Raw genomic sequence first — 55,081 nt, 5'->3', positions numbered from 1 at the left:
GGTGGCCAATGGCAAATTCTTCGGCGGCGGCATGATGATCGCGCCCGATGCCGAACTGACCGATGGACGGTTCGACATCGTCATCCTGCGCGCGGCGGGCAAGCTGAAGCTGATCTGGGACATCCGCCTGCTCTATGGTGGGCGGCACCGCAACCATCCAGCGATCACCATCCTGCGCGGCAGGAAAGTGGTTGTCGAACCGCTCGGCGACGTCGAGAAGAATGGCGCGCTGGTCGACATAGACGGCGAGTCACCGGGGCGCATACCCGCCACCTTCGAGATCCTGCCTGGTGCGTTGCTGGTGAGATATTGAATCAAGGCACAGCCCGGCGGTGGAGCGTCTCAACGTCGTCATCCCAGGGCGAAGCAGGAGCGAAGCTCCGTCGCGGAGACACTGGGATCCATGCCGTGATATTGGCCGAAGAGTGCGGCGGAGCCGAAATCAGCACCGTTGCAGCGCCTTGATGTTACGGGATGGATCCTCGGGTTAAGCCCGAGGATGACGAAAGGAAGGGGTGTCTCCCGCCAATCGCCGAGCCATGCAGTCCGATCGAAACTCTCGCCCGAGAAACCGGTCGAGATGTTGCAGCTCTGATTCAAATTGTTGCCGCTATGATTCTAGATGCTCGCCCAACATCTTGATTTTATTTGCTAGTTCATATTTCCAGCTTGGCCGGAAAGCCCGGCGCGCGCAGGTCGGTGCCGACGGTATCTTCAAGCAATTTGACGATCTGGGTCGACCAGGCATCGCCGCCATAAGCCGCCTTGCCTTGCTCCAAGATCGCGTTGACGCGCAACGCCAGATCGAGCGGCACGCCGGATTGTTCGGCCATGGTCAGCGCAAAGCCAAGGTCCTTCAGCGCAAGGTCCATGGTGAAGCCGATATCGTAGGAGCCGTTCAGCACCAACTGGCTTTCGGTCTCGTGGACGAAGCTGTTGCCTGAAGACGCGACGATGGCGTGGTAGGATTGCGCGAGGTCGAGCCCGCCTTGCTTGGCCAGCATCAGCGCCTCGCCGGCGGCGACCAGATGGATGAAGGCCAGCATGTTGGTGATAACCTTGATCACCGCCGCCGAGCCGATCGGGCCCATCAGGAACGACTTGGCGCACATCGCTTCGATGGCCGGGCGGTGACGCTCGTAGAGGGGGGCGTCGCCGCCGACCAGCGCGGTGATCTTGCCGGCCGCCGCCAGATGCACACCGCCGGTGACCGGGCATTCCAGCGTCTCGATCCCCTTGGCCGAGGCGAGGGCGGCCAGCCGCAAAATCTCGTCGCGGCCGTTGGTCGACATCTCGATCCAGGTGCCGCCCCTGGGCAGCCCTTCCAGCAATCCGCCCGGGCCGCCCAGCACCGCCTCGCTGACTTTTGGCGAAGGCAGGCACGTGATGGCATTGCCGGCCCGCGCCGCGGCTTCGGCCGGGCTATTGGCGGCCGTCGCGCCGAGCGCGACAAGGCGCTCGACGGCGGCGGGGTCGCGGTCGACGACGGTGACGTCAAAGCCGTTGCGGATCAGGCTGGCGGCAAGATTGCCGCCGAGATGGCCAAGGCCGATGAAGGCGTAGCTTTCGCTCACGGCATCAGCGGCGTCTGCATCATCTGCAGATGCAGGTCCTTGCCGGTGTAGGGATGGGCGTCGCAGACCGCCTCGTTCAGCTCGACGCCGAGGCCCGGCTCCTTCGACGGGATGACATTGCCGTCCTGCCATTCGATCTTCTTCTTCAACAGCGTGGCGTGGAAACCGTCCCACTGCTTCAGCGATTCCAGGATCAGGAAGTTGGGCAGCGTCACCGCGAGCTGGATGTTGGCGGCACCGACGATCGGCCCGCAATAGCAGTGCGGCGCGACCTGGATGTGATAGGCCTCGGCCATGGCCGCGATCTTCTTGGTTTCCAGAATGCCGCCGGAGCGGCCGAGGTCCGGCTGCAGGATGGTGGCGGCGCGGTTCTCGATGACACGGGCGAATTCGGATTTGGTCGTCAGCCGCTCGCCGGTGGCGATCGGGATCGAAGTCGCGCGGGCGACCTGCGCCATCACTTCGGGCATGTCGGGCGGCACCGGCTCCTCGAACCACAGCGGATCATAAGGCTCGATGGCGCGCGCCATGCGCAGCGCGCCCGATGCCGTGAACTGGCCGTGCGTGCCGAACAGGATATCGGCGCGGGTGCCGACCGCCTCGCGGATCGCCTTGATCATGCGGGTCGAGACATCGATGTCGACGAGGCGCGGCTGATGGCCGTCGAAGGCGGTGTAGGGGCCGGCCGGGTCGAGCTTGACGGCATTGAACCCCTGCTCGACATATTCGAGCGCGCAGGCCGCCGCCATCTCCGGGTCGTTATAGACATTCCTGCCATCCGGCGCGTCCTCGGAATGGACGCTGCCGGTGTGCGGATAGAGATAGGTGTAGGAGCGCAGCGTCTCGTGCACCTGGCCGCCAAGGAGCTTGTAGACCGGCTTGTTGGCTTCCTTGCCGACGATGTCCCAACAAGCCATTTCGAGTGCGGAAAAACAGCCCATGCCGGTCACGTCGGGGCGCTGGGTGAAGCCGGAGGAATAGGCGCGGCGGAAGAAGTTCTCGATGTCGTGCGGATCGTGGCCGATCAGATAGCGCTCGGCCATGTCCTCGACGAGCTTGGCCGTGACATGGGCGGAGAAGGTGGCGTTGTAGGCCTCGCCATAGCCGACCACGCCGCCATCGGTGGTGAGCTTGACGAAGATGAAATACTTGCCGCCGATGCCGGGTGGCGGGTTGCCGACAACCCAGGTCTTGACGTCGGTGATCTTCATGTGTGGTCCTCCAGAACCAGTTCGGCGCCCTTCCACCCGGTCATGACAGAGGCGGCGTTGGTGTTGCCGGTGATGTTGTCGGGAAAGATCGAGGCGTCGATGATGCGCAAGCTTTCGAGCCCGTGCACCTTGAGGCGCGGATCGACGACGGAGCGCGAGGGATCGGGTCCCATGCGGCAGGTCGAGACCGGGTGATAGACGGTGCCGGAGCGTTTCCTGAAATCGGTGATCAGGTCGGCGTCGGACCGGATCGACGGACCGGGCAGCACCTCTTCGGCGATGATCTCGGCCATGGCGGGCATCGAGGCGATCTTGCGCACGAATTTCACCGCCGACAGCATTTCGTCGACATCGGCATTGGTGGAATAGGCGTTGGCGACGATCTTGGGATAATCGAGCGGATTGCTGGAGCGGATCATGATCTCGCCGCGGCTCGATGGCCGGCAGTTGGACAGGCCGATGGAGAAGCCCGGCCACGGATCCGGCGTCAGGATCGGCCGCTCGCCGTTCTTCGGGATGAGGGTCGAGAAGGCCTGGAAATAGAGCTGCATGTTGGGGCGCGAGAAGGCCGGATCGGTGCGGAAGAAGCCGCCGCCATGGTTCATCGACAGCGACAGCGGCCCGGAGCGGGTCAGGATGTACTGCATGCCGACCAAAAGCTTGCCCCACCAGGGACGCAGGATCTGGTTCAGCGTCGGCAGCTTGCCCTTGAAGGTGTAGTTGATGCCGACATGGTCCTGCAGATTGGCGCCGACATTCTCGTTGGCATGCACGACCGGGATGCCCAAGCCTTCAAGCAGCGCCGCCGGACCCACCCCGGAGAGCTGCATGAGCTGCGGCGAGTTGATCGAACCCGCGGACAGGATGATTTCGCGGCCGGCGCGGGCCGTCCTGGTCTGACCGTTCTGCAAATACTCGACGCCGACGGCGCGCTTGCCTTCGAACAAGACGCGGCTTGCCAGCGCGTTGGTCTCCACGCGCACATTGGCGCGCTTCATCGCCGGGCGCAGGAAGGCACGGGCGGCCGACATGCGCCGGCCGTTCTTGGTCGAGATCTGGTAGATGCCGACGCCTTCCTGGGCAGCACCATTGAAATCGGGGTTGAGCGGCAGACCGGCCTGCTGGCCTGCGGTGAGATAGCGCTTCGTCAGCGGGTGGACGGCATCGGTGGTGTCGCTGATGTGCAGGGGACCGCCGCTGCCGCGCCATGCGTCGGCGCCGGCTTCATTGTCCTCGAGCGCCTTGAAGGCCGGCAACAGATCGTCATAGCCCCAGCCGGGATTGCCGGCGGCGCGCCAGTCATCGAAGTCTTCGCGGGCGCCTCTGATCCAGACCATGGCGTTGATCGAGCTCGACCCGCCAAGCAGCTTGCCGCGCGGCCAGTGGTCGACATTGCCGCCGAGGCCGGGATCCGGCTCGGTCTTGTAGTTCCAGTTCACCGTGGGATCGAAGAAGGTCTTGCCGTAGCCGAGCGGCATCTGCACGTAGAAGCGCCGGTCGCTGCCGCCGGCTTCCAGCACCAGCACCGAGAAGCGGCCCGAAGCCGACAGTTTGTCGGCCAGAACCGAGCCGGCCGAGCCGGAGCCGACGATGATGAAGTCATAGGTCTGCATGATGAAAATGGCGGCTCCGGAAATCTGGCGCAGCCTAGACGCCATGGGTTCGCCGCGTCGCCGCGCCTTCCGGCATCGGTTGTGAAAAAAGCGACTGGTATACCGGCCGGCTTTCGGGGAATGCCGACAATCGCGCTTGATATGCATGGGGTCGACGGACTATGCGGATAGCATCATTTCGGCATGATTTTTTCCGATAAGTCTGCAACTTTTCGGAATCATGCCCCTGGCCACTCCGCGCAAAGGCAGGAGAACCCATGCGTGTCCTGTCGGATGCTTTCATTCCCGAACTGCCGGGCTATTACAAAGGCAAGGTCCGCGAGAATTACGACCTGGCCGACGGCAGGCGTATCATCATCGCCACCGACCGTCTCAGCGCCTTCGACATCATTCTGACCTCGATCCCGTTCAAGGGAGAGATCCTCACCCGGACGGCGCGGTACTGGTTCGAGGAAACCGCCGACATCTGCCCGAACCATGTGCTGGAATATCCCGACCCCAACGTCGTCGTCGGCACAAGGCTCGACATACTGCCGGTCGAGATCGTCGTGCGCGGCTATCTGGCGGGGACCACCAGCACCTCGATCCTGACCCGCTACCGACGCGGCGAACGGGACATGTATGGAATGCGCCTGCCAGACGGCCTGCGCGACAATGAGAGGCTGGCCGAACCGGTCATCACGCCGACCAGCAAGGCGGCCGACGGCGGCCATGACGAGCCGCTGTCCAGGGCCGAGATCCTGGAGCAGGGCCTGCTCACGCAGGAGCAGTGGGACACGGTTTCGGATTATGCCTTGAAGCTGTTCGCCCGCGGCCAGGCGCGCGCAGCCGAACGCGGCCTGATCCTGGCCGACACGAAATACGAATTCGGGACAGACAAGGACGGGACGATCATTCTCGCCGACGAAATCCACACGCCCGACAGCAGCCGGTACTGGATCGCGGCGAGCTACCAACAGGCGCTGGCTGATGGCACGCGGCCGGAGAGCTTCGACAAGGATTTCATCCGCTCATGGGTGACGGCGCGCTGCGATCCCTACAAGGACCCGATCCCGAGGATTCCGGACGAGATCGTCGAACAGGCCTCTGGGGTGTATGCCCAGGCTTACGAGGCGATCACCGGCAAGGCATTCGTTCCCGACATTTCCGGGGATACGGTTCTCGACCGCATCCGCGCTAACCTTGCACGTTATTTCTGAGAGGTGCGATCTCCAGGAACCGCGTTCCTCGGCGATTGGAGGAAACCCTCCCTGACACCCGAAGCCGCTGAAAATCAGGCACAACCGGGCGAATGCCAGGCTAGCCTATGGCCTTGGGGCGAGGAAACAGCAGCCGCCGCGCGTTGACCTATTCCCGTAGCGGCGATACGGGATCGATGACCATCACTGCTTGAGGATTCTGCCCATGGTGCAGTACGCGGACGGACGGCCGATCGGAGACCTGACGCTGCGCACCCTGGCCATGCCTTCGGACGCCAATGCCGCAGGCGACATTTTCGGCGGCTGGGTGATGGCGCAGATGGATCTTGCCTGCGGCATCCGCGCCGCCGAGCGCGCCAGGGGCCGCGTGGTGACGGCGGCGGTCAAGGAAATGTCCTTCGCCAAGCCGATGAAGATCGGCGACACGCTGTGCATCTACACCCATGTCGAACGCGTCGGCCGCACCTCGATGACGCTCAAGGTCGAGGCCTGGGCGCAGCGCTACCTTTCCGACCTGATGGAAAAGGTGACGCACGCCGATTTCGTCATGGTGGCGCTCGACGGCGAGGGCAAGCCGAAGGTGGTTCCCGCCGAGAGCTGATTCGCGCCAAGCCCGGGCATTTGTAACATCGCCCGAGCGAAGCGATGCGTTCAGCGACATGCTGCCGTTGCCTTCCAAGCGCAATGCTGCGGGGCACCGGAGGAAGACAATGCGTCAACACCTGTTGAACGGCTGGCTTGCGGCGGCTCTCGTGGCCTTGGTCTGCCTGCTCGGCATAACCGCTTACGCCGAAGTCAAACAGGACCTTGGGCGCACTGCCTGCCTGCATGACAGCACGGATGCGAAGCAGCGAACAGCGACGTGCACACTCTGCAGCCAGACGCCTTGCTTGGCGCGAAGAGCCTGACTGGCTGCCGTTGGAATGCGGTTATCGTCGAGAGGGAGGCCGGGCGCGTCGGGCCGGCATCGAGCGCCATGGACTATTTCCAAGTCGCTTTCAGGGAACCGTGACTTCGCCTGCAGCAGCTAGAGCCGCTCAGTGCAGGTTCCGAATCCCTTGCCGCGCATGGGCTTCAGGCATGCATGTCGTCGAATCTGGCGCGTGCCGACTGGACACGCTGGGTGTTCTTGCGGGCCCATTCGCCGAGCGCGCCGACCGGCACCAGCAACTCGTGACCGAGCTCCGTCAGCTCGTAATCGACGCGCGGCGGAATGGTCGGAAATACCTTGCGCGTGACGAAGCCGTCGCGCTCCAGGCCGCGCAAGGTGGTGGTCAGCATCTTCTGGGAGATGCCGCCGACGGCGGCGCGCAATTCGTTGAAACGCAGCGGTCCGCCGCCCAGCTTGCCGACCACGAGCACGGTCCATTTGTCGCCGACGCGCTGCAGGATTTCCGACACGGCGCGGCAGTCCTCGGTGCTATGCGGGTGCCTCAGTAACAAAAACGTGCCTCCTTGCGCATCAAATTGTCAGTATCACATATAGCGCCGGTATCCAAACGATACCAAAAATTCCCGCAAGGAGAGCCCCTTATGTCCAAGCCCAAAATCGCCATTGTCATCGGTTCGACGCGCGCCGCCCGCTTCGCCGACGTGCCGACGCAGTGGATCGCCAAGATCGCCAAGGCACATGCCGACATCGATGTCGAAATTGTCGATCTGCGCGACTTTCCGCTGCCCTTCTTCGATGAGGTCGCGTCCTCCGCCTGGGCGCCGTCGCAGAACGAAGTCGCACAGCGCTGGCAGAAGAAGGTCGCCGGATTCGACGGCTTTATCTTCACCGCCGCCGAATACAATCACGGCCCGACGGCCGTGCTGAAGAATGCGATCGACTACGCCGCCAACGAGTGGAACAAGAAGCCGGCCGGCTTTGTCGGCTATGGCAGCGTCGGTGGCGCCCGCGCCGTCGAACAGCTTCGTCTCCACGCCGTCGAATTGCAGATGGCGCCGGTCAAGTCCGCGGTCCATATCGCCTGGGGCGATTTCCTGGCCGTGCGCCAGGGCGAGAAGAAGCTCGAAGATCTCGAGCACCTGAACCAGGCCGCCACCGCGCTGGTCAACGACGTCGCCTGGTGGGCCAAGGTGCTGAAGGCCGCCCGCGCCGCCGATGCCGTCGCCGGAGAAGCCCAGGCGGCCTGATCCGCCGGATCGGATTGTCCTCCCAAGGGATATGGGGCGGCGCTTGCGTCGCCCTTTTTTCGCGTTCCTGCAAGGAGTTGCGGCTGCGCGAAAGATCTGCATGCAACGCCGCGCCGCCCCTCAGCGCCTCGCAAGCAGGTGAGGGTGCCGCAGACACTGCGCTCTTGCGAAGGCGCCCGTCCCGGGAGCCACGTGCTCGTCCTTTGCCCGAAGAGGGCGGCTCGACCGGCAAGGTCGTGCTGATGCCTCAGTTCCCGAAGGTGCTCGTCGGCAGACTGCCACCTCAAAGGGCGGTCGTCGGTCCAGGTCGGGTCGGCTCCGAATATCGAACGGCTCAAATACCCGCGATCGCGAAAAGCCAGGCCAGGATGTCGAACAACAGAAGGACCAGCGCAATCTGCAATGCCACCCGAAGCCGCTGGATAATGCGCCAGTTGCTGACCATGTCCGCCTTGATGCGAAGGGCGAGCGCGCGCTGCATGGCCGACATGTTTGCCGGCCTGTCGCCGTCGACATATTGATGGAGCAGCTCTTCTGGGTCGAAGCGGAACGTGTATTTGTGGTAGGGCCAAAGCAAGAAGACGATCAGCCCGCCGATGGCGAACAGCAGAACCACCGCGATCCAGTCCCAAAGCCCAAGCCCGTCGGAAAGCGCCCTTCCGCCAAGCAGCGAGTTGGCGAACGCAGTGGCGAAGATGAGGCTGCCGGCGCGGGCGTTCATGTTCTCGACGAGGTTCTGCTGGTGATTGAGGCCTCTCACCGCCTCCTGATAAATGAAGGCAAGGCGGGGATCGCCGTCGGCAAGGTCGCTCGCGACTGCTGTGTTGTTGTCTGCTCTACTGGCAGATTCGTTCATAAGGGTGCTCTATAGCGCGCCAGTGCTGCGTCATCCTAACTCAAATCTCTTGCCGCCAAAACGTTGGCCGTACAGGACAGCTCCTCGACTCTTCCACCGGCCTCCATTTATGGGCCGACTGTTTTTGACGGCACTCTGGCGGAGATCTTTGATCTCGAGGATCAGATCGCCTCAAACATAGTCGGCGCAATCACGCCGAAGGTCGAGGAGGCTGAAATCGAAGGTGCCAAGCGCAAACCGAGATCTTTGCGCTCGCAGCCGAACTACGCGAGCGCGATGCGTGTCGCGATGGCAAGTCATGCCTTGGCGGGACAGCTTTCTGAAGCGGAGAAGATGCGCGCCTGCGCGAACTCGATCCCACATTGCGGCTTTCGGACCTCGCGGAGGTGCTGCCCCGTTTCAACGGGTGGAAGACCGCGAGAACTATATCGAGGGCCTTCGGAAGGCGGACTTGCCAGAATAGCGCAAAAGCCGGTCCGTCATGCCATGGCCGAAACTCGATGCTCAGATATCCGCTTTCGCGGTCACGCGCCGCTAGACAAGCCGGCAATGGTTGGCGGGCTCGCTGCGAGCTTTCCCAGCCATTCCACAAGTCGCCATGGTTGGACCGCCATATCGGCGGGGCTGCCATCTGGCCCCGCCGGTCCGCCCTGATATATCCGACTGCGATCCACCACATGAGGGCCTCGTGAAGTCGTCCAGCCTGGCAGGCGCCGTTTCTCCCATGATCCCGGTGCTTGTCTGCGCGCTTGGCATCTTCCTGCTGTCGGGGATGGACGCGGCGATGAAGGTCCTGGTCCTTGCCGTCGGCGTCTACAACACGGTGCTGTGGCGCAGCATGCTCGCGACCGTGGTTGCCGGCGCCGGCTGGTCGGCGGGACCGCGCACGCTGCCCAAGCCTTCCGTGCTCAGGCTGCATGCGCTGCGTGCCGCGGTCGTCGGCTTTGTCCTGCTGTCCTTCTTCTGGGGGCTTGCGAGGCTGCCGCTGGCGGAGGCGATCGGGCTCAGTTTCGTGGCGCCGCTGTTCGCCCTGCTGCTGGCGGCGTTGCTGCTCGGCGAACGCATACAGCGTCAGGCGATCTGGGCTTCGCTGGCCGGCATTGCGGGCGTCGCAATCATCGTCGGCGGACAGTTCGGGCAGACAAGCCATGCCAGGGATGCCTTGCTCGGCACGGCGGCGGTGCTGGTGTCGACGGTGTTCTATGCCTACAATCTGATCCTTGCGCGGCAGCAGGCGCTGGTGGCCAAGCCGATCGAGATCATGCTGTTCCAGAACCTTTGCGTGGCGGTCTTCCTTGGTCTCGCGTCACCCTGGCTGGCCATTGCCCTGCCGCGCGAGCTCTGGCTTCCGCTCGCCGGCGTGACGGCGCTGTCGCTCGCCGGCCAATTCCTGATGAGCTGGGCCTATGCGCGGGCGGAAGCGCAGTATCTGATCCCGACGGAATACTCCGCCTTCATCTGGGCGATCGCACTTGGCTTCCTTTTCTTCGACGAGGCGGTGACCTGGACCACGCTGGCGGGAGCGGGTCTCATCGTCACCAGTTGCCTGATCGCGGCACGCTCAAATCCCAGGCTTGCCGAGCCGATCGAAGCCGCTCTCTGATGGCCTAAGCTTCCCGCCCACCATGCGCCGAGGAGGGAGGCTGATGGGCTCGGAGGGGTAGCCGTCATCTAAGTAGATCATTCATCTAAGTAGATCCTTTGCAATTTCTAGTTTATACACCATTTTACTAAATATCTTTGCTTAAGCGCCGCTCTTTTCCCGGACAATAAGTATATGTCTTCCGAAAGATCGATGTTATGGTGGATTGTGTAATGATTCCCCGGAACGAAATCGTTCCTTTCAGCATTGATCCGACGTGGCCATCCGGAAGTCCGTAAGCGAACGGTTCGAGGCGGCCATGCCTCACGAGGAGGATGTATCCGATGAGCTTCTTCGTCAACGCCGTGGGTGTTCCTCTTCCCTATAGCGGTACGTCCAACCACTGGTTCTCGGCGCCTGGGGCCGGGCCCGACTTGTATGGCAGCGCGGGAAATGACTCGTTTTACGGAGCGGGCAATCTCAACGTCACCATGCATGGCGGCACGGGCGATGACATCTATTACCTCTATGGGGCGGGCAACAAGGTGGCCGAGGGCGCCGGGGCAGGCATCGACACGATCAGCACGTGGATGAGCTACAAGCTCCCCGCCAATGTCGAGAACCTCATCGTCACAAACCCCAACAACTACGCTTTCGGAAACGGCTTGGACAACATCATCACCGCCAAGGCTGGGCACCAGACGCTGGACGGCGGCGCGGGAAACGATGTTCTGATCGATGGCGGCGGTGGCTACGACACGTTCGTCATCTCGAAAGGCAACGGCAGCGACCTGATCGCGAATTTTGCCGCCACTGACACGGTTCGCCTCAACGGCTATGGTTTCACGTCGTTCGATGCCGTTCACTCGAACCTGATCCAGGCGGGATCGAACGTGCTGCTGAACCTCGGATCCGGCGAGATCCTCGAGTTCAAGGACACGACCATCGACAAGCTGCAGCCCAACCAGTTCGAATTGCCGATCGACATGTCCGGCATGAAGCTGTCCTTCAGCGACGATTTCAACGCGCTCAATCTTCACAACGCTCAGGGCGGCACGTGGGATACCAACTTCTCATGGGGAGCGCCGAACGGCAGCACATTGACCAGCAATGGCGAGCTGCAATGGTACATCGACGCCAATTACGGGCCGACGAGTTCCGTCCACCCGTTCAGCGTGAATAACGGCGTGCTCACCATCACCGCCGCGCAGGCGCCGGCCGACATCAAGCCGCTGATCAACAACTACGAATACACGTCAGGTATCCTCAATACGCACAGCACCTTCTCACAAACCTACGGCTATTTCGAAATGCGCGCCGACCTGCCCGAGAACGCCGGCGCCTGGCCCGCCTTCTGGCTGCTGCCGGCAGACGGCTCGTGGCCGCCGGAACTGGATGTGGTCGAGACGCGCGGGCAGGACCCGAACTCGTTGATCATGACGGCGCATTCGAATGAAACGGGAACCCACACCAAGGTGACGTCGACGGTAAACACCATGGATACCGCCGGCTTCCACACCTATGGGCTGCTGTGGACGCCGGACAAGCTCGTCTGGACTTATGACGGTGTCCAGGTCGCGGAAGCGGCGACGCCATCCGATATGCACAAGCCCATGTACATGCTGGCCGATCTCGCGGTCGGCGGTCTTGCCGGCGCGCCTCCCGATCATCTGGCGACGCCTGCCGAGATGAAGATCGACTATATCCGCGCCTATACGCTGGACAACGCGCCGGCGAGCGCTTTGCACACCACCACCAGCACCGCCACGCATAGCATCGCCAGCAGCACGCTGCACGGCGGTTCCGAATTCGGGGGCCACGCGTAAGGGCCGGGATCATGCAGCGGCGGGAAATGCGGAAATGACTGGACCGTCCGGCCTACGTCCGGTCTTCCTGCGCGCTATCGCCGATGTCGGCGTCTTCTCGCTGCTGATCAACATCCTGCTGTTGGTGATTCCGCTCTACCTGCTGCAGGTGTATGACCGCGTGCTGCCGTCCTCCAGCGTCGAGACGCTTGTCTATCTGTCAGCTATCGCGGTGCTCGCGCTCGCCTTCCTCGGGCTGCTGGACGCGATCCGCGCCGTCTACACGCAGCGCGTCGCGGCGACCGTCGACCGCAAGCTGGGTGCCAGCACCTTCGCCGTTTCGCTCGGCGCGAGATATGCCGGCGGCCTGTCGCCGCTGCGCGATCTCGCTTCGGTCTGCGCCTTCATCAGGTCACGCGGCGTGGCGGTGCTGTTCGACCTGCCTTTCGCCCCTGTCTTCCTCGCCTTGCTCTATCTCATCCATCCGGTGCTGTTCTGGGTAACGGTCGCCGGCGCGGTGCTTCTGCTATTCCTCGTCGTGGCCAACCAGCTTGCGATCGGCAGGAACGATGCCTTGTCCGCGGAGCGTTCGGCGTTGGCCAGCCAGGCGGAACAGGCCTTTGCCCGCAATGCCGAGACGCTGCGCGCCATGGGCATGGTGCGGAATGCCTCGCTGGTCTGGGGACGGCACGTGGCGGCGGCGCTCACTTTCCATGACCGTTCCTCGAGCGCCAACGCCATCTTCAGCGGCGCCTCGCGGGCGCTGCGCATGATGCTGCAACTGGCGATCCTCGGCGCCGGCGCATGGCTGGTGCTGCAGGGGCAGATGACGGCTGGCATGATCTTCGCCTCCTCGCTGGTGTCGTCGCGCGCGCTGCAGCCGCTCGACCAGCTGATCGGCGCCTGGCGGCAGATCGCCGACGCGCGGCGGGCGTGGACGCGGCTGGAAAAAGCGCTCGCAATGCGTCCGACGGAGCCGCGAAAACTGATCCTGCCCGATCCGGCCGGCGCGATTTCCGTGCAGGACGTCTTCTTCATGGCGCCGAACGCCCAACCCGGCACGGAACCCATCCTCAAGCGGCTCAACTTTGCGATCGGCGCGGGCGAAGCGCTGGCCATCGTCGGCCCGAGCGGGGCTGGCAAATCGACACTGGCGCGGTTGCTCGTGGGGGCCGCCCAACCGACCGGCGGCTCAATCAGGATCGACGGCGCCGACCTCAGGACCTGGGACGAGAGCCAGCTTGGAAAGCATGTCGGCTACCTTGCGCAGGAGGTTGAGCTCTTTCCTGGATCGATCGCGCAAAACGTCGCCCGCTTCGACCCGCAAGCGGACGACGCCGCAATCGTCGAGGCGGCAAGGCGCGCCCAGGTGCACGAGCTGATCCTGGCGCAGCGCGACGGCTACCAGACCATGATCGGCCCGTCGGACAGGGCGCTGTCGGGGGGCGAGCGCCAGCGAATCGGCCTGGCGCGCGCCTTCTACGGCAATCCGCGGCTCCTGGTACTCGACGAGCCCAGCTCCCATCTCGACGGCAGCGGCGAGGCCGCGCTCGAGGCGGTGCTTTCGGCCGCGCGAGCGGCGGGCGTCACGGTCATCGTGGTCACCCATCGCCCTTCGATCGCCGCCGCTTGCGCCCGCGTGATGCTTTTGCGCGGCGGCATGGTCGAAGCCTTCGGCCCTGGCGACGAGGTGCTGCGGCGTTCGGTCATCGGCAAGGCCCCCCAGCAGAGCACGGTGGTGACCGGGTCATTCGTCCCGACAATCCGCGCGGGTGGCAGTTTCGGATCGTGAGATGACGACACAGAGCCTCGCCTGGGACAGCCAGCCGCGCACCGACATAAGACGCGTGGCCCTGACCGGCTACGTCGCCATAGCGGTGCTGGCGGGCGGCTTCGGCTATTGGGCCGTCAGCGCTCCCTTGTCGGGAGCGGTGATCACGCAAGGCACGATCTCGGCGACCGGCGGAAACATCCGCATCCAGCATCGCGAGGGCGGGATCATCAGGGAATTACCGGTCCATGAAGGCGATCGCGTGCAACAGGGCCAGAACCTGGTCGTGCTGGACCCAACGGCCGCGCAGGCCGAGCTCAACCGACTGGTGAGGCAGTCGATCGCGCTCAGGGCAAGTGCGGCGCGGCTGGAGGCGGAACGCGACGGGTTGGACAGGATGGCGCCCATCACCGAAGCGGCGCCGGCACCTTTCCAGCACGATTTCGAGATCCTGGTTCGCGAACAGCAAAAGGAATTCGACGCCAGGCTGGCCCGGTTCCGGTCGGAAAAATCGATCCTGGCACAACGCGTCGCCATGCATCGGCAGTCGGTGGTGGGGTTGCAGGCCCAGCAACAGGCCATTCAGCAGCAAGCCGACGTCGTGAAGAACGAACTCGGCATCAAGACCGGCCTGCTGGACAAGGGCCTCACCAACCGCACCGAGTACTCCCAGCTATTGCGCAGCGAGGCCGATCTCGTCGGGCAGGCCGGGGCGCTGGAGGCCAATCTGGCGACGGCCAACACCCAGATCGTCGAGGCCCAGGAGCAGATCGAGCGCCAGACCACGCAACGCGTCGAGGAGGCGCTGACGAAGCTGGACGACGTTCGCTCCAATCTGGCCGATGTCGAGGAGCAGACCAGGGCGGCGGAGGCGGTGCTGCGGCGCACGACGATCAAGGCGCCGGCGGCAGGCATCGTGGTGTCGTCGGCCTATAATTCCAAGGGAAGCGTGATCGCCCCCGGCGAAAAGATCATGGAGATCCTGCCCACGGCATCGGGCCTCGTCGTCGATGCAAGGCTGCGGCCGAAAGACCTCGATCAGGTCCGTGTCGGCCAGCCGGCGAAGCTGCGGCTGTCGGCCTTGAATGCACGGCTCACTCCCGAGGTCTCAGCCACGGTGGCGCAAATCTCAGCGGACCGGCTCGTCGACGAGGCAACGCATGAGCCCTATTTCCGAGCCAAGCTGAGGATCGCGGCCGACCTGCCGCCCGGCGTAAAGCCCGAGCAGCTTTATCCCGGAACGCCAGTCGAGGCGTTCATCAACACCGGTGACCGGACTTTCCTGGAGTATCTGGCACGGCCGATGCTCGATTCCTTCGCCCGCGCCTTCACCGAGCGGTAGAGCTCGCGGTCCGCGCAGTATATTGGCCGCCGTCGAGGGCCGCCGGACCGAAACCAGGCATATGCCGTCAGCGCACCATCTCGCGGTGACCGCTGGGCAGGCGGGTGGCGATCAGCTTGTCGATGCGGCGGCCGTCGAGGTCGACGACCTCAAAACGCCAGCCCTGCGCGTCGACACATTCGCCAGTCGCCGGCAGATGGTGCATGTGCGACAGCACATAGCCGGCGACGGTCTCGTAGTCGCGGTTCTCCGGCAGGTCGATGCCGAGCACCTCGGCCATCTCGTCGGCCTGCATGTAGCCGGCGAGAAGCCATGAGCCGTCGTCGCGCTGGACGGCGTTTTCTTCCTCGCCGGCCTCGAGATCCGAGCGGAAGACGCCGGTGATGGCTTCTAGGATGTCGGCGGGGGTGACGATGCCTTCGAAGTGGCCGTATTCGTCATGCACCAGCGCCATCGGCACGTCGCTCTCCTTCAGCTTCTGCAACACATCAAGCGCATCGGCCTGATCGTGCACGATCGGTGCCGCGCGCACATATTTGCGCGGGTCGAGCGCGCGGCCGCCGAGCAGTGCGGCCAGCACGTCGCGCGTCTGGATGACGCCGATCATGGCGTCCACCCCGCCGTCGCCGGCGGGCAGGCGCGAATGCTGGGTGTCCATCAGAAGCTTGCGGATCGTGGCATCGTCGGACTGCAGGTTGATCCAGTCGACATCGGTGCGCGGTGACATGACGGCGCGCACGGCGCGGTCGCCAAGCCGCATGACGCCGGCGATCATGCGCCGCTCGTCGGATTCGATAGTGCCGTGATGCTCGGCCTCGGCGACCAGCATCTTGATCTCCTCGTCGGTGACCTTTTCCTCGCTTTCGCCGCGCTGGCCGAGCAGCCAGAGCACGGCACGGCCCGAAATATCGAGCAGGAAGACCAGAGGGGCCGAGATGGTGGCCAGGATGGTCATTGCCGGCGCCGCCCGTGCCGCGACCCGCTCGGGATCGCGCAACGCGATCTGCTTGGGCACGAGTTCGCCGATAATCAGCGAGGCATAGGTGATGATGGCCACGACGATGCCGACGCCGAGCGGATCGGCTATGTTCTCGCGGATGCCTGCCGTAGCCAGATATTGCGCCAGCCTCTGGCCGAGCGTGGCGCCGGAAAAGGCACCCGAGAGCACGCCGACCAGCGTGATGCCGATCTGCACGGAGGACAGGAATTTGCCGGGATTGGAGCCAAGCGCCAAAGCGCGGCCGGCACCCTTGACGTTGCGGTCGATCATCGCCTTCAGGCGAGCCGGCCGCGATGAGACGATGGCGAGTTCGGACATCGACAGAAGGCCGTTCACGCAGATGAGGACGACCACGGTGGCGATTTCAACGTATAGCATGAGGGCTCAATAGCATTGCCGCACGGCTTTCGAAAATAGTCGGCGGCCATTTTAGAAAGATGACAGCGGATGCGGGTGGATCAGACAGCATCCCAGGGCGGCGCGCCTTCGAGAAGGGGCCGTTCGGCAAGATCGTCATCGCGACGACCTGACCTGCCGTCACGGCAACTGCTTCAGCACGCCGACGACCGCCTTGCCGTCGGTGAAATAAGGGTCGCCGCCGCCATTGCGGCCGCTCCGGGTGGGGCCGATGCCCGCCAGGCCGCTGGTCGAGGCCAACAGGCCGGCGGCATTGAGATCGCCGACCATAAAGTCGCGCTCGGCATCGAGGTCGGGACCGATGTGATGGGTGATGGCGCCCGTGTCATGGCTCAGACCGACGCCGCGATCGAAGCTGGCGGCACCCAGCCAGAGCGGCCTGCCATCGTCGCCAACCGTATCCGTTCGCCAAAAACGGACGTGATGGCGCCGGTCGGCACTGTCGCCGACCGGCTTTTCGAAAGCGAGTTCCTGGGCGCGGCCTTCGAACAGCAGACGGCTTATCGGTGCGTCGGGATAGGGGCGGGAAAACAGTACACTTTCGCCGATGTCGATGGCGGTTCTCAAGGTGACGGCGTCGGCGGTGTCCCAGCCGGCGACGGCGAAAGCGTGCACCAGCTCCTTCTCCGTGCCGATCAGGCCGACATTGATGGGGTCGCCGGGAATGCCTTGCGGCGTGTGGGTGACCATCTCGAAATGCCGATCGCGAAAGCCGCGATCACGGAATGTCCAGAATTCCGGCGCCGCGACATAGGCGAGCGCCAGATAGCCGCCCAGCACGGCCACTACCCAGATCGCAATGCGTCGCTGGAGGCTTCGTTGGCTCATAAAGGCAGCTCGATCCGAGCGGTATGTGTTGCCTGACGGTTCCCTGGAAATCAATGGCCAGAGATGAGCGGACGGTTTATCGTCAGCCATCATTTTTTCGTGGGGGCGGGAATGAAGCGGAAGCCGACGGGCCCGAGAACGATGGCGTTGACCGCGGATCTTGTCGCCCGGGTCGAGCGCGTCGAACTGGATCCCGGGCCTGAGCCTGGAACGGCCGAGCACACCAACGCGGAGTTCGATGAGTTGGTCGCTCGACTGCTTGCGGAATATCGGCCCGAAATGCTGTGGGTCTTCGCCTATGGTTCGTTGATCTGGAATCCCGAATTCGTTCCTGTCGAGCAGCGCCCGGCGACGGCGCCTGGATGGCACCGTTCGTTCTGCCTGAAGCTTACGCGTTGGCGGGGCACGCGCGAATTGCCTGCCCTGATGCTGGCGCTGGACCGCGGCGGCAGCTGCAACGGGATCGTCTACCGGCTTCCCGATGAAGATCATTTCGGGCAGCTCGGCCAGCTGATGCGCCGGGAAATCGATGCCAACCCACCAACCAACGTGCCCTGCTGGATCAAGGTCAAGACCAAGCAGGGTCCGCTGCGCGCTCTGGCTTTCGTCGCCACGCCGGGTGGCAAGGCCTATGCCGGAGGGTTGCCGTTGGAGCAGGTTGCGGACACGCTGGCGCGAGCCGCCGGACACTGGGGGTCGTCGGCGCAGTATCTGTTCCGGACCGTCAGCAAGCTGGAAGAAAGCGGTATTCGGGACAAGAATCTCTGGCGCATCCAGGATCTCGTGGCTCGGCAAATTATCGCGTCCACCGGTGACGCATGATCTTTTCCTACCGGCAGGCGCGGTAACCGTTCCTGCGGTTCTTGATGTCGAAATGGAAATGGTTGCGGTGGTCGTAATTGTAGCCGGGGCCGAGCACGGTGGTGAAATACTGGCAACCGTCGGCGCGCACATTGTTGAGGAAGCCGCGGGTGCGGAAGGCGAACAGGCCGGGTTTGCGCACGTCGATGTCGTCGCCATTGTTGAGTTCGATGCTCATGACATCGAGCGCGTTGCCCTTGCCGTGCTCCGACAGCACGCCTTCGCCGGCAATGTTGCGGCAGGAGTAGCTTGAGCCCTGGTGGATGGTCCTGACGCCGGAGAAATAGCGCCAGCGGGCGGAGGGAACGAGTTCGTTCTTGGTCCAGGCGGCGAAGGTGGCGGCCATGTCGCAGGTCAGGGTCGCGGCGGGTTTCATCTCGATGCTGCCGATAGCCGTGACCTTGACCGGATAGTCGATGCCGCACTGGCCCTCATGGATCGGTGCCAGATCGGTGTAGGCGACATCGAGGCGCTTCAGCTGCTGGCGGCAATCGGTTTCGCTGGCTGGAATCTGCTCCACCGGCGACATCGGCTCGTCCATGCGCGGATAGGCGGCGGTCAGATAGGGATTTGAGGGTACGAGCTTCTGCATGCCAGCATATTGCGGCACGGCTGCAGTCTGGGAGCCGACGTCGACAGCCGGCTGCAGTGACAGCACGCTGCCAGTGTTGCAGGCGGAAACGGCGACGAGGGCAAGGCCAGCGGCCACCATCGCTGTACATTTTGCCATCACTGCGCATTTTGATTGGCGCGCGACCGTCTCGGCGGCGCGAAATAGCTCGGCCATGGGCGGAATTCCTATCCCTGATCGGTGGGATTTTAACGATCAAGGGTAAAGGAAAGCTCAGCGTCGGCGCTCACGCCTGCGGCCGAATTGCGGCTAACTCTGTGTAGCACAACGCAAGCGCCGAGTTGCTGAGGTTTGACCCAAGATTATCCGACGCAGATGTCTATCAGGTTGCCATTGTACATGCGCCAGCACAAATCCTTTCCCTTGAAGTGGCGATGCTGGATCTGCTGGTACAGGGGCATGGGCTTCGCCGGCTTTGCAGATTTCTCATGCCTGGGTTGAATTTTCTCATGCCTGTGCTGATCTACGCGTTTTTTGAAATGCGCCGAGGCTGAAGTTATGCCTGGTGCAAATAGCACAGCCATAGACAGGAAAATGAACGCCGCATATTTCATGCTATTTCCCTTCGAGGCCTGTTCACGTGGCAAATGGAATGACCGGCTCCGAGGAGCCTGCATAGCGAATATAGTTAGATCAACTTGCAGCTCTTGAACAGGCATGGAACGGCCAAGAGTTCGATAATTCAAGGCATCGAACTCGAGCCACATTGCGGCTAGCGATCGGCGATTTTATTGGCAGAACGTTCCGCCATGCCGGCGCGGCTCGAGATCGAGATGGAAATGCAAGGAATGGTCCGGGTCGGCGCCTGGGCCGAGCACGGTCTTGAAAGGTCCGCAGGCGGCCTTGCGTACGGCGTCGAGGAATTTGCCGTCTTTTTCCGGCGGCGCCGGCCCGACCTCGATCGTCCTGCCATCGGACAGCGTAAAGCTGGCAATGTCGAGCGCGTTGCCGAAAGCATGTTCCGACAGTTTGCGCGTGCCATTGCGCGGCCGGCAGACGAAGGCCGACGCCTGGCCGATCGATTTCAGGTCAGCGCCGAATTCGGCTTTAGCCGCCGGCTGGATGACGTCGGCGGCAAAACGCGCCGCCGCCTCGGCCATCGGGCAGTTGAGCTCGGTGCCCGGAGCAATCGCGACCGATTTGCCAAGCGACTTCAGCACGATGGGGTAGGGGATCGAGCAGCCGATTTCGGGGTTGCTTTCGGCCTTGTGCTCCTCGAATTCGACCCCGAGTGTCTTCAGGCGCTCGCGGCAGGCGACTTCCTCAGCCGGCATCTTGTCGGCGGGAAGATCGGCCGAGCGTGGATCGGGCAGCATCTTCTCCTCGTCACCTGCTTCCGCCGGCTTTGGCGTTGGCTGCGGGGCGACGGCCGGCGCTTGAGGTTCGGGCGTCGTGGTGGCGGGCTTTGGCGTCGGCGTCGGCGCCACGGCAGGCGGCTCCGGCTCGCTTTCGGTTTCGGCTGGTGGTTCCGGTGGTTTCGGGCTTTTCTGATGGGACTCTTCGTCGCTGGGTAGATCGGGGTCCTTGGGCGGGTTGGGCGCCGCGCCGCTCTTTGGATTTTCAGCGTTCTGATCTTGCGACTTTGGGGTGTCCACTTTCTGAGTGTCCACCGGGCGTGGCTCGGGCACCGGAACATCGGCGGACGGCCGAGCATCCTGCGTTGCCGGCGGTGCCGGATTGGGCGCGAGATGCTGCCTGGCTCGCGCTCTCGACTGCCGCTTGCCGCGCGGTTTCAGCGGCTGATCGGCCCGCTGTGTCAGCGGCTGCTCCACGCGCGGGCTCAGCGGCCTATGGTGTTTGTGACGATGTCTGGCGTCGGCCGGCATGACCAGCAGAGCCGTGACGGCCAAGGCCAATGCAATCCTGTACCCTCGAGAAAAGCTCAGCTTTGCCATCATCCACAAAACGGCGCCGGTCGGCTGAAGTTGCCTGGACAGGCGCTTAGACCCGATCACAATCGGTTACCTCCGCGTTACGCGCCGATCGCTTCCAGCCCCTCTTCCAGCCAGTCGGCGAGCAACGGCATGCCGAGCAGGTATTTTGCCGTGCGCTTGTTGGCGCGCTCGCGTGCCGCGGTTACGGCGTCGGCCCATTCCGAGGCGTCGTAGTCGCCGCGGCCGACCCAGGCCAGCGCGATCAGCTCGGCGGCCTCATCGATATTGAGGTCGTTGATCAGCTCGCGCAGCTCTTCCTCGGTGAGGTTTTCCGAGCTTTCCTCGGCAAGGCCGTCATGGTGGTGGTTGTCATGCGTGTCGCCGTCGAACTCGACCTCGTGTTCGGCGCCGTCGGCATAGTCCTCGTTAACGCCCGCGCTCAGCGCCTTGGCCTTGAGAATGAACAGCCGTACGGTATCGGGGCCGATCGTGAGATCCCAGTCCTTTTCGAGCCGTCGCTGCACGGGCCCTCTCCGTCAGTCGTTTGCCGGATGATACCGGATTTGCGGCATCCGTCACCTCATGTTCTCCAGGCGATCTTTTCCGGGATGAAACGCGGACCGCTCGGCGTTAATGTTGCATTGTCACACCCTCAGGAGGTTTCCATGCATAAAAGAGTGCTGATCCAGGCGGCGAGCGCGCTTATCGCTCTGCAGTTCCTTGCCGTTCCGGCGTTTGCCGCCGGCAGCAGTGGTGGTGGTAGCGACCAGACTGTCACCCAGTGCAAGAAAGGTGAGGTCTGGGACAAGAAGAAGCAGAAATGCGTACCGCCGAAGGAAGGCATGCTGGACGACGACAGCATCTACGATGCGGGCCATGCGCTGGCGATGGCCGGCCGCTATGACGAGGCGATCTCGGTTCTCGTTCTTGCCGCCAACAAGCAGGATCCGCGCATCCTCAACTATCTCGGCTATTCGCACCGCCATTCCGGCCGCGTCACCGTCGGCCTTGGCTATTACGAGGAAGCGCTGCGCATCGATCCCGATTACACGCTGGTGCGCGAATATCTCGGCGAGGCGCATCTGCAGATCGGCGATCTGGCCGGCGCCCAGCAGCAGCTGATGGAAATCGAAAAGCGCACCGGCAAGGGTTCGCGCGAATACGGCATGCTGTCCGAGCAGATCGAGCATTTCATGAGGAGCTGATCGGGCCCTCCTGATGTCTCAAAGCGGCTGCGAGCGATCGCGGCCGTTTTTGTTCGGCTCCGTCCCACGGCCGCCCCTGCTACAAAAGAAGGGATGATTTTTACAAAACCGATTTTTGGGCGTGAAAAGCCCGCAAAGATTGCTATATTCAAGGAAATTGCGGTGAAACGGTTCCGTTAGCCCGAGGCTGCCGGACCGTTTTCTTTTTGTACCCCAACGACAAGGCTTCCCCCGAAATGCGGGGGCGGCAGCAGGAAAGGTCAGGCACTATGAACAAGGTCCCGATGACAGGCGAGGGGTTCGCGTCATTGAAGGAAGAACTGCGTTGGCGCCAGCAGGAAGAGCGGCCTCGCATTATCGAGGCGATCTCCGAGGCGCGCTCGCATGGCGACCTGTCCGAAAATGCCGAATACCATGCCGCCAAAGAGGCGCAGAGCCTCAATGAAGGCCGCGTCAACGAGCTCGAGGATTATATCGCGCGCGCCGAGGTGATCGACGTGACCAAGCTTAGCGGCGAAAAGGTCAAGTTCGGCGCCACCGTGGTGCTGGTCGACGAGGACACCGAGGAGAAGAAGACCTACCAGATCGTCGGCGACCAGGAAGCCGACGTGAAATCCGGCCGCATCTCGATCTCCTCGCCCATCGCGCGCGCGCTCATCGGCAAGGAAGTCGGCGACGCCATCGAGGTGAATGCGCCGGGCGGCGCCAGGGGTTACGAGATCGTCCAGGTGCAGTTCATCTGAGGGCGTCGGCTGGGCGCAGCTCCGCGCTGACAGGTGCTATTCGCGCGAGGTTGGCGCCGCCCCTGCCGGCAGGCAGATGAGGGGCAGCGCCAACCCTGCCAATCGTTCGATCGAAAATTCAGTCTTTCCCAGTAGTTGTCCGCCTAAGCTCTAAAAGTCGTTCAGCCTCCGCCATCACGTCCGAGGGCGTCACGCGTCTGCCACCAGGCGCCAGCAACGTCGACGCATACGGCCCGCGCGGTCCGGTCAAACCCGGCTCCGTCGCCAGGAACACGGCGACCGTCGGCAGGCCGACGGCGCTGGCGAGATGGGTCAGCCCGGTATCGGCGCCGATGACCAGGGTCGAGCGGCCGAGGATGGCGGCGATGGCGTCCAGCGGCGACTTTGGCATCACGACCGTGGCTGGCACGGCCTTGGCGATCGCTTCGGCCACCGCCTTCTCCCGTTCGTTCGACCAGGTTGTGACCGGAATCATGCCGCGCTCGACCAGCAGGCGGGCGGTTCCGATCCAGTCCTCGACCGGCCATTTCTTGTCCTCGCGGCTGGTGCCGTGCAGCAGGAACGCGGTCCTGCCGTCGACGCCGGCGATCATGCCCGCTGGCGCCACGATGCCGGAGTCGAGCGTCAAAAGGTCCGGCCGATAGCCGAGCGCCAGCCCGAACAGCCGCCGTGTCCGCTCGATGGCGTGCAGGTCGCGCGGCACCGCATAGGTGATATCATAGAACAGCGTCGCCGAGGGCTCGCGCACGCTCGACCGGTCGAAGCCGGCGATCGGCGCGCGCGCCTGGCGTGCCACCAGGGCCGACTTCAGCAGGCCTTGCGCATCGATGACGAGGTCGTAGCGGCATTTGCGCAAGGTTCGGCGCAAGGCCGCCGCCTCGCGCCAGGTGTTCGTGTCGAAGAGGTTCTTTCGCCAGCGCCTTATCGCCACAGTGTGGATGGTGCCGATAGCCGGATGCAGCGCGAGGATGCCGGCAAACGCCTCCTCCACGCACCAGTCGAAAGCGATATCGGGCCGTGCGCGGCAGGCATCCTGAAGTGCCGGAAAAGTGTGGATGACATCGCCCATCGACGAAGTCTTGACGATCAGTACCTTCATGCCGCGGCCGGTATTTCCAGCAGGCGGTCCGCTGCCGCGGCGACCTGCGCGATCTCCAATGTCTTCAGGCAGTTGAGATGACCGAGCGGACAGATTTTCCGGTGGCAGGGCGAGCAGGACAGGCCGAGCCAGACCAGTTCGCGACGCTCCGCCAGCGGCGGCGTGTTTTCAGGCGAGGTCGAGCCATAGACGGCAACGATGGATGTACCGACGGCGGCCGCGACATGCATCAGCCCGCTGTCGTTGGAGACCGCGAGCCTTGCCGCCGCGATCAGGTCGATGGCGTCCTCCAGCCGCGTCTGGCCGGCGAGGTCGACGACGCCGGGGGCAAGGGCTGCGATCTCCGCCGTCACGTCGCGGTCGTTCTTCGAACCAAACAGCGCGACCTCCAGGCCCTTGGCCAAGAATTCGCGGGCAAGGCCGGCATAGCTCTCGCTTGGCCAGCGCTTGGCCGGGCCGAACTCGGCCCCGGGCATGAGGGCCACGAATTTCCGCGGCGCCAGGCCGAAACGATCGAGCAGGGCGGCCTGGTTTTTCGCGTCCACGGTCAGCCGGGGCGCGCGGAAGTTGCCGCCCTGGGCGAGGCCGAAATAGGCCTGTGCGGTGCGTCGTTTCACGGCATCGGGCAACGGCACGATGTCGGTCAAGAGGCCGTAGCGCATTTCACGCAGATGGCCGAAACGGCGCGGAATGCGGGCAAAGAACGGGATCAGCGCCGACTTCCAGCTGCCCGGCAGGACATAGGCCATGTCGTAGCGGCCGCGCAGCAGACGGCCGAAACGGCGGCGATGGCTGAATTCGAGTGCGCCAGGCTTCAGCGGAAAGTCGATCTGCTGTCGGATTTCGGGCATGCGCTTGACCAGAGGTGCCGCCCAGGCGGGCGCCAGCACATCGATCGCGGCATCGGGATGGAGTTCCTTCAGCGCCGAGAACAGGCACTGCGCCATCACCATATCGCCCACCCAGCGTGGGCCGATCACGAGGATCGTTGGGCTTTCAGCCATTCGACATAGTCTCTGACGCCGGTTTCTACAGTGCGGAATTGCCCGTTATAGCCGGCCGCGCGCAAGCGGGACATATCAGCCTGGGTAAAACTCTGATAGCTGCCCTTGAGGTGGTCGGGGAAGGGGATGAACTCAATCTCGCCCTTGCCCAGCGTGTCGATGACCGTTTCGGCGATTGCACGGAACGGCTGCGCGCGGCCGGTGCCGCAGTTGAAGATGCCGCTGGCGCCGCGCTTCCACAGCCATAAATTGACGTCGGCGACATCGCCGACATGGATGAAGTCGCGGCTCTGTTCGCCCGGCCCGAAGCCATCGTAAGCGCCGAACAGCTTTGGATTCTCGCCGCGCTCGACCTGGTTGAACAGATGGAAGGCGACCGAGGCCATAGCCCCCTTATGCGCCTCGCGCGGGCCATAGACATTGAAGTAGCGCAAGCCGGCGACCTGGGAATGATCGCTGTCGAAGACCGTGCGCCTGACATAATCGTCGAAGAGTTTCTTGGAATAGGCATAGACGTTGAGCGGCCGCTCCAGCGCCGGCTCCTCGCGAAATTCGGCGCCACCGCCATAGACCGAAGCGGAGGAGGCGTAGAGGAAGGGCACGCGCAGCGCCTGGCAGGCATGCAGCAGCCGTTTCGAATAAGCGTAATTCACCTCCATCATGAACTTGCCGTTCCACTCGGTGGTGGTCGAGCAGGCCCCCTGATGGAAGACGACCTCGACGCGGCCAAGCGAGCCGGCCTCCATGCCGGCCAGGAAATCGTCCTTGTCGAGATAGTCGGCTATCGTCAAATCGGCCAGGTTGGCGATCTTGTGGCCGTCGGTGAGGTCGTCGACGACCAGGATGTCGTCATGGCCTTCCGCATTGAGCGCGGCGACGATGTTGGAGCCGATCATGCCGGCGCCGCCCGTGACGATGATCATGAAGGCCTCTGGTTGCGTGCGATTCCGGTCCTTATAAGGGAGGCTGGCCGGGCTGTCGACAAAGCAGGCGGTCGCTCGGGGCTCGCCCGCTCAGGCTTGTCTGTTTTGTCCATCTTGTCTATTATGGGCAACGGAGGTTCCAATGAAACACTATCCATCCACTGATCTGAAACAGAATCTCGGCGATGTGCTCGCGGCTGCCAGCCAGCAGCCGGTCTCCATCACTCGGCACAACAAACCGAGATACGTCCTGATGAGCATCGAGGCCTACGAAGCGCGCTTCGGCAACGATAGCCGCCGCGTCTACGCGGCCGAGGATGCACCGCTGCAACATGTCGAGATGCTGGAGGAGTACGCCGCAGAATTGGACCGTGATTAAACCCGTGGCCGCGGACGTCTGGCGATATCCATATCTGTGGCATCGCCACATGCAGACGGCGAGACCGAAGGCCGCAAGGCGAGGCCTGTCGCCTTCGTCGCCGTTCTTCCCGGAAAAGCCGGAGGCACGAACCTTTTTCATCCTTGCAATCACTTCCACCCAGCCGGGCCGTGATCGCGTCGCGGTTGGCGTTCCGGAAATTGAACGCGCCGCGCCGGCCTTGACCCTATCCCGCTTTGGGTCATAGTCGACGAGTACAAGCACGATATTCTGGAATCGTCGGCTTATTTCGAACCGGGTGCGCGTATCGGCGCATTCAGTCCGTCATTCCACAAAAAAGTCATGTCGGCTTTCATGGCAACTGTTCGCGCAGGCCAATCCAAAGCCATCCCACGGGCTGACTGAAAGGCCTGCAATCGGACAGGGCAGGATCATGAGGGACAAGAAATGCCGCCGACCGAACTGCTGATCGCGTTTTTCGCCACCACGGCGATCTTCGCCTACATTCCGGGTCCCGCCATGCTTTATGCCGCCGCGCAGACGATGGCCCGGGGGCGCTGGTCGGGGCTGACGGCGGCACTCGGCATTCATCTCGGCGGCTATGTCCATGTCTTTGCCGCCGCGGCCGGCCTGTCGGTGCTGTTCCACGCCGTGCCGCCGCTCTACATGGCCGTTAAGCTGGTCGGCGCGTTGTACCTGATCTGGTTGGGTATCTCGCTGTTTCGTAAGCGCGTGGAGGGCGACGTGGCGCTGCCGGCAATCACCCGCAAATCGGCCCGCCGGGCGTTTTTCGAGAGCATCACGGTCGAGGTGCTCAATCCCAAGACCGCGATCTTCTTCATGGCGTTCCTGCCGCAGTTCATCGATGCCTCGGCGGGGTTGCCGGTCTGGGTACAATTCGTGGTGCTGGGCACCATCGTCAACCTGATGTTCTCGTCGGCCGATGTCGTGTGCGTGTTCCTGGCCGGTCTCGTGATCGGCCGGCTGCGGCGTTCGAGCCGTGCGCAGCGGCTGATGCAGAGGGCCGGCGGCGCGGTGCTGGTCGGGCTGGGCGTCCACGTCGCCTTGCAGAAGGCCTGACCTGTCCGGGTTTGCCTCCGCCCCGGCGTTGCGCTGGTGCCCAATTGCGGTATATCGGCAGGCATGACCGGCCGGCCTCGCAAATCTGGTGTTTCGACTTATCTGAGATCGGCGTTTCCCGCGCGTGGCAGATGACATGATCAAGCACAATCCGCCTTCACCCGAGCCCCTGCACCGCGCCATTGCGCGCTTCGGCGACGTCGCCGTGCTGGTGGTCGGCGATATCATCCTCGACCGCTTCGTCAACGGCGTCATCGAGCGGATCTCGCCGGAGGCGCCGATCCCGGTGCTGCATGGGCGTAGCGAAAGCTCGGCTATGGGGGGCGCCGGCAACGTCGTGGCCAACATCGTCTCGCTTGGCGCGCGCGCCATTCCGGTCTCGGTGATCGGTACTGATCCCGCCGGTGACAGTCTGGTGCGGATGCTGGGCGAGCTTGGCGCCGAGACAGTGGGCGTTTCACAGCAGCGCGGCCGCATGACCTCGTCGAAGAGCCGCTTCAGCGCGCTCAACCAGCAGGTGCTGCGTTTCGACGAGGAAGAGATCAAGCCGCTCGGCGAAGCGGAACGGGCGGAGCTGATCCGCCGCTTCCGGAACGCATTGCAACAGGCCGACATCGTCATCCTGTCCGACTACGGCAAGGGCATATTGCTGGACGGCGTCGCCGCCGAATTGATCGCCATCTGCCGCGAGGCGGGCAAGCCGGTGCTGGTCGACCCGAAGGGCCGCGACTACGCGCGCTACGCCGGTGCGACCGCCGTCACCCCCAACCGCAAGGAGCTTGGCGAGGCCGTCGGCCATGCGGTGTTCGCCGATGACGAGATCGTTGCGGCGGCACGGGAACTGATTGCGGCGCATGGCTTCGACTTCGTCGTCGCCACGCGCAGCGAGAAGGGCATGAGCGTGGTCGGTCCCGACGAGGCGAGCCACATCGCCACCCAGGCACGTGAGGTGTTCGATGTCTCGGGCGCCGGCGATACGGTGATCGCGAGCTTCGCGCTGGCGCTTGCCGCCGGTGCCGATCCTGTCGCCGCTGCCTCCATCGCCAACGCCGCCGGCGGCGTCGTGGTCGGAAAACGCGGCACCGCGCGGCTGAGCGTCGAGGAACTCACCGGCGCACTGTTCCGCTCGCACGGACCGACCGCGCACAAGGACGCTATCCTGGACGCCACTTCTGCCGCGCGCATGGTGGCGGGATGGAAGGCGGAGGGCCTGAGCGTCGGCTTCACCAATGGCTGCTTCGACATCCTGCATGCCGGCCATGTCAGCCTGCTGCACGCGGCGCGCAGCCAGTGCGACCGGCTGGTGCTCGGCCTCAACAGCGATGCCTCGGTGCGGCGGCTGAAAGGGCCGGGCCGCCCGGTCAACGACCAGCATGACCGCGCCTGCGTGCTTGCCGCGCTCGCTTCGGTCGATGCCGTCATTGTCTTCGATGAGGATACGCCGCTGGCTCTGGTCGAGGCGCTTCTGCCCGACATACTGGTCAAGGGCGCGGACTACACGGTCGACACCGTGGTCGGCGCCGATGTGGTGCAAAAGGCGGGCGGGCGCGTCGTTCTGGTCGATCTCGTCGCCGGCAAGAGCACCACTGGCACCATCGGCAAACTGCGCGCCGGCAGCGCCACCAACTGAGGGAATTCATGTCCGAATTGAACGACTATCTGGTCCGCTCGGCGGCCGCCATCACTGCCACGGTCGAGCGAGATCTGACCGGCGAGATGGACCGTGCGGTGAATGCTGTCGTGGCGGCGCTTTCCCAGGGAAAGGCCCTGCTGGTCTGCGGCAATGGCGGCTCGGCCAGCGACGCCATCCATATCGCCACCGAACTGGTCGGCCGCTTCCTGAAGGAACGCAAGGCCTACAATGTGATCGCGCTGCCGGCCAACGCCGGGATGCTGACCGCCTGGGGCAATGATTACGGCTTCGACACGGTGTTTTCGCGCCAGGTCGAAGCGCATGGCGCCGCGGGCGGCGTGCTTTTGGCGATCTCGACCAGCGGCAATTCGCCGAGCATTCTCGCCGCGGCCGAACAGGCGCGCATGATGGACATGACGGTGATCAGCCTGACCGGCGATACCGGCGGCAAGCTCAAGCCGCTCACCGACATCCTGCTCAACGTCCCCTCGACCTCGACGCCGATCATCCAGCAGGGCCATCTGTGCCTCTATCACTATCTGTGCGAGGTGGTCGAAGCGCGCCTGTCGAATGGCTGACGATACAGCGCCGTTTCCGCTGGCCGAGCCGGGCTTGTGGGTGGAGCAGGTCGGCGGGCGGGTTTTTCCCGCACGCTCGCCGGCGCTGTTCCTGGACCGTGACGGCACCATCAATGTCGACACCGACTATCCCAGCGACCCGGACGAGATAGAACTCAGGCCGCAGATGCTGCCGGCGATCGCCGCCGCCAACCGGATCGGCATTCCGGTGGTCGTGGTCACCAATCAGTCCGGCATCGCGCGCGGCTATTTCGACTGGGGCGTCTTTGCCGCGGTAAACGACCGCGTGCTCCATTTGCTGGACAGGCAGGGCGCGTTCGTCGACATGGTGCTGGCCTGCGCCTATCACGAGGCGGGCGTCGGGCCGCTCGCCATAACGGACCATCCGATGCGCAAGCCCAATCCGGGCATGCTGATCGAGGCGGGCAGGCGCCTTGATCTTGACCTCCAGCGCTCCCTGATGGTCGGCGACAAGCTGGCCGACATGCAGGCGGCCCAACGCGCAGGGCTGGCACAGGGCTGGCTGGTCGACGGTGAGGCGGCGCTTCAGCCTGGCTTCGCCATCAGGCGCTTGCATGACGACCACGATCTCGGCGGCCTGCTCGCCGCCATCGACGCGCTCGGATCGTAGGGCCTAAGCCTGGTCGTTTTGCTGCGAGGCTTCGTAGAGCTTGGCTTCGGTGGCGAAGGAATAAATCATCACCGACATCGAGTAGACGAAGCCGTGCCGGCCACACAGGAAGTAGCGCTTGGCCAGGTAGAATTTGAGGAAGTTGCCGAACGGCGACAGCACCAGCCGCACCAGGCCGGGCTTCTTGCCTCTCTCGACCAGCGTCACCGCCTTGAGGCTGGAATAGGTGTTGGCCCGGGCAAGATCCTCCTCGACCGATATTTCACGGCGATGCAGCAAGAGACCCTCTTCGATCGTGTCGGTCTCGCCCGGCACGTGAACGGATTCATGCACCCGCGCCGTTAGATCCATGCTGGCGCCTTCCCTGCGGAAAAGCCTGAGCAGCCTGTTGTGCAGCACCCAGCGATGGGCATAACCGTAGCCCTTCAGCCAGTCGCGGCGGCGCATGTACCATCCGCTGGCCTTGCCGCCGGCCGCCTGGGTGATGGCCACGATCGACCGCCGCAACCGGTCGTCGACGCGCTCGTCCGGGTCGATCGAAAGGCACCAGGGCTGGTTGGCGTGGTCGAGCGCGAATTGCCGCTGGCGGGAGAAGCCCTGCCAGTCATTGTGCAGCAGCGTTATCGGATAGCCCCTGGCGATATAGCTTTCAACGCATTCGACGGTGCCGTCCGTCGAGCCGGAATCGACGATGATGATCTCGGCACAGAAATCGATGCTTTCCAGGCACGGGCCGATCATATCAGCCTCGTTCACGCAGATGATCAGCGCCGAGACCGGGCTTGCAAAACGGGTCATGGTCCCCTTCCCATGGCGGATTCTTCCCGGAATATACGCTGCTGGCGCCATCTGTTCTCAAGCAATTCCGGGCGGAAAACCGTTACACATGCTGGAATGCTCGGGAAACCAATGAAGCGTCAGTCGAGCGGCGAATCCGGCAGAGCCGTCCAGCCTTGTACATCAGCGTCTTTCGAATACCAACGCGGCACCGGTGTGGCGAATGCCGGGAATTTGCCCATCGCGCAGGCGTTCGCCTGGCTCAGGAGCGCTCGAACGACACCAGGCCCTCATCCTTGACGCGGCGGATGGTGAGCGCGGTGCGCACCGTGTCGACGTTCGGCGTCGAGGTCAGTTCCTCGATGACGAAGGTCTGGAAGGCGCCGAGGTCGCTCGCCACGCAATGCAGCAGAAAGTCGGATTCGCCCGACACCATCCAGGCATCGCGCACGACCGGCCAGCCGCGCGTACGCTCGGCGAAGATGCGCAGTTCGGCATCGGCCTGGTGATGCAGCCCGACCAGGCAGAAGGCAACGACATCGAGGCCCAGCGCCGGGGCGTTGAGCAGCGCGCGGTAGCCGCGGATGATGCCGGCTTCTTCCAGCCGCTTGACCCGGCGCAGGCAGGGCGGTGCCGAAATGCCGACGCGGTTCGAGAGCTCGACATTGGTCATGCGCCCGTCCGACTGAAGCTCGCGCAGGATCTTCCAGTCGATGGCGTCAAGATCGGCCTTGAGGGGCATCAGGGTTCTCGATGATCAGTGTGGCGCAAGAATCTTTCGCTATTTTGTAATTAAACGACTTTTGCGTCGAAGCCAGCCCTCGTCGACGCGATTGTGGACAGGTACCGAAAGCGACCATCGCGCGAATATCCATAGGGGCCGAAGCTTTCCGGGGACGACGGTCCGTTCGTCTTGCTGGCGTGGTTGGCAGCCCTTACATTAAGCGCGATATTCCACGTCTTTTTCCAAGGCACACTCGCTGTCCGCCCCCGCAGAGGCTCCAAATGACCACCAAGCACGCGCCCGTTCTCATCATCGGTTCCGGTCCGGCCGGCTATACGGCGGCGGTCTATGCCGCGCGCGCCATGCTGAAGCCTATGCTGGTCGCCGGTCTGCAGCAGGGCGGCCAATTGATGATCACCACGGATGTCGAGAACTACCCCGGCTTCGCCGATCCGATCCAGGGACCGTGGCTGATGGAGCAGATGCTCAAGCAGGCCGAGCATGTCGGCACCGACATCATCAACGACATCATCACCGAGGTTGACCTCAACGTGCGGCCGTTCCGCGCCAAGGGCGATTCCGGCACGACCTACACGGCCGATGCGCTGATCATCGCCACCGGCGCGCAAGCCAAGTGGCTGGGCATTCCGACCGAGCAGGACTTCATGGGCTTCGGCGTTTCCGCCTGCGCCACCTGCGACGGCTTCTTCTATCGCGGCAAGGATGTCGCGGTGGTCGGCGGCGGCAATTCGGCGGTGGAGGAGGCGCTCTATCTGTCCAACCTCGCCAAGAGCGTCACCGTCATCCACAGGCGCTCGGATTTCCGTGCCGAACGCATCCTGCGCGAACGGTTGTTGAAAAAGGACAATGTCCGCGTCATCTGGGACACGATCGTCGATGAGATCACCGGCCGCCCCGGCAAGGCACCGCTGCCGCCTTCGGTCGAAGGGCTGAAGCTCAGGCATGCCGTGACCGGAGCCGAGAGCCACCTCAAGATCGACGGTGTCTTCGTGGCCATCGGCCATGCGCCCGCGGTCGAGCTGTTCGCGGGCAAGCTGAAGCAGAAGCCGAACGGCTATCTGTGGACAGCGCCGGATTCGACGCGCACCGACGTGCCCGGCGTGTTCGCCGCCGGCGACGTGACCGACGATATCTATCGGCAGGCCGTGACAGCGGCGGGGCTGGGCTGCATGGCCGCGCTCGAAGCGGAAAAGTATCTGGCCGGCATCGAGGTACATCGCGAAGCAGCGGAATAAGGGCCGCCGCAGACTGTAAAAAAACGGCTTAGAAACGCCGTGTAAAAGCCTGATTTTTCATTCAGACGCCAACCGGAACGAGGGGAAATCATGGCGTTGGACTGGGACAAGCTACGCGTGTTTCACGCTGCGGCGGAAGCGGGGTCGTTCACCCATGCGGCCGAGACGCTGCATCTGTCGCAATCGGCGATCTCGAGGCAGGTCAGCGCGCTCGAACATGATGTCGGCGTGCCGCTGTTCAACCGCCATGCGCGCGGCCTGGTGCTGACCGAACAGGGCGAGATGCTGTTCCGCACGGCGCATGACGTGCTGATGAAGCTCGAGACCATCAAGTCGCGGCTGACCGAGACCAAGGACCGGCCGTCCGGCGTGCTCAGGGTAACGACGACCGTTGGCCTCGGCGCCGGCTGGCTGACCGAGCGGGTGCAGGAGTTCATCGAACTCTATCCCGAAATCAGCCTACAGCTGATCCTCGCCAACGAGGAACTCGACCTCACCATGCGCCAGGCGGATTGCGCCATCCGGCTGCGCCAGCCGCAACAGCCGGACCTGATCCAGCGCCGCCTGTTCACCGTGCATTTCCACCTTTACGCAGCCCCATCCTATGTCGCCAAGCACGGCAAGCCGGGCTCGGTCGCGGAGCTGAGAACCCATCGCATCGTCACCTTCGGCCTGCCCGTGCCGTCGCATCTGTCGGAGTTGAACTGGCTGGAGACGGTCGGCGATTTCGAGAGCGGCCAGCGCGTGCCGTCGCTGCAGATCAACGACATCCTGTCGATCAAGCGCGCCGTGCAGGGCGGCGCCGGCATCGCCATGCTGCCGGATTATGTGATCAGCAAGGATTCCGGCCTGGTGCAGCTGCTGCCGGAGACCGAGGTGCCGTCCTTCGACACCTATTTCGCCTACCCCGACGCGATGAAAAACCAGGCCAAGCTGCACGTGTTTCGCGACTTCATCATCGCCAAGGCCAGAAGCTGGTCGTTCTAGCCTATCCTCTCCAAGGCGTAATCCGCGGCAGCCAACCCGGTACGTTGCGGCGGTAGGCCTCGTATTCGGCGCCATAGCGGCCGGCGAGCGTCGGCTCCTCGTAGAGCTTGGCGAAGGTGACCATGGCAGCCGCCGCGATTGCCGCGTAGGCAGCGATCGACCAGCTCGAGAACAGCAACGCCTGGCCCAGAATGATCGACAGCACGGCAACATACATGGGGTTGCGGACATGGCGGTAGACGCCGCCGACCACCAGCCTTTCGGTCGGTGCGACGGGGGCGGGCGTGCCCAGCCCCTCCAGCGCGAAGCGGGCGAAGGCATGCAGCAGCACCGCGGCCGCGGCAATGACGAGCATGCCGCCGGTGAGCGCAAACAAGGGCAGGGGCGACCATGGCCGGCCCCAGCGATCGCTAAGCAGCCAGGGAACCAGCCCGGCGACAACGCCGGGAGCCGCGACCAGGAAAATGCCGCTGCCGGCGATCGCCGAAAACCTGCGCAATGGTCGATCCTCGCTTGACTGCCTTGGAATTGAACCGCCGCTGCCTCATTCCACATCATCAGTGTTTTTTGACATTCGGGAGCAAAATCGGTCGGGATCGGCGTTTTCGAGACGACAATGACCCGAAATCGCGCCTCATTTTCACGATTCTGCTGGTCCTATTGGCTTCTGGAATGGGTTGGACCACAGCCTGTGCCTTTTTGCATGTGTGTGTTGCAAAATAGATGCTTGTTTCTTGGGCATGAAGAGCACATATATAGATCATCTCCTGGACGCGTTCTCCTCCCATTAGCGTCCTCGAGTGTTCCCCTCTGGAGGTTAGCCTTAACAGGCACTTCCAATCAAACTCAGCCGGATCTTCGTTGATCCGGCTTTTTTGTTGCCTGCATGCCACTGGGATGGCTGAAAAATTCACCGGAATTGCCGCGTAACAGTGTCATGTAACCTCTGGTAACATGACAAGGACACCCTCCATCTGCTAAGTGGATGATAGGACGCGGTGTGGTTCGGACGGGAGATGGGGGCATCACTCGTACGGCCCGGGCTCAGGCGGCTACCGCGTCCGAACCTTTTGCGCCGAAGCGCGACGACCTCGACATGCGGCGGACCTGCCGTTTTTCCTCCCGAGAAAACGGTCCGCAAACAAAACGACGTCCGGCCCCCCGGGCGTCGTTTTTGGTTTTCGCCCCCTCGATCGTTCGAGGGGGCTCCACATGATTCGGAATCTGGCACCGGGCGAAATCAGGCAGCCTTGCCGTTGGCGTTCATCGCTTCGTCGGCGAGACGACCAGTCAGCTCGGCCATGTGATCGAAAACGGCGCGGTAGCTGGCAACGCCCGAGGTGGCCGAGCGCAGCTCGATAATCAGATCGCCGATCTCGGCTTGCGGCATGGTCGCCTCGACGACGTCCCATCCCGGCCAGTCGGGCCGCGCGTCATAGCCGAGGATCTGGCCGCGCCGCTGCGGGATCAGCGCGATGATCTTCGATGTCGCGTCCGACGGCGTGACGATCTCTACCTTCATCACCGGTTCCAGAAGCACCGGCGAGCAGGCGGCCATGCCTTCCTTCATGGCGAGCTTGGCCGCCATCTGGAAGGCCATGTCGGAGGAATCGACCGCATGGTACGAGCCGTCCGACAGGTTGACCGCGACATCGACCACGGGGAAGCCGAGCGGGCCGGATTTCAGGTAGTCACGTATGCCTGTCTCGACCGACTGGATGTAGGTCTTGGGCACGACGCCGCCGGTGATGGTGTCGGTGAACTGGAAGCCGGAGCCGCGCGGCAGCGGCTTGATCTCGATGACGACATCGCCGAACTGGCCATGGCCGCCCGACTGTTTCTTGTGGCGGCCGCGCTGCTGCACCGGCTTTCGGATCGTCTCGCGATAGGGCACCGCCGGCGCATGGCCTTCCACCGGTATCTGGTTCTTGCCCTCCAGCCGCTCGCGCACGACGCGCAGATGCATCTCGCCATGCCCTGACAGCACGGTCTCGGCCGAATCCTGGTTGTGGCGGAGGCTGAGCGAGGGATCCTCCTCTGCCAAGCGCTGGATGGCGGCCGACATCTTGACCTCGTCCTTGCGCTCCCTGGGGCGCAGCGCGAAGGCGAAGACCGGCTGCGGCGGCTCGACATCGAAGAGCTGTTTGGCACCGCCCTTGGCCGAGGTGAGCGTCTGGCCGGTCTTGACCGCGTCTAGTTTGCCGAGCGCCACGGTGTCGCCGGTCCTGGCGGCGGTCAGCTTGACCTGATCCTTGCCCAGCATCCGGTAGATTCCGGAAACCTTGGCGGTGTCGCCGCCGGGCAGCCACAGTTCCGAGCCGTCGGCGACCTGGCCGGACAGGATGCGAGACACCGACAGCTTGCCGCCATGCGGCGTGTGGATGGTCTTCATCACCTGGACCACCGTCGCATTGCCGTCCGGGGCGCCGAGCCGCTTGCGGGTCGCCTCGATGTCGGGCGCATCGTGGCGGATCGTCTTCAAGAGGCGCAGCACGCCATTGCCTTTCTCGGCGGTGCCGATCAGCACCGGCGTCACCGCGCCTTCGCGCAGATCGGCGGCGAGATCGTCGAAGATCGCGTCCTTCGGCGGCTCTATCTCTTCCAGCAGCTGCTCCATCAACTCATCGTCGTGATCGGCCAGCGTCTCCAGCATCGAGAAGCGCGCCTCCAGTTCGCGCGCCTTGTCGTCGCCCGGTATCTCGGCCACCTCGCTTTCGGCATATTCGCGGTAGATGTAGGCGCGCTCCAGCGCCAGATCGATCGAGCCGATCACGACGCCGTCCTTGCGCAGCGGGATCTGGCGCAGAAGCAGCGGCGCCGCGCTTGTCGGCTGCAGCATCTTCAGCGTATCGCGCACGCCCGCGATCGCCTTGTCGACCTTGTTGAGGAACAGGATGCGCGGCACGCCGAGATCGTCGAGCTTGCGCATGATGAGCTGCAAGGCGGGGATTTTCTTTTCGTCGGCCTCGGCCACGACCACCGCGACGTCGCAGGCGGCCAGCACCGGTTCGGCCTCGAAGGAGAACTCGATCGATCCGGGGCAGTCGATGAAGGTGAACTGCTCGCCCATGAACTCGGTGGTGGCGATCGACGCCTCGACGCTCATGGCGTGGGCGCGGGCCTCGGGCGAATGATCTGAAACGGTATTGCCCGAGGAAACCGGGTTCTGGCGGGGAATGGCGCCGGTACGGGCCAATATGGCTTCGAGAAGTGTCGTCTTACCGCTTGCGAAGGGACCGACTATGGCAATGCATTTCGGTCCCGTGCGTCGTCCTCCGGCGCGAGTACCCATGACTGACCTCCACTCAGGCGTTTCCTGGGGACCGACTGGCATTCATGGTTCAGGCCAAGGTCAATCGGTCCTGAGCGGCGGCCGGCCTGTTCGACCGTCGCGGGCGGTCTGTTTCGACCTGCCCGCGATTATCGTCCCACTTGTTTGCCGGCAGGGCAAGAAAAATAGGAAGCAGGCACGGCCGGCCGTGTCAGGCGCTGAGCGCGAGCGGTTCGGCAGAGCGCCCGTCAAGCAGCGCGAGCTTGCCGCGAGGCACCGGCCTGCCGAAGAAATAACCTTGGAAGCGATTGCACCCGGCCGCCTTGGCGAGAGCGAATTCTTCTGCCGTCTCCACGCCTTCCGCCACGATGGTGACCTCCTGGATGCGCGCGATCTGCGCCAGCGCCGAGACGAATATCTGTGCTACCTGATCGTGAGCGAGGGCGCGGATGTAGGAGCGATCGATCTTGATGATATCGACGGGCAAGGTCTTCAGATAGTTGAAGCCGCAATGGCCGGTGCCGAAATCGTCGAGGGCGATGTGAAAGCCGAGGCCACGCAATGCCTCGAGGCGCCGCAGGATCTCGGGCGTGGCGGCGGTCGCCACCGTCTCGGTGATCTCGATGATGAACTGTGATGCCGACCGGCCAGTGTCCTTCAGCACGCGGTCGCACATGGTCACGATCTCGTCACGCTTGAGTTGCTCGCCGGAGACATTGATGGAAATGCGGCGGCCGGCGAACTGGCCGATGTCCGCACAAGCCCGCTTGAACACCCATTCGCCGAGCATGTCGATCAACGTCGATCGCTCGGCGATTGCAATGAACTCGGCCGGCGCGATCAGCCCGCGAACCGGGTGGCGCCAGCGGATCAGCCCCTCGAACGCCTCGGTGGAACCGTCCGGGCTGACGATCGGCTGATAATGCAGTTCGAGTTCGCCCAGATAGACCGCGGCGCGCAATTCCCGTTCGACCAGCCGCCGGTAGCGCTTGTCGGACAGCATCTCCTCGTCGAAGACGGTGACGCGGCCACGGCCCGCCGCCTTGCTCTCATAGAGCGCCAGATCGGCAACCAGCATCAATTCCGTCGTGTTCGAGGCATGGGCCGGCGCCAGGGCGACGCCGATCGAAATGGAGAGCGGAATGGTCTTGCCTTCATGCGATTTGCCGGCGCGCATGGCATCCAGCAATCGTCTGACATCCTTGTTGATGGCCGTCAGGTCGCCATGCGGAATGATGACACCGAATTCGTCGCCGCCGAGGCGCCCCACCATGGCGCCTGCAAAGATGCGCTCCGCGGTCTTGACCAGATGCGCCAAGGTGAGGTCGCCGAACTGGTGTCCGAACGTGTCGTTCAACTGCTTGAAATGGTCGAGGTCGATCAAGAGCAAGGCTGCCTCGCGCCTGTCGCGCCTGGTACCCAGGCCTTCGCGCAGCGCTTCGAGGAAATAACGTCTCGTCATGGCGCCCGTCATCGCATCCCTGGTGAGGAAATGATGTTTCTCGGCCTCCGCTGCGGCGGCCGACTGGAGACGATGGACGACGCTGCTGCGCATGTACATCAATGCCAGCAAGGCCAGGCTGGTGGCCAGGATCGAGATGGCGAAGGCACCGCCGGCGGACAGGTTTTGCGAGACGTCGAAAGCGCCAAGCACCGCCGCGCCGGTGCTGATCACGAGCAGCGACTGGATACCGCGATAGATCCGGCCGCTATGGTCCTTGATCGTCGCCAGTATGCTCATCCGCCAGCCCCCGCAATGCAGGCCAACGGCTAGTGCGCAGCCGTTAAGAAGACATTGAATTCGCCGGCATTTCGCTTGGCGGTCCCGTGCCGGCAAGTGTCATGGTTAAGAAATCAGGCCTTCGTCCAAGCGAGGTGACAAGGGCGGTTGCATCAGAGCCGATCCAGACCGAGAATGCGGCTCACTTCGCGGGCCGGCATCTCACCGACAACCACCAGTTCCAGGGAACAGACGATGAAGATCATTGCTTGCGGCAGCGTGCCGACCGTTATAGCGCCGGAAAAATATTTCACCGGCCGGGTTCTGCAGACGCCAATCATCGAGAAGGAGCCGCCAGCGCGGCTCAGGGCCACGCTGGTCAGTTTCGAGCCCGGCGCGCGCACCCACTGGCACACGCATCCGCTTGGCCAGACGCTTTATGTCACCGCAGGCGCCGGCCTGGTCCAGACATGGGACGGGCCGATCCAGGAAATCAGGGCCGGTGACGTCATCTCCTTCGCGCCTGGCGAGAAGCATTGGCATGGCGCGGCGCCGAAATCGGCAATGACGCACATCGCCATGCAGGAGGCACTCGACGGCGTCCATGCCGACTGGCTGGAAGAGGTGACCGCGGCGCAATATGGCGGCTGATTGCTGTATCCACAAAACCCGGCGGTAACGCCTGACAGCGGTGACGCCGGGTTTGTTTCGGATCGACCAGATCAGGTCAGCGATGCCGTGAAGCGCTGGATGCGCGTGCAGGCTTCCTCGAGCAGCGTCTCCGAGGTGGCGTAGGAGATGCGGAAGTTGGGACCAAGGCCGAAGGCCGAGCCGAACACCACCGCGACGCCCTCGGCCTCGAGCAGTTCCGAGCAGAAGGCCTCGTCGGTGTCGATCACCTTGCCGGCCCTGGTTTTCTTCCCGATCAGCTGGGCGCAGGACGGATAGACATAGAAGGCGCCTTCCGGCGACGGGCAGGTGATGCCGCGCGCCTGGTTGAGCATCGAGACGACGAGGTCCCGCCTGCCTTGAAAGATCGCCTTGTTCTTGGCGATGAAATCCTGCGGGCCATTCAACGCCTCGACCGAAGCCCATTGCGCGATGGTGCAGGCGCCGGAGGTCTGCTGGCCCTGGATCATGTCCATCGCCTTGATCAGCTGGACGGGACCGGCGGCGTAGCCGATGCGCCAGCCAGTCATGGCATAGGCTTTCGAGACGCCGTTCATGGTCAGCGTGCGCTCGTAGAGCTTGGGCTCGACCTCGGCGATGGTCTTGAAGACGAAGTCGCCATAGGTCAGGTGTTCGTACATGTCGTCGGTGAGCGTCCAGACCTGCGGGTGCTTCAGCAGCACGTCGGCGAGCGCCCGCAGTTCGGCCTCGCTATAGGCCGCGCCCGACGGGTTCGACGGCGAGTTCATCAGCAGCCATTTGGTCTTCGGCGTGATTGCCTTTTCCAGCACCGCCGGCGTCAGCTTGAAGCCATTGTCGATCGAGGTGTCGGCAAATACCGACGTGCCGCCGCAGATCGCCACCATTTCGGGATAGCTGACCCAGTAGGGGCGGGGGATGATGACCTCGTCGCCGGGGTTCAGCGTCGCCATGAAGGCGTTGAACAGGATCTGCTTGCCGCCGGTGCCGACGATGGTCTGCTCGGGCTTGTAGTCGAGATTGTTCTCGCGCTTGAATTTTTTCGCGATCGCCTCGCGCAGCGGCACGATGCCCGAAACCGGCGGGTATTTGGTCTCGCCACGGCGAATGGCCTCGATCGCCGCATTCTTGATGTTGTCGGGCGTGTCGAAATCGGGCTCGCCGGCGCCAAGGCCAATGATGTCCCGGCCGGCATTTTTCAGCTCGCGCGCTTTCTGCGTCACCGCGATGGTGGCGGAAGGCTTAACGCGGGAAAGGGTGTCGGCAAGAAAGGCCATGACCTTTTGTCTCTCCAAAGGATCGGCGCGGCCAGGAGCGGCCGCGGCGCTTCTCATGTCGCAACATTCCCGTCAGCGCAAGCCTTGTCGGCTGGGCCAGGTGGGGCAGCGCGGTCAATGAGGCGTGATCGGCAAAAGAAAGTTCATTAACGGGCGGTAGAGGCTTGCATGGCAGGATCGCGGTTCAATTCCGCCAGGTCGCGGAGCGAGGAACCTTTGTCGCGCAGCATCGGACTTGCCCATATCACCCGTCATGATGACGGCACCTCGAGTGGTGTCTGGGGCATTTATACGCTGCAAAGCGCTTTTCAGCCGATCTTTGCCTTCAACGAGGGCAAGCTTTCGGTTGCCGCCTTCGAAGGGCTGATCCGTCCGTTTCGCGACGGCGAGCCGCAATCGCCGATGAGCTTTTTTTCGACCTGTCCGGCGGCCGACCGTCTGCATGTCGAGGCGCTGACCAGGACGCTGCATCTGCTCAATGCCGGCGCCTGCCTGCCGCAAGAGGCGTCGATCTTCATCAATTTCGACCCGTCGGTGTTCACCGAGCGCGCTGTCGCCGACAATGCCTTGCGTGACATGCGGCTGGTGCTGCAGGAAGCCGGCATCGATCCGGGCCGCGTCGTTTGCGAGGTGACGGAGCAGAGATCGGCATCGCAGGAAACCCTGCACGGCTTCGTCGCCGCGCTCAGGGCCAACGGCTTCCGGATTGCCGTCGACGACTATGGCGCCGACGATTCCGACATCACCCGCGTCAAGGAATTGCGCCCCGACATCGTCAAGTTCGATGCGCACTGGATCACGCAACTGATGGAATCGGGCGCCGGTTTCGCGCTGCTGACATCCATGGTGAGGAGCTTCGAGGACCAGGGCATCCGCACGGTGTTCGAAGGCATCGAGGAAGGCTGGCAACTGGAGCTGGCGGAACGATCGGGCGCTTCGATGGTCCAGGGCTATGTGCTGGCCCGCCCAGAACTGGCGCCGACGAGTTTCCGCGCTTTCGGCCAGGGCAGTCCCGAGCCGGTTCCTCCCCTGAGCCATGCGTCCGCTCCCGCCACCGTCGCGCCGCGCGCCGGGAGGCCCGCAAAAGCCTTCGGGCGCAAGGTGGCGCCATGAGCGTCGAGCGGCGGCGCACCGTCGGCGATGCGATCTTCGTCGACGAGATCGGCATCGAATGTGGCATCCATGGCGACTTCCGCCTGCGCAGCGCCTACCAGCCGATCTACGCCCCGCGCGGCGGCAGCTTGCATCCCGTGGCCGTCGAGGGCCTGATCGAACCGCACCGCGCCGGCCGGCCAGTGTCGCCGCGGGTGTTCTTCGACAGCGTCGCGGCTCCGGAGCGGCTGTACGTCGAAACAATGTGCCGGGTGCTGCATCTGAGGAATTTCCACAATATCGGGGTCGACGGGCTCGACCTGTTCTTCAATTACAATCCCCTGGTCAACGACCATGCTGGACGGGCGCTGGCCGAGATCCGGCTGATGAGCCGGCACCTCGACGAACTTGGCCTGGCTCCGGCAATGCTGGTGTGTGAAATCACCGAGCAGGCGGCGGACGATGCGCTGCTGGCCAGGCTGGTGCGTGAAATGCGGCGCGACGGCATCCGCATCGCCATTGACGATTTCGGCACCGGCCACTCGACCGTGGAGCGGGTGAGCCTGCTTCAGCCCGACATCGTCAAGATCGATGGCGGCTGGTTCGCGGAATTCTGCCGCCACGCCGCCGCGGAACGCTTCTTCCGCCCGCTGGTGTCCAGCCTCCACGATCGCGGTGCCAAGGTGCTGGTCGAGGGCATCGAGCAGCCCACCCATCTGCGTGTCGCGCTCGAAGGCGGGGTCGATTTGCTGCAGGGCTTTCTGCTTGGGCGTCCGGCGCTGGCCGGCACCATCTTCAACGAAGAGCCGCTTGCCGTCGATGCGCTGCTGGGCTTCGACAACAAGGTTGTGCCGTTGCATAAGCGGCGCTGATGGTCGCGCCAAAACAAATCATTGGTTGAGGATGGCGCCGCTGCGATAATCCGCTCGCAGAAGCAGCGCTCCGGGGAACCATGATGATACTTTACAGCATGATCGATAGCGGCAATTGCTACAAGCCGCGTTTGCTGATGGCCAAGCTCGGCCTGGCCTTCACCACCGTCGAGGTGAGTTCGCATACCGGCGATACGCGCAAGGCCGATTTCGTCGCCAAGAACCCGAACGCCATGGTGCCACTGCTGGAACTGGACGACGGCCGGCGGCTGGCAGAATCCAACGCCATCCTGCTCTATCTCGCCGAAGGCACGCGCTTGCTGCCCGCGGACAAATATGAGCGCGGGCTCGCTTATCAGTGGCTGTTCTTCGAACAATACAGCCACGAGCCCTATATCGCCGTGCGCAAGGCGCTGCTGACCTTTCCGGAACGCGCAGCGGATGCCACGCCGGAGCGGCTGGCTGTGACGCTGGAGCGCGGCAACAAGGCGCTTGGCGTCATGAACACATATCTCGAAAACAACGCCTTCTTCGCCGGCCGCACATTCAGCATCGCCGACATCGCGCTCTATGCCTATACCCACACGGCGGAGCAGGGCGGGTTCCAGCTCGACGCCTATCCGGCGGTGGTCGCCTGGCTCGGCCGCGTGGAGGCGGACCCGGGGCATGTGCCGATCGAGTGGGTGGGGTAGGCGACGCAGGTGATTGGCGAAAGCGGTGCCGCAGCGTCCTTCTCCCCGGCTCCATACGGGGAGAGATGGCGGCAGCCAGATGAGGGGCGGCGGCCAGCCTTTCGGGGTAAGTTCAAAAAGGGGCAATTCCGAAACGTTGGCGCTGCCCCTCATCGCCCTGCCGGGCACTTCTCCCCGTATAGAGACGGGGCGAAGGACAGCAGCTTCGCCGCCTTCGCCAAACCCAGACAAATAAAAAGGCGGGATAAATCCCGCCTTCCCATTTCGGTAGCCTGATTGGGAGCGTCCGGTCCGGGCTGGCAGCTATCTGCTGTTCCAGCTTGTCGGGTCTTTCCGCTCCGGCGCGCTTCTCGCGCGACCGTCAGTACATCCGTGACTTGCCGGGCGCCCCGAACTCTCGTCCGGCGCGCGCCATTTTCAAAATCAGGCTGCCTTGCTCAGAGAACCAGCGGACGACTTGCCAGTGCGGCGGTCCTGCTCGATCTCGAAGTTGATCTTCTGGCCTTCGACCAGGGTCGACAGTCCAGCGCGCTCGACAGCCGAGATGTGGACGAAAACGTCCGCGCCGCCGCTGTCAGGCTGGATGAAGCCGAAACCCTTGGTGGCGTTGAACCACTTGACCGTTCCAGTTGCCATAAAAATAGTCCTTCACATTTGCTTTGGTATGACCGGACCGAAGTCCAGCCGGTGTGCATCGAGATTTTGGAGATAGACGTCAGCAAACGCGAAGATCGCGAGGCCCGGATCGATCGGCCGAAATATCAATGGGGCTGATATAGGCTGCTTTCGCACAAAAAACAAGACTGCGTGAAAACGTCGTGATCCGGGGCCGCCCAACGACCGCCCCAATCTGGTGAAACCGTGGCGCAAGATCGTGCCGTCCCGGGCGGCGGATCGAGGGGAGAGCGACCATGAAAACCATCCTGCTTGCCGCCTGCCTCACGCTGCTGGCCGCCCAGGCGCAGGCCATCTCGCGCTACGACCCCACACGTCTGAGCTGCGGCAAGGTCCAGTCGACGATCGCGCGCCAAGGTGCGGTTATTCTTCGCTATCAGTCGAAGCGGGTGCCGGGCCTGCCGCTCTATGACCGCTATGTGCAGAGCCAGCAGTTCTGCACCATGGGCGAGGTGCGGACACGCGCCTATGTGCCGAGCGCCGACACCAAGTCCTGCCCGGTGTACAACTGCAAGCGGCGGGACAATGAGCATTTCAGGCATCGATTCATCCGGCGCCATTAGCACCCGGGAGCGGCTTACTGCTCTCAGAAGCCGAAGGACACCTGCGCCGGCGGCGGCGGGCCGACATGCACGCCTTCCATGGCCAGCATCTTTTCCTTGGTGGTCGAGCCGCCGGGCGCCGAGAAGCCGCCGATCTTGCCGCCGGCGGCAAGGATGCGGTGGCACGGGATGACCAGCGGCACCGGATTGGCGCCAAGGGCCGCCCCTGTTTCGCGCGGCAGGTCGGCATGGCCGGCGCGCTTGGCGAGTTCGCCATAGGTGGTGGTTTCGCCATAGCCGAGTTTTCGTGCCGCGTCGTAGATGGCGAGGCGGAAATCGTCGACGCCGTCGAGGTCGACGGGAAAGCCGGTGAAATCGACGTCCTCGCCAGCGGCGTAAGCCTTGATCGAGGCGATCAGTTCGACCACCCATGATGGCTGGGCCGTGGAGGCGGAAATCCCGGCATGGCGCATCAGCCGCCGCTCCACCGCTTCGCGGCTGCGTTCGGGCAGGCAAAGCCGGATCAGGCCCTTTTCGCTCCAGGCGATGCCCATGAAACCGATCACTGTTTCTAACACTGCGTGGCCGGCCGTGATCGAAGATGTCGTTTCCATGCTGCACTCCTTTCCGCAAAGCGGCGAAATCCGGGATTCCTGCCGGTACATATCAGGAACAATATGGCATCGCTGCCTGCATCCCGCCACCCGAAAACCACCAGATGGCCCCGATTGCTACCCAGGAATCGCTGGTGTAAGGAAAATCTTAACACCCGACAAACCGGACACCGAACGCGGCTTGCCAGCAAAACAAACCCTTATCGCCATCGGCATGATCGTGGCGGCTGCCGGCATCAGCGGCTGCACCTCGACCTCGCAGATGAAGGCCGCGCCGTCGCTGACCGAAACCGCGACCGTTGCCGGTAGCGATGCCGGCTTCACCATCCCGTTGCCGGAAACGGTTTCGGTGCTGCCGCAATCCTCCGGAATCAGCCCCGTCCAGACCGCCGAGTCGACTCCAAGCGCGGGTACACCGGCCCTCGATGCCGCCGCGCAGCCGGCCGCGGCGACCGCGGCCTTTGCCGGGGCGACCCCAACCGCGCCTGCCGTGCCCGCCGTGATGGCCGCCAATGCCTGGCAGGCGCCGGCCCCGGCGAAAGCCGGCCGACCGATCCAGTCGGCGGAGACCTATACGACCGCCGGGCTCATCGTGCCGACGGTTGCCAAGGGCGGCCAGAAACTGCCTGGCGTGCAGCAGGTGGCCTATGTCGTGCCGCAGAACCCTGCCGCCCTGGTGCAGTTCCCGTCGGCGCCGGTCGAGCCGGAGCAGCATGCGACCGGCATGCGCGGCGACGTCGACCGGCTGATCGTCAAATACGCCGCCTTCTACCAGGTGCCGGTGGATCTGGTGCGCCATGTCGTCAACCGCGAAAGCACCTACAATCCCAAGGCCTACAACAATGGCCATTGGGGGCTGATGCAGATCAAGCACGCGACGGCGCGCGGCATGGGCTATGATGGGCCGGCCAAGGGCCTGTTCGACGCCGAGACCAACCTCAAATACGCGGTCAAATATCTGCGCGGCGCCTGGCTGGTGTCCAACGGCAACGCCAAGAAGGCCGACTGGCTCTACCAGACCGGCTATTATTTCGACGCCAAGCGCAAGGGCCTGCTCGAGGCGACCGGCCTCGGCGTCGACCGCAAGCGCGGGCGCCTTCAGCCCGACGCCTGAGCGCGATGCCCGAACCGCGCCCGCCGGCTCCGAACGACATCCGGCTGCGCAAGATCCTCGACGAGACACTTGTTCCACCGCATTGGCCGGACGGCTTCGTCATGCGCTCGTTCGAGCGCGGCGACGCGCTGCCCCTGCATGCGTTGCTGGGCGAAGTGTTCGACGACGGCACGGACGGCCCCTTCGACGAATGGTGGCCACGCATATCCGAAGATCCCCAATTCGACCCGGCGCTGTGTTTCCTCATTATCGACGCCAAGGGCAGGCTGGCGGCGGCTGCACTGTGCTGGAGCTCGGCGTTCGTCAAGGATCTGGCCGTTCATCCCGAGGCGCGCGGCAAGGGTGTCGGCGAAGCGCTGATGTGGCACGCCTTCGCCATTTTTCGCGACCGGGGCGCGGCCCATGTCGACCTCAAGACCAATACGCTCGAGAACCCCGCCGCCGTGCGGCTTTACGAGCGGCTGGGCATGAGGCCCGTCGCCTGGGAAGGCTGACTGGCGGCGATCGCTGTTCGGGAACCCAAGGCGCTGCTCCGCATTCAATGAACGGTGGGGTCCTGACCGGCTGCCGGTGCCGTGCGCCGCCGGCTGCCAAGGGAGATCCACCGCGATGAAGCTTTTCCACGCATGGCTGGCGTTGAGCGTCGTTGTCGTGCTCGCGGCGGGTCCGGCGCGCGCGGTCGAGCTGTCGATCGTGTCGGGCGACACCGGCAACGGCCTCAAGGTGCTGCGCGAGATCCTCGACCGCTATGAGAAGGAGAGCGGCGACACGGTCACCATCGTCGCCATGCCGTCGTCGGGGACCGACCAGTTCGGCCAGTACAGGCTGTGGCTCGCCGCCGGCAACAGCGACGTCGACGTCTACCAAACCGATGTCATCTGGGCGCCGCAGCTCGCCAGCCAGTTCGTCGACCTGACCCAAGCGACCAGGGATGTCGTGGCCAGGCATTTCCCGTCGATCATCCAGTCGCAGACCGTCGACGGCAGGCTGGTGGCGCTGCCGATCTTCACCGATGCGCCGGCGCTCTACTACCGCAAGGACCTGCTCGACAAATACGGCGCCAAGGTGCCGGCCACCTGGAAGGAGCTGGGCGACACCGCCAGGCTGGTGATGGACAGGGAACGGGCGTCGGGCAACAGGGATATCTGGGGTTTCGTCTTCCAGGGCAATGCCTATGAGGGGCTGACCTGCGACGCGTTCGAATGGGTGGTGTCGAATGGCGGCGGCCATATCGTCGAGCCGGACGGCGCCATTTCCATCAACAACCCCCAGGCGGCGGCCGCGCTCGATATGGCGAAGGCCTGGATCGGCACCATCGCGCCGCCGGGCGTGCTCGCCTACCAGGAAGAGGAGGCGCGCGGCGTGTGGCAGACCGGCAATGCGGTCTTCATGCGCAACTGGCCCTATGCCTATGCGCTGGGCAACAGCCAGGGGTCGCCGATCAAGGGCAAGTTCGATGTCGCACCGCTGCCGGCGGGCACGGGCGAGGGCGCCCGGCCGGCGGCGACGCTCGGCGGCTGGAACCTCGCGGTCTCGAAATATTCCAAGCACCCGGATGCGGCGATCAAGCTGGTCAAGTTCATCGCCTCGCCGGCAATGCAGAAATACCGCACGCTCAAGACCGCCAACCTGCCGACCATCCAGGCGCTCTATGACGATGCCGACATCGCCCGGCAACAGCCGATCATTCCACACTGGAAGGAGGTCTTCCTCAATGCCGGGCCACGGCCCTCGGCGGTGACCAGGAACAAGTACAACGAGGCGTCGAGCCAGTTCTGGAACGCCGTCCACAAGACCTTGTCCGGCGAGGGCAGCGCCGCCGACAATCTGGCCGACCTCGAAGCGACGCTGACCCGGCTGAAAGGCAAGGGCTGGTGAGCGCGCACCCGGCCGATGCGCGCTCTGGTTCGAGCCTGACGCGCCAGCGTGTGCGCTCGGCATGGCTGTTTCTGGCGCCGATGCTTGTGGTGCTCGCCGCCGCTGCCGGCTGGCCGCTGGCGCGCACGGTCTATTTCAGCTTCACCGATGCCTCGCTGTCAGACCTCGACGCCCGCCAATGGGTCGGCTTGGCCAATTACGTCTCGGTCCTGCGCATGCCGAGCGGGCGGGTCATCTACGACGGGCTGCTTCTCGACCCGGTCTGGTGGGGCGCCGTGTGGAACACCGTGCGGTTCGCGGTGGTTTCGGTGACCTGCGAGACGATCCTCGGCATGGTCGTCGCCCTGGTGCTCAACGCCGAATTCCCCGGCCGCGGCGTCGTCAGGGCGGCGATCCTCATCCCCTGGGCGATCCCGACCATCGTCTCGGCGAAGATGTGGCAGTGGATGCTGAACGACCAGTTCGGCATCATCAATGTCGTGCTCGTCAACCTCGGGCTGATCGACCACAAGATCGCCTGGACCGCCAGCGCGGATACGGCGATGGCGGCGGTGCTGATCGTCGACATCTGGAAGACGACGCCCTTCATGGCGCTGCTGATCCTGGCGGCCTTGCAGATGCTGCCGCGCGAGATCATCGAGGTCGCCAGGCTCGACGGCGCCAATCCCTGGCAGATCTTCTGGCGGGTGACCTTGCCGCTGATCCGCCCGGCGGTGATGGTGGCGGTGATCTTCCGGGCGCTCGATGCGCTGCGCATCTTCGACCTGATCTATGTGCTGACGCCCAACAATGCGCACACCAAGTCGATGTCGGTGTTCGCCCGCGAGAACCTGTTCGAGTTCGACAAGTTCGCCTATGGCTCGGCCGCCTCGACCTTGCTCTTCCTCATTCTCGCTCTGCTCACCATGCTCACCATCCGCATCGGCCGGCTAAGCCTGGACGGAGGCCGCTGAGATGTGGCTGCTGAAGCGCATAGGTTTTTATCTGCTGGTCGGAGCAATCGTGCTGATCGCGGTGTTCCCGTTCTATTACGCCATCGTCACCAGCCTCAAATCGGGGACCGAGCTGTTCCAGGCCGACCTGTGGCCGAAGGCGCCCAGCCTCGGCAATTACCGCAACGTGCTGGCCGAAGGCGCCTTCCTGCGCAACCTGCTGAACTCGCTCGTGGTTTCGGGTGCGGTGGTGGCGCTGTCGCTGTTCCTCGGCGTCACCGCGGCCTACGCGCTGGCGCGTATCCGTTTTCGCGGCCGCTCGGCATTGCTGTTCGCCATCCTGTCGGTCTCGATGTTCCCGCAGGTGGCGGTGCTGGCCGGGCTGTTCGAGCTGGTGCGGCTGTTCGGCCTCTACAATTCCCTCCTCGCGCTGATCTTCTCCTACATGATCTTCACGCTGCCGTTCACCGTCTGGGTGCTCACCGCTTTCGTGCGCGACCTGCCGGTCGAGGTCGAGGAGGCGGCGATCCTCGATGGTGCGACGCCGTGGATCATCATCACGCGCATCTTCCTGCCGCTGATGTGGCCGGCGCTGGCGACCACCGGGCTGCTGGCTTTCATCGGCGCGTGGAACGAGTTCCTGTTTGCGCTGACCTTCACCTCCAACGACGCGCGGCGGACCGTGCCGGTGGCGATCGCGCTGCTTTCGGGCAATTCGCAGTTCGAAATCCCGTGGGGCAACATCATGGCCGCCTCGGTGATCGTCACGGTGCCGCTGGTGGTGCTGGTGCTGGTCTTCCAGCGCAAGATCGTCTCCGGCCTCACCGCCGGCGGGGTCAAGGGGTGAGGAGTGGTCGGCGAAGCCGATCAATCGACAACGATTTGTCGATTGAAGCGACGAACGCCCGAAGCCATAGCGGAGGGCAGGGCATCCTCAGATATCGGGCGCGTTGCCGATTTTCTGCTTGATCTCCAGCGCCCAGGCGCGGCCCTCGTCGCCACCCCATAAGAGCCAGGCGATGGCGCCGGCCGAAGGGTTTTCCTCATTGCCGTAATTCTTGCCGCGCTTGTCGACCTCGTGGCGGGCGAAGTAGCTGACCATGCGGCGGATGGTGGAAGGCGCCAGCTTCTCGCGGTTCTTCAGCTCCGTCGCCCGCGCGACGCCGATCTCGGTGCCGCCACGGCCGAACTGCTTGCGCAGCCGCAGGCCCTTGGCGGCATTGTCGGCCACCACTTGCGGGCAGCGCAGGTCGATCTCGTCGGCTTCGTGCATTCTTCTCTCCACTCGCAGCTGTAGCCGATAACGGGGATGTGGCAAGGCCGGGCCTGTCCCGATGCGAAATGTCGGGACCGGTTCCGGCCAAACGTCCTTGGGTCGCAGAGCAATCGCGCCGGGACGCCGGCGCGCGGAACCAAGGAGCCGATCATGATCACCTTTCCCAACGAATCCGCCAGATACCGCACCGCGCGCGAAAAGCTGCTGAAGAAGGAAATCGAGCTGCGCCGCGCCATGGAAGCCGTGGCCGAGGCGCGCCGCGCACTGCCGCCGGGCGGGCTGGTGCCGCAGGATTATGTATTCGACGGGCTCGATGCCGCCGGCAAGCCCGCCAGGATAAACCTGTCCGAGCTGTTCGCGTCCGGCAAGAACACGCTGATCCTCTACAACATGATGTTCCCGCGCCATCCGCGGGAGACGCGCGACGTCGCGACAAGCGGCGGTACGGCGAAGCTCGCCCGGCCCGACCAGCCATGCCCGTCCTGCACCGCCCTGCTCGACCAGTTCGACGGCGCGGTCGGCCATCTCGAAGCGGCCGGCTTTAACTTCGCAGTGGTGGCCACGACGGCGCTGGAAAACCTCGTCACGCTCGGCCGCGATCGCGGCTGGCGCAACATGCGGCTGGTGTCGTCGGCCAACAACACCTTCAAGCGCGACTACAATGCCGAGGATGCGGACGGCGCGCAGGTCCCGCTGCTGTCGGTGTTCCACCGCGACGGTGACGGCGTCAGGCATTTCTGGTCGTCGGAACTCGGCTTCGCGCCGACCGAGCCCGGCCAGGATCCGCGCGCCATCGGCACCTGCGAAATCCTGTGGAACCTGATGGATTTCACGCCGGAGGGCCGTCCGAATTTCGGCGAGCAGCTGCAATATGGCGAGGCGTGCTGCCACTGAGGACGCTCGGTCCGCACGCTTCAGTTCGGAGTGGCTCTGCAGCACATGGTCGCCGTCGGCCTGTTCGATGAGGTAGGCGGGCTCGTCGGGCGATGCCTTGCGTTTGACCCGTGTCCTTGATCCGCGCATCACGTGGCTGCTGGAACTCTCACTCAAGTCGGCCGGAACATCGGAAGATCCGCTGCATTGATAGGAGACGGTTTGCGACCCGCTTCACGGATTAGACGTGCGCCCCGCGATCAAAGACGTATGGGACTTGGTGCGAGAAAGCGTGGTTGGCTTTGTCAACGACAATGCCCTTAGCCATGGCGCGGCAATGGCGTTTTATGCCGCCACGTCGCTGGCCCCGGTTCTGATAATCGTCGTCGCGATAGCCGGCATCGCTTTTGGTCATGACGCGGCACAGTTGGCCTTGTCTGCTCAGATATCGGGGCTGATGGGCCGGGAAAGCGCGGCGCTGCTTCAGACGGCGCTCGAAGGGGCATCCAGCAAATCATCGGGGACCCTGGCGGCCCTCATCGGCGTGGCCACTCTGCTCGTCACCGCCTCCGCGGTGTTCGGCGAAATGCAGCAGGCCCTGAATGCAATATGGAAGGTTGAAGCGAGAGGGGATTCGCTGTCGCGTCTCTTGCGCGCGCGTGCGGCAAGTCTGGGCCTGGTCGCCGCCCTCGGCTTCATGTTGCTGGTATCCTTGGCGGCGAGCGCGGCGATCTCGGCTCTGGGCAGCGTGATCAGCGCTTATCTGCCGTTCGGCCAATTTGTTCTGAGCGCCATCAACACCCTGATTTCCTTTTCCCTGATCTCCGTGATGTTTGCCGCGATCTACAAAGTGCTGCCGGACCGTGCCTTGCAATGGCGGGATGTCGGGATCGGTGCCGTGGTGACCGCCGCTCTGTTCACGTTGGGAAAGTCGCTTATCGGTTGGTATATCGGCACGAGTGCGATCGCGTCGTCCTATGGTGCGGCCGGAGGGCTGCTCGTCATACTGCTCTGGGTCTATTATTCATCGGAAATCTTTCTGCTCGGTGCGGAGTTGACGCGAGCCTATTCCGTTCGACGGGGGAGCAGGTCCGACCTGGACGGGTTGGTTCAAAATGCTCCGGCTGCGGAAAGCCTTGTTCCAATGCACCGAAGCCCCGGCTCTTCGGGCTTCGTCCCCTTGTTGGCGGTGGCCTGCGTGAGCGCGACGATGACGGCCTTTCTGCTGGGGCCTCGCCGCCCTTAGGGAGAGATCCTGCCGCGGTCGCAAGGCTGCTTTCCCTTCTACGGCGCGACGAGAAGGATGCGGCTGGCAACCTCGCCGCATCTGCGGCGTTGGACTCCTCGAGGGAACCATTCCGATCGGAGACGCCAGATGAAAATGCTCCTGACCATGGTCGCCGTCGCGCTGACCGCCGTCGCGCCCGCCGCCCTTGCCCAGACGAACGGCACCAATTCGAACGCGGTCGCGCCCATGTTGCCCGACAGCAAGGTCGACACCCCGACCTTTGTCGGCACAGTGCCCAGTGCCAATGAATTCGAGATCCAGTCGAGCCAGCTCGCCGAACAGAAATCCGCCTCGGCCGACGTCAAGGCCTTCGCCGGCCAGATGATCAAGGACCACACCAAGGCCGGCGAGGACTTCAAGCAGGCGCTGAGCAAGGGGCAGACCACCGCCTCGATCAAGCCCGCCGGACCCGCGCTGCAACCCAAGGACCAGCAGATGCTGGACCAGCTCAAAGCCGCCAGCGGCAAGGCGTTCGATGAGAAATACATCATGATGCAGACCGAGGCCCACAAGCAGGCGGTGGCCCTGTTCAGCACCTATGCGAAATCGGGCGACGACCCCGCGCTGAAGGAATTCGCCAAGAAGACGCTGCCGGTGCTGAAGATGCATGAAAAGCATGTGAAGGAGCTCGGCGCGGCGCACTAGGGGCTGGGCTGGATCAAGCTGGCGCCCTACGGCGCCCCCCCTCTGTCCTGCCGGACATCTCCCCCACGAGGGGGGAGATTGGCTGTCATCGCTGCCTTCGCCAATTTTCAACATTGCCAGGAAGAGAGCCGGCGCCAAAGCTGCCAATCTCCCCCCAAGAGGGGGAGATGTCCGGCAGGACAGAGGGGGGCGCCGTAGGGCGCTACGTCGGATACGCCCAGGCAAAACGCGCAACTTGGCCCTGTGCCTCCACCGGCCATGCGCTACACTGCCCGCCATCACCCTCGGGAGCACCGTATGCCCAAGATCGACCTCGCATCCGTGCCCGTGCGCAAGGGCTCGGGCTACCCCGCACCCTTCGACGCCCCTTGCGCCGACCGTACGCGCCGGCGCCTCGGCGATGCCGGCGGGCTTACCGATTTCGGGGTCAACCTGATGACATTGCCACCCGGCGGCTGGTCGAGCCAGCGTCACTGGCACAGCCACGAGGACGAGCTCGTCTATGTGCTGGAAGGCGAACTGGTGCTGGTCGAGGATGGCGGCGAGACGCTGCTCAAGGCCGGCGACAGTGCTGCCTTCGCCAAGAACAGCGGCAACGGCCATCACATGATCAACCGCTCGCCGGTTACCGCGCGCTACCTGGAAGTCGGCTCGCGCAATCCAGACGATGTCATCACCTGCTCCGACATCGACATGATGAGCCCGAGTTCGGACGGGCGCTTCCTGCACAAGGACGGCACGCCTTATCCGGGGCAGGGGTGAGGGCTGGACCATGCGGCGGCGCTGGCGTTCCGCCCGTGCCGGGATAAGCTGCCAATAACCGCGGGAGTCGGCGCCAGCCCCCTCATCCGGCCGCTTCGCGTCCACCTTCTCCCCGCTGGGGAGAAGAGCTTGGCGCTGGCGCTCGTAATCTCCTCTCCCCTCTGGGGAGAGGTCAGCCGAGCGAAGCGGAGGCTGGGTGAGGGGTTTGGCGCCAGCCCTGCCCAACCCAGGGAGCACCACCATGAAAAAAGAAGTCATCGAAGTGCCCGTCATGTCGGACAAGGTGCGGGCGCTCGGCCTGCCCTGCTCGACGGCGGTGCGGGCCAACGGCTTCGTGTTCATCTCGGCAACGCCGCCGGTGGACATGGTGACCGGCGAGATGGTGCGCGGCGACATCGAGGTCCAGACCGAGGCCTCGCTGAAGGCGCTGAAACATTGCCTTGAAGCGGCCGGCACCTCGCTGGAAAACGTCGTGATGGTGCGCATCTACGCCGTCAATTCCGGCTTCTACAACGCGATAAACAGGGTGTATGCCCGGTATTTCAGCGTGAACCCACCGGCGCGCAGTTTCGTGCCGGTGGCGTCGTGGCCGATGGAGTTTGATATCGAGATAGAGTGCGTGGCGGTGGGGTGAGATTGCTATTGCTTCTCGAGTTACGCTGATCAACGCTGAACGGTGGGAGATCAATGTAGACAATGTGCGTGCCCTTGACCGGGACGTCAACAAGGCCGTCCTAAAATTAAACGGTGATAGATAGAAGCTAGTTGAAGAAGGCAGTCATACTAGAAAGGCGATCCACTAAATCAGGCGGCACGTCACTTTGACCCATTTCATCAACAATCTGATTTATAGTTAGTGAGACACCGTAATCGCGCTGAAGTCCAGCAGATAAAACAGCAATAAACTCCTTGCCCGGTATGATCGAGAAACGCTTATCGATGTCCGCCCAATAAGCTTCGAATCGCTCACTTGCCCGTTCCAAGTGTGTTGAATCCGTTGTACGTCGATCGACCTCTCGGTGATGAGCGAGGTAATGCGCTAGATGCTGCGCTTGACAAGCTGTACGATAGGTATCCGAAAGTTTGACAATGCGCTCACTAACCTCATCGGAAGTGATGTCGTTTCCTCTCGATCTTACACGCTTCTTGATTGCTTCGCTTAATGGATCATAAACTAGGGCGTAGTTT

57 protein-coding genes and 1 pseudogene (2 of these 58 running past the window's edge) are annotated in these 55,081 nt (G+C 63.7%); 34 read left to right on the top strand and 24 right to left on the bottom strand.

The genetic code is table 11. The features are described from left to right. Positions 1 to 313: the 3' portion of a diacylglycerol kinase family protein gene (locus FJ936_RS04915; RefSeq protein WP_015316133.1), read on the top strand. Its footprint begins 626 nt before the window's first position; only the last 313 of its 939 coding nucleotides appear in the window; its start codon lies off the left edge, out of view; the stop codon is at positions 311 to 313. Between the two features lie 343 nt (positions 314 to 656). Here FJ936_RS04915 and FJ936_RS04910 read toward each other — a convergent pair whose 3' ends face one another. The 3 genes from FJ936_RS04910 to FJ936_RS04900 are packed head-to-tail and all read right to left on the bottom strand — an operon-like array spanning position 657 to position 4,398. Further along, on the bottom strand, positions 657 to 1,574 hold the full coding sequence (locus FJ936_RS04910; RefSeq protein ID WP_141906191.1) for an NAD(P)-dependent oxidoreductase: 918 nt from the start codon (positions 1,572 to 1,574) through the stop codon (positions 657 to 659). Continuing rightward, positions 1,571 to 2,785, bottom strand: coding sequence for a mandelate racemase/muconate lactonizing enzyme family protein (locus tag FJ936_RS04905; RefSeq protein WP_015316135.1), 1,215 nt, complete (start codon positions 2,783 to 2,785; stop codon positions 1,571 to 1,573). Before FJ936_RS04905 ends, FJ936_RS04910 begins: the two co-directional genes overlap by 4 nt. Continuing rightward, entirely contained in the window at positions 2,782 to 4,398 is a 1,617-nt protein-coding gene (locus FJ936_RS04900; protein ID WP_140721956.1) for a GMC family oxidoreductase N-terminal domain-containing protein, read from the bottom strand. Before FJ936_RS04900 ends, FJ936_RS04905 begins: the two co-directional genes overlap by 4 nt. 257 nt (positions 4,399 to 4,655) lie before the next feature. On the opposite strand from FJ936_RS04900, the gene FJ936_RS04895 reads away from it, so the two are divergent. Both FJ936_RS04895 and FJ936_RS04890 read left to right on the top strand, forming a co-directional pair. Further along, positions 4,656 to 5,597 carry a phosphoribosylaminoimidazolesuccinocarboxamide synthase gene (locus tag FJ936_RS04895; RefSeq protein ID WP_140721768.1) on the top strand — a complete coding sequence of 314 codons (942 nt, stop codon included), beginning with the start codon at positions 4,656 to 4,658 and terminating at the stop codon, positions 5,595 to 5,597. 205 nt (positions 5,598 to 5,802) lie between these two features. After that, the gene (locus FJ936_RS04890) at positions 5,803 to 6,198 is read left to right on the top strand and encodes an acyl-CoA thioesterase (RefSeq protein ID WP_140664901.1); all 396 of its coding nucleotides are present in this window, start codon (positions 5,803 to 5,805) and stop codon (positions 6,196 to 6,198) included. A gap of 473 nt (positions 6,199 to 6,671) precedes the next feature. Here FJ936_RS04890 and FJ936_RS04880 read toward each other — a convergent pair whose 3' ends face one another. Further along, positions 6,672 to 7,040, bottom strand: a complete 369-nt coding sequence (locus FJ936_RS04880; RefSeq protein WP_140789633.1) for a helix-turn-helix domain-containing protein — start codon at positions 7,038 to 7,040, stop codon at positions 6,672 to 6,674. 90 nt (positions 7,041 to 7,130) lie between these two features. Here FJ936_RS04880 and FJ936_RS04875 point away from each other — a divergent pair, with 90 nt between their 5' ends. After that, entirely contained in the window at positions 7,131 to 7,736 is a 606-nt protein-coding gene (locus tag FJ936_RS04875; protein WP_015316140.1) for an NADPH-dependent FMN reductase, read from the top strand. Between the two features lie 334 nt (positions 7,737 to 8,070). Here the strand turns inward: FJ936_RS04875 and FJ936_RS04870 are convergent, their stop codons facing one another. After that, entirely contained in the window at positions 8,071 to 8,592 is a 522-nt protein-coding gene (locus FJ936_RS04870; protein ID WP_181171293.1) for a hypothetical protein, read from the bottom strand. Between the two features lie 74 nt (positions 8,593 to 8,666). On the opposite strand from FJ936_RS04870, the pseudogene FJ936_RS30820 reads away from it, so the two are divergent. From FJ936_RS30820 to FJ936_RS04845, 5 genes and pseudogenes are all read left to right on the top strand, one after another. Then, positions 8,667 to 8,832: pseudogene (locus tag FJ936_RS30820) on the top strand (CadC-family transcriptional regulator); the annotation flags it as partial. 484 nt (positions 8,833 to 9,316) lie between these two features. After that, positions 9,317 to 10,195, top strand: coding sequence for a DMT family transporter (locus FJ936_RS04860; RefSeq protein ID WP_140789650.1), 879 nt, complete (start codon positions 9,317 to 9,319; stop codon positions 10,193 to 10,195). A 323-nt stretch (positions 10,196 to 10,518) separates the two neighbouring features. Beyond that, a complete protein-coding gene (locus FJ936_RS04855) occupies positions 10,519 to 12,000 on the top strand; it encodes a family 16 glycosylhydrolase (protein ID WP_015316143.1) in 1,482 nt (493 codons plus the stop codon). A 34-nt stretch (positions 12,001 to 12,034) separates the two neighbouring features. Further along, positions 12,035 to 13,771, top strand: coding sequence for a type I secretion system permease/ATPase (locus FJ936_RS04850; RefSeq protein WP_141906190.1), 1,737 nt, complete (start codon positions 12,035 to 12,037; stop codon positions 13,769 to 13,771). Between the two features lies 1 nt (position 13,772). Then, complete coding sequence (locus tag FJ936_RS04845; protein ID WP_140789629.1) at positions 13,773 to 15,092, top strand: HlyD family type I secretion periplasmic adaptor subunit; 1,320 nt, start codon at positions 13,773 to 13,775, stop codon at positions 15,090 to 15,092. 67 nt (positions 15,093 to 15,159) lie between these two features. Here FJ936_RS04845 and FJ936_RS04840 read toward each other — a convergent pair whose 3' ends face one another. Continuing rightward, a complete protein-coding gene (locus FJ936_RS04840) occupies positions 15,160 to 16,470 on the bottom strand; it encodes a hemolysin family protein (RefSeq protein WP_015316146.1) in 1,311 nt (436 codons plus the stop codon). Positions 16,471 to 16,629: 159 nt separating this feature from the next. After that, positions 16,630 to 17,337 (bottom strand): LssY C-terminal domain-containing protein, encoded by a 708-nt coding sequence (locus FJ936_RS04835; RefSeq protein WP_140789627.1) that lies wholly within the window; start codon positions 17,335 to 17,337, stop codon positions 16,630 to 16,632. A 111-nt stretch (positions 17,338 to 17,448) separates the two neighbouring features. Between FJ936_RS04835 and FJ936_RS04830 the strand changes: the two genes are divergently transcribed. Beyond that, positions 17,449 to 18,159 carry a gamma-glutamylcyclotransferase gene (locus tag FJ936_RS04830; protein ID WP_140789625.1) on the top strand — a complete coding sequence of 237 codons (711 nt, stop codon included), beginning with the start codon at positions 17,449 to 17,451 and terminating at the stop codon, positions 18,157 to 18,159. 7 nt (positions 18,160 to 18,166) lie between these two features. On the opposite strand, the gene FJ936_RS04825 is transcribed toward FJ936_RS04830, so the two are convergent. The 4 genes from FJ936_RS04825 to FJ936_RS04810 all read right to left on the bottom strand — a co-directional run bounded on the left by FJ936_RS04825 (position 18,167) and on the right by FJ936_RS04810 (position 21,227). After that, on the bottom strand, positions 18,167 to 18,985 hold the full coding sequence (locus FJ936_RS04825; protein WP_140789623.1) for an extensin family protein: 819 nt from the start codon (positions 18,983 to 18,985) through the stop codon (positions 18,167 to 18,169). A gap of 146 nt (positions 18,986 to 19,131) precedes the next feature. After that, positions 19,132 to 19,383 carry a hypothetical protein gene (locus FJ936_RS04820; RefSeq protein ID WP_140664928.1) on the bottom strand — a complete coding sequence of 84 codons (252 nt, stop codon included), beginning with the start codon at positions 19,381 to 19,383 and terminating at the stop codon, positions 19,132 to 19,134. 174 nt (positions 19,384 to 19,557) lie between these two features. Next, the gene (locus tag FJ936_RS04815; RefSeq protein ID WP_246680415.1) at positions 19,558 to 20,256 is read right to left on the bottom strand and encodes an extensin family protein; all 699 of its coding nucleotides are present in this window, start codon (positions 20,254 to 20,256) and stop codon (positions 19,558 to 19,560) included. A gap of 545 nt (positions 20,257 to 20,801) precedes the next feature. Next, on the bottom strand, positions 20,802 to 21,227 hold the full coding sequence (locus FJ936_RS04810; protein ID WP_140664934.1) for a DUF3775 domain-containing protein: 426 nt from the start codon (positions 21,225 to 21,227) through the stop codon (positions 20,802 to 20,804). A gap of 141 nt (positions 21,228 to 21,368) precedes the next feature. On the opposite strand from FJ936_RS04810, the gene FJ936_RS04805 reads away from it, so the two are divergent. After that, positions 21,369 to 21,908: a tetratricopeptide repeat protein gene (locus FJ936_RS04805; RefSeq protein WP_140789619.1), complete on the top strand. Its 540-nt coding sequence runs from the start codon at positions 21,369 to 21,371 to the stop codon at positions 21,906 to 21,908. A gap of 269 nt (positions 21,909 to 22,177) precedes the next feature. Beyond that, positions 22,178 to 22,651: a transcription elongation factor GreA gene (greA, locus tag FJ936_RS04800; RefSeq protein ID WP_023767588.1), complete on the top strand. Its 474-nt coding sequence runs from the start codon at positions 22,178 to 22,180 to the stop codon at positions 22,649 to 22,651. 118 nt (positions 22,652 to 22,769) lie between these two features. On the opposite strand, the gene waaC is transcribed toward greA, so the two are convergent. The 3 genes from waaC to rfaD are packed head-to-tail and all read right to left on the bottom strand — an operon-like array spanning position 22,770 to position 25,677. Continuing rightward, positions 22,770 to 23,750 carry a lipopolysaccharide heptosyltransferase I gene (waaC, locus tag FJ936_RS04795; protein WP_141906189.1) on the bottom strand — a complete coding sequence of 327 codons (981 nt, stop codon included), beginning with the start codon at positions 23,748 to 23,750 and terminating at the stop codon, positions 22,770 to 22,772. Beyond that, complete coding sequence (gene waaF / locus FJ936_RS04790; RefSeq protein ID WP_140789615.1) at positions 23,747 to 24,754, bottom strand: lipopolysaccharide heptosyltransferase II; 1,008 nt, start codon at positions 24,752 to 24,754, stop codon at positions 23,747 to 23,749. Before waaF ends, waaC begins: the two co-directional genes overlap by 4 nt. Next, positions 24,727 to 25,677, bottom strand: coding sequence for an ADP-glyceromanno-heptose 6-epimerase (gene rfaD, locus FJ936_RS04785; RefSeq protein ID WP_140721801.1), 951 nt, complete (start codon positions 25,675 to 25,677; stop codon positions 24,727 to 24,729). The genes waaF and rfaD overlap by 28 nt, the downstream gene beginning before the upstream one ends. Before the next feature lie 142 nt (positions 25,678 to 25,819). Between rfaD and FJ936_RS04780 the strand changes: the two genes are divergently transcribed. From FJ936_RS04780 to gmhB, 5 genes are all read left to right on the top strand, one after another. Next, positions 25,820 to 26,056, top strand: coding sequence for a type II toxin-antitoxin system Phd/YefM family antitoxin (locus FJ936_RS04780; RefSeq protein WP_015316156.1), 237 nt, complete (start codon positions 25,820 to 25,822; stop codon positions 26,054 to 26,056). A 447-nt stretch (positions 26,057 to 26,503) separates the two neighbouring features. Further along, positions 26,504 to 27,136 carry a LysE family translocator gene (locus FJ936_RS04770; RefSeq protein WP_140789613.1) on the top strand — a complete coding sequence of 211 codons (633 nt, stop codon included), beginning with the start codon at positions 26,504 to 26,506 and terminating at the stop codon, positions 27,134 to 27,136. 136 nt (positions 27,137 to 27,272) lie between these two features. Next, positions 27,273 to 28,766 carry a D-glycero-beta-D-manno-heptose-7-phosphate kinase gene (rfaE1, locus tag FJ936_RS04765; RefSeq protein ID WP_141906188.1) on the top strand — a complete coding sequence of 498 codons (1,494 nt, stop codon included), beginning with the start codon at positions 27,273 to 27,275 and terminating at the stop codon, positions 28,764 to 28,766. 8 nt (positions 28,767 to 28,774) lie between these two features. Further along, complete coding sequence (locus FJ936_RS04760) at positions 28,775 to 29,347, top strand: SIS domain-containing protein (protein WP_140713696.1); 573 nt, start codon at positions 28,775 to 28,777, stop codon at positions 29,345 to 29,347. Further along, a complete protein-coding gene (gene gmhB / locus FJ936_RS04755) occupies positions 29,340 to 29,978 on the top strand; it encodes a D-glycero-beta-D-manno-heptose 1,7-bisphosphate 7-phosphatase (protein WP_140617742.1) in 639 nt (212 codons plus the stop codon). The genes FJ936_RS04760 and gmhB overlap by 8 nt, the downstream gene beginning before the upstream one ends. A 3-nt stretch (positions 29,979 to 29,981) precedes the next feature. On the opposite strand, the gene FJ936_RS04750 is transcribed toward gmhB, so the two are convergent. Further along, on the bottom strand, positions 29,982 to 30,776 hold the full coding sequence (locus FJ936_RS04750; protein WP_140617743.1) for a glycosyltransferase family 2 protein: 795 nt from the start codon (positions 30,774 to 30,776) through the stop codon (positions 29,982 to 29,984). A 241-nt stretch (positions 30,777 to 31,017) separates the two neighbouring features. Beyond that, complete coding sequence (locus FJ936_RS04745) at positions 31,018 to 31,497, bottom strand: Lrp/AsnC family transcriptional regulator (RefSeq protein ID WP_015316163.1); 480 nt, start codon at positions 31,495 to 31,497, stop codon at positions 31,018 to 31,020. Between the two features lie 263 nt (positions 31,498 to 31,760). Between FJ936_RS04745 and trxB the strand changes: the two genes are divergently transcribed. Beyond that, complete coding sequence (trxB, locus tag FJ936_RS04740) at positions 31,761 to 32,735, top strand: thioredoxin-disulfide reductase (RefSeq protein WP_127873462.1); 975 nt, start codon at positions 31,761 to 31,763, stop codon at positions 32,733 to 32,735. A gap of 90 nt (positions 32,736 to 32,825) precedes the next feature. Next, the gene (locus FJ936_RS04735; protein WP_015316165.1) at positions 32,826 to 33,722 is read left to right on the top strand and encodes a LysR family transcriptional regulator; all 897 of its coding nucleotides are present in this window, start codon (positions 32,826 to 32,828) and stop codon (positions 33,720 to 33,722) included. A gap of 1 nt (position 33,723) precedes the next feature. On the opposite strand, the gene FJ936_RS04730 is transcribed toward FJ936_RS04735, so the two are convergent. The 3 genes from FJ936_RS04730 to FJ936_RS04720 all read right to left on the bottom strand — a co-directional run bounded on the left by FJ936_RS04730 (position 33,724) and on the right by FJ936_RS04720 (position 38,734). After that, positions 33,724 to 34,221 (bottom strand): isoprenylcysteine carboxylmethyltransferase family protein, encoded by a 498-nt coding sequence (locus tag FJ936_RS04730; RefSeq protein WP_140789609.1) that lies wholly within the window; start codon positions 34,219 to 34,221, stop codon positions 33,724 to 33,726. Positions 34,222 to 34,962: 741 nt separating this feature from the next. Then, complete coding sequence (locus tag FJ936_RS04725) at positions 34,963 to 37,014, bottom strand: elongation factor G (RefSeq protein WP_015316167.1); 2,052 nt, start codon at positions 37,012 to 37,014, stop codon at positions 34,963 to 34,965. A gap of 190 nt (positions 37,015 to 37,204) precedes the next feature. Beyond that, positions 37,205 to 38,734, bottom strand: a complete 1,530-nt coding sequence (locus tag FJ936_RS04720; RefSeq protein ID WP_140789607.1) for a bifunctional diguanylate cyclase/phosphodiesterase — start codon at positions 38,732 to 38,734, stop codon at positions 37,205 to 37,207. 234 nt (positions 38,735 to 38,968) lie between these two features. Here FJ936_RS04720 and FJ936_RS04715 point away from each other — a divergent pair, with 234 nt between their 5' ends. Next, on the top strand, positions 38,969 to 39,364 hold the full coding sequence (locus FJ936_RS04715; protein WP_140617749.1) for a cupin domain-containing protein: 396 nt from the start codon (positions 38,969 to 38,971) through the stop codon (positions 39,362 to 39,364). A gap of 71 nt (positions 39,365 to 39,435) precedes the next feature. Here FJ936_RS04715 and FJ936_RS04710 read toward each other — a convergent pair whose 3' ends face one another. Further along, positions 39,436 to 40,638, bottom strand: a complete 1,203-nt coding sequence (locus tag FJ936_RS04710; protein ID WP_140664964.1) for a pyridoxal phosphate-dependent aminotransferase — start codon at positions 40,636 to 40,638, stop codon at positions 39,436 to 39,438. Positions 40,639 to 40,854: 216 nt separating this feature from the next. Between FJ936_RS04710 and FJ936_RS04705 the strand changes: the two genes are divergently transcribed. The 3 genes from FJ936_RS04705 (at position 40,855) to FJ936_RS04695 (ending at position 43,294) form a co-directional block, all read left to right on the top strand. Then, positions 40,855 to 41,751, top strand: coding sequence for an EAL domain-containing protein (locus tag FJ936_RS04705; protein ID WP_140721817.1), 897 nt, complete (start codon positions 40,855 to 40,857; stop codon positions 41,749 to 41,751). Then, a complete protein-coding gene (locus tag FJ936_RS04700) occupies positions 41,748 to 42,602 on the top strand; it encodes an EAL domain-containing protein (protein ID WP_015316172.1) in 855 nt (284 codons plus the stop codon). Before FJ936_RS04705 ends, FJ936_RS04700 begins: the two co-directional genes overlap by 4 nt. Positions 42,603 to 42,685: 83 nt before the next feature. Continuing rightward, positions 42,686 to 43,294, top strand: coding sequence for a glutathione S-transferase family protein (locus tag FJ936_RS04695; protein ID WP_015316173.1), 609 nt, complete (start codon positions 42,686 to 42,688; stop codon positions 43,292 to 43,294). A gap of 423 nt (positions 43,295 to 43,717) precedes the next feature. Here the strand turns inward: FJ936_RS04695 and FJ936_RS04690 are convergent, their stop codons facing one another. Beyond that, positions 43,718 to 43,930 (bottom strand): cold-shock protein, encoded by a 213-nt coding sequence (locus tag FJ936_RS04690; protein WP_015316174.1) that lies wholly within the window; start codon positions 43,928 to 43,930, stop codon positions 43,718 to 43,720. A 275-nt stretch (positions 43,931 to 44,205) separates the two neighbouring features. Between FJ936_RS04690 and FJ936_RS04685 the strand changes: the two genes are divergently transcribed. Continuing rightward, a complete protein-coding gene (locus FJ936_RS04685; RefSeq protein ID WP_140664970.1) occupies positions 44,206 to 44,532 on the top strand; it encodes a hypothetical protein in 327 nt (108 codons plus the stop codon). Between the two features lie 23 nt (positions 44,533 to 44,555). Here FJ936_RS04685 and FJ936_RS04680 read toward each other — a convergent pair whose 3' ends face one another. Continuing rightward, positions 44,556 to 45,125 carry a methylated-DNA--[protein]-cysteine S-methyltransferase gene (locus tag FJ936_RS04680; protein ID WP_140789605.1) on the bottom strand — a complete coding sequence of 190 codons (570 nt, stop codon included), beginning with the start codon at positions 45,123 to 45,125 and terminating at the stop codon, positions 44,556 to 44,558. Positions 45,126 to 45,306: 181 nt separating this feature from the next. Here FJ936_RS04680 and FJ936_RS04675 point away from each other — a divergent pair, with 181 nt between their 5' ends. The 5 genes from FJ936_RS04675 (at position 45,307) to FJ936_RS04655 (ending at position 49,896) form a co-directional block, all read left to right on the top strand. Continuing rightward, on the top strand, positions 45,307 to 46,239 hold the full coding sequence (locus FJ936_RS04675; protein ID WP_140789603.1) for a lytic transglycosylase domain-containing protein: 933 nt from the start codon (positions 45,307 to 45,309) through the stop codon (positions 46,237 to 46,239). A gap of 5 nt (positions 46,240 to 46,244) precedes the next feature. Further along, positions 46,245 to 46,733 carry a GNAT family N-acetyltransferase gene (locus FJ936_RS04670; protein WP_015316178.1) on the top strand — a complete coding sequence of 163 codons (489 nt, stop codon included), beginning with the start codon at positions 46,245 to 46,247 and terminating at the stop codon, positions 46,731 to 46,733. A 115-nt stretch (positions 46,734 to 46,848) separates the two neighbouring features. Continuing rightward, entirely contained in the window at positions 46,849 to 48,117 is a 1,269-nt protein-coding gene (locus tag FJ936_RS04665; RefSeq protein ID WP_140721828.1) for an ABC transporter substrate-binding protein, read from the top strand. A gap of 80 nt (positions 48,118 to 48,197) precedes the next feature. Beyond that, on the top strand, positions 48,198 to 49,070 hold the full coding sequence (locus FJ936_RS04660; RefSeq protein ID WP_246680423.1) for a sugar ABC transporter permease: 873 nt from the start codon (positions 48,198 to 48,200) through the stop codon (positions 49,068 to 49,070). A gap of 1 nt (position 49,071) precedes the next feature. Beyond that, on the top strand, positions 49,072 to 49,896 hold the full coding sequence (locus FJ936_RS04655; protein WP_141906187.1) for a carbohydrate ABC transporter permease: 825 nt from the start codon (positions 49,072 to 49,074) through the stop codon (positions 49,894 to 49,896). An 87-nt stretch (positions 49,897 to 49,983) separates the two neighbouring features. Here the strand turns inward: FJ936_RS04655 and FJ936_RS04650 are convergent, their stop codons facing one another. Further along, a complete protein-coding gene (locus FJ936_RS04650; RefSeq protein WP_141906343.1) occupies positions 49,984 to 50,322 on the bottom strand; it encodes a hypothetical protein in 339 nt (112 codons plus the stop codon). Between the two features lie 153 nt (positions 50,323 to 50,475). On the opposite strand from FJ936_RS04650, the gene FJ936_RS04645 reads away from it, so the two are divergent. The 5 genes from FJ936_RS04645 (at position 50,476) to FJ936_RS04620 (ending at position 54,527) form a co-directional block, all read left to right on the top strand. Continuing rightward, on the top strand, positions 50,476 to 51,219 hold the full coding sequence (locus FJ936_RS04645) for a DUF899 family protein (RefSeq protein ID WP_141906186.1): 744 nt from the start codon (positions 50,476 to 50,478) through the stop codon (positions 51,217 to 51,219). Positions 51,220 to 51,445: 226 nt separating this feature from the next. After that, positions 51,446 to 52,444 carry a YihY/virulence factor BrkB family protein gene (locus FJ936_RS04640; RefSeq protein ID WP_141906185.1) on the top strand — a complete coding sequence of 333 codons (999 nt, stop codon included), beginning with the start codon at positions 51,446 to 51,448 and terminating at the stop codon, positions 52,442 to 52,444. A gap of 129 nt (positions 52,445 to 52,573) precedes the next feature. Further along, positions 52,574 to 53,131 (top strand): DUF4142 domain-containing protein, encoded by a 558-nt coding sequence (locus tag FJ936_RS04635; protein WP_141906184.1) that lies wholly within the window; start codon positions 52,574 to 52,576, stop codon positions 53,129 to 53,131. Between the two features lie 297 nt (positions 53,132 to 53,428). Beyond that, the gene (locus FJ936_RS04625) at positions 53,429 to 53,893 is read left to right on the top strand and encodes a cupin domain-containing protein (RefSeq protein ID WP_141906183.1); all 465 of its coding nucleotides are present in this window, start codon (positions 53,429 to 53,431) and stop codon (positions 53,891 to 53,893) included. 241 nt (positions 53,894 to 54,134) lie between these two features. After that, the gene (locus tag FJ936_RS04620; protein WP_140721848.1) at positions 54,135 to 54,527 is read left to right on the top strand and encodes a RidA family protein; all 393 of its coding nucleotides are present in this window, start codon (positions 54,135 to 54,137) and stop codon (positions 54,525 to 54,527) included. A gap of 127 nt (positions 54,528 to 54,654) precedes the next feature. On the opposite strand, the gene FJ936_RS04615 is transcribed toward FJ936_RS04620, so the two are convergent. Continuing rightward, positions 54,655 to 55,081 carry the final stretch of an ATP-binding protein gene (locus FJ936_RS04615; protein WP_141906182.1) on the bottom strand. The gene runs 1,325 nt beyond the window's last position, so only the last 427 of its 1,752 coding nucleotides appear in the window; its start codon lies off the right edge, out of view — the gene reads right to left on this strand; its stop codon occupies positions 54,655 to 54,657.

The organism is Mesorhizobium sp. B2-4-13 (assembly GCF_006658535.1).
Lineage (GTDB): Bacteria > Pseudomonadota > Alphaproteobacteria > Rhizobiales > Rhizobiaceae > Mesorhizobium > Mesorhizobium australicum.
The sequence above is the reverse complement of the archived record's forward strand: the minus strand, read 5'-3'. Positions and strand labels throughout refer to the sequence as shown.

Coding starts and splice junctions, on each gene's coding strand:
- FJ936_RS04905 (WP_015316135.1), bottom strand. CDS start 2,785: ATGAAGATCACCGACGTCAAGACCTGGGTTGTCGGCAACCCGCCACCC.
- FJ936_RS04900 (WP_140721956.1), bottom strand. CDS start 4,398: ATGCAGACCTATGACTTCATCATCGTCGGCTCCGGCTCGGCCGGCTCG.
- FJ936_RS04895 (WP_140721768.1), top strand. CDS start 4,656: ATGCGTGTCCTGTCGGATGCTTTCATTCCCGAACTGCCGGGCTATTAC.
- FJ936_RS04890 (WP_140664901.1), top strand. CDS start 5,803: ATGGTGCAGTACGCGGACGGACGGCCGATCGGAGACCTGACGCTGCGC.
- FJ936_RS04875 (WP_015316140.1), top strand. CDS start 7,131: ATGTCCAAGCCCAAAATCGCCATTGTCATCGGTTCGACGCGCGCCGCC.
- FJ936_RS04870 (WP_181171293.1), bottom strand. CDS start 8,592: ATGAACGAATCTGCCAGTAGAGCAGACAACAACACAGCAGTCGCGAGC.
- FJ936_RS04860 (WP_140789650.1), top strand. CDS start 9,317: ATGATCCCGGTGCTTGTCTGCGCGCTTGGCATCTTCCTGCTGTCGGGG.
- FJ936_RS04855 (WP_015316143.1), top strand. CDS start 10,519: ATGAGCTTCTTCGTCAACGCCGTGGGTGTTCCTCTTCCCTATAGCGGT.
- FJ936_RS04850 (WP_141906190.1), top strand. CDS start 12,035: ATGACTGGACCGTCCGGCCTACGTCCGGTCTTCCTGCGCGCTATCGCC.
- FJ936_RS04845 (WP_140789629.1), top strand. CDS start 13,773: ATGACGACACAGAGCCTCGCCTGGGACAGCCAGCCGCGCACCGACATA.
- FJ936_RS04840 (WP_015316146.1), bottom strand. CDS start 16,470: ATGCTATACGTTGAAATCGCCACCGTGGTCGTCCTCATCTGCGTGAAC.
- FJ936_RS04835 (WP_140789627.1), bottom strand. CDS start 17,337: ATGAGCCAACGAAGCCTCCAGCGACGCATTGCGATCTGGGTAGTGGCC.
- FJ936_RS04830 (WP_140789625.1), top strand. CDS start 17,449: ATGAAGCGGAAGCCGACGGGCCCGAGAACGATGGCGTTGACCGCGGAT.
- FJ936_RS04825 (WP_140789623.1), bottom strand. CDS start 18,985: ATGGCCGAGCTATTTCGCGCCGCCGAGACGGTCGCGCGCCAATCAAAA.
- FJ936_RS04820 (WP_140664928.1), bottom strand. CDS start 19,383: ATGAAATATGCGGCGTTCATTTTCCTGTCTATGGCTGTGCTATTTGCA.
- FJ936_RS04805 (WP_140789619.1), top strand. CDS start 21,369: ATGCATAAAAGAGTGCTGATCCAGGCGGCGAGCGCGCTTATCGCTCTG.
- greA (WP_023767588.1), top strand. CDS start 22,178: ATGAACAAGGTCCCGATGACAGGCGAGGGGTTCGCGTCATTGAAGGAA.
- waaC (WP_141906189.1), bottom strand. CDS start 23,750: ATGAAGGTACTGATCGTCAAGACTTCGTCGATGGGCGATGTCATCCAC.
- waaF (WP_140789615.1), bottom strand. CDS start 24,754: ATGGCTGAAAGCCCAACGATCCTCGTGATCGGCCCACGCTGGGTGGGC.
- rfaD (WP_140721801.1), bottom strand. CDS start 25,677: ATGATCATCGTCACGGGCGGCGCCGGCATGATCGGCTCCAACATCGTC.
- FJ936_RS04780 (WP_015316156.1), top strand. CDS start 25,820: ATGAAACACTATCCATCCACTGATCTGAAACAGAATCTCGGCGATGTG.
- FJ936_RS04770 (WP_140789613.1), top strand. CDS start 26,504: ATGCCGCCGACCGAACTGCTGATCGCGTTTTTCGCCACCACGGCGATC.
- rfaE1 (WP_141906188.1), top strand. CDS start 27,273: ATGATCAAGCACAATCCGCCTTCACCCGAGCCCCTGCACCGCGCCATT.
- FJ936_RS04760 (WP_140713696.1), top strand. CDS start 28,775: ATGTCCGAATTGAACGACTATCTGGTCCGCTCGGCGGCCGCCATCACT.
- gmhB (WP_140617742.1), top strand. CDS start 29,340: ATGGCTGACGATACAGCGCCGTTTCCGCTGGCCGAGCCGGGCTTGTGG.
- FJ936_RS04750 (WP_140617743.1), bottom strand. CDS start 30,776: ATGACCCGTTTTGCAAGCCCGGTCTCGGCGCTGATCATCTGCGTGAAC.
- FJ936_RS04745 (WP_015316163.1), bottom strand. CDS start 31,497: ATGCCCCTCAAGGCCGATCTTGACGCCATCGACTGGAAGATCCTGCGC.
- trxB (WP_127873462.1), top strand. CDS start 31,761: ATGACCACCAAGCACGCGCCCGTTCTCATCATCGGTTCCGGTCCGGCC.
- FJ936_RS04735 (WP_015316165.1), top strand. CDS start 32,826: ATGGCGTTGGACTGGGACAAGCTACGCGTGTTTCACGCTGCGGCGGAA.
- FJ936_RS04725 (WP_015316167.1), bottom strand. CDS start 37,014: ATGGGTACTCGCGCCGGAGGACGACGCACGGGACCGAAATGCATTGCC.
- FJ936_RS04720 (WP_140789607.1), bottom strand. CDS start 38,734: ATGAGCATACTGGCGACGATCAAGGACCATAGCGGCCGGATCTATCGC.
- FJ936_RS04715 (WP_140617749.1), top strand. CDS start 38,969: ATGAAGATCATTGCTTGCGGCAGCGTGCCGACCGTTATAGCGCCGGAA.
- FJ936_RS04710 (WP_140664964.1), bottom strand. CDS start 40,638: ATGGCCTTTCTTGCCGACACCCTTTCCCGCGTTAAGCCTTCCGCCACC.
- FJ936_RS04700 (WP_015316172.1), top strand. CDS start 41,748: ATGAGCGTCGAGCGGCGGCGCACCGTCGGCGATGCGATCTTCGTCGAC.
- FJ936_RS04695 (WP_015316173.1), top strand. CDS start 42,686: ATGATACTTTACAGCATGATCGATAGCGGCAATTGCTACAAGCCGCGT.
- FJ936_RS04690 (WP_015316174.1), bottom strand. CDS start 43,930: ATGGCAACTGGAACGGTCAAGTGGTTCAACGCCACCAAGGGTTTCGGC.
- FJ936_RS04685 (WP_140664970.1), top strand. CDS start 44,206: ATGAAAACCATCCTGCTTGCCGCCTGCCTCACGCTGCTGGCCGCCCAG.
- FJ936_RS04680 (WP_140789605.1), bottom strand. CDS start 45,125: ATGGAAACGACATCTTCGATCACGGCCGGCCACGCAGTGTTAGAAACA.
- FJ936_RS04670 (WP_015316178.1), top strand. CDS start 46,245: ATGCCCGAACCGCGCCCGCCGGCTCCGAACGACATCCGGCTGCGCAAG.
- FJ936_RS04665 (WP_140721828.1), top strand. CDS start 46,849: ATGAAGCTTTTCCACGCATGGCTGGCGTTGAGCGTCGTTGTCGTGCTC.
- FJ936_RS04660 (WP_246680423.1), top strand. CDS start 48,198: ATGCTTGTGGTGCTCGCCGCCGCTGCCGGCTGGCCGCTGGCGCGCACG.
- FJ936_RS04655 (WP_141906187.1), top strand. CDS start 49,072: ATGTGGCTGCTGAAGCGCATAGGTTTTTATCTGCTGGTCGGAGCAATC.
- FJ936_RS04650 (WP_141906343.1), bottom strand. CDS start 50,322: ATGCACGAAGCCGACGAGATCGACCTGCGCTGCCCGCAAGTGGTGGCC.
- FJ936_RS04645 (WP_141906186.1), top strand. CDS start 50,476: ATGATCACCTTTCCCAACGAATCCGCCAGATACCGCACCGCGCGCGAA.
- FJ936_RS04635 (WP_141906184.1), top strand. CDS start 52,574: ATGAAAATGCTCCTGACCATGGTCGCCGTCGCGCTGACCGCCGTCGCG.
- FJ936_RS04625 (WP_141906183.1), top strand. CDS start 53,429: ATGCCCAAGATCGACCTCGCATCCGTGCCCGTGCGCAAGGGCTCGGGC.
- FJ936_RS04620 (WP_140721848.1), top strand. CDS start 54,135: ATGAAAAAAGAAGTCATCGAAGTGCCCGTCATGTCGGACAAGGTGCGG.